Below are 57,671 nucleotides of genomic sequence, written 5' to 3'. Positions count from 1 at the left end.
CGGCCAGTTCGGCAAAGAAGGCCATTAGATGCTCGGGCATCGCCGCCTGAATGGCTTCCAGTTCCGCCTTGCGCGCGAGCAGGGCGGGGGAAATCTTCAGCCGGTCGAGTTGCCCCTTGGCCTGCGCGGCGCGAATCTTGGCGCCCATATAGAGCAGATCGGAACTCATGCGGCCGGGATAGGCGGTGTGCAGCCGTTCCTCCGACCCGCAGATATGATTGACGTAGATTTCGCACATGCGGACATGGCCCGCGCCGCCATGACGGAAATAGGGATAGATGGCGTGGAACTCCTCCCCACTCTCTTGTGTTTCCGGTTCATCCCCAAAATTCTGGAGGAAGGTGACGCGCAATGCCGCACCGAACTTGTCCCATTCCTTCTTCGACACCGGCAGGAAGGACATGGTGCCCGACGTCCCCGACGAGTGCATGATCATCAGCGGACTTTCCCGGTCCATCGTTTCCATCCAGTCGTCGATCGACTGGCAATGCGACACGTCGATCCCGGTCAGGTCCATGCTCGTGAGCTTCGACAGGAACAGATTGATGTCCTTGAATCGCCTATTTTCCAGCAGCGATGGTGGATAACTCTTGTACATCACATGCTCAAAGAGCAGCGGCACGATGGAGTTGAGATCATCAATGTCCTCGATCCCCTGATTGTCGGCGAGCTTGCCCAGCATCGCGACCTTGCCACGCAACCCGGCCAATCGCTGACGGATGCCTTCCAGTTGCAGCGCTTCCAGCGGTGCGCGCTCGATTGACATCATGGCGGTATAATCATGGTCGAAGAAGGCGGCGGGATCATCGCACAGAGCCTTGGCCCGGTTTGCAAGGTCCATATCCGGCATCTCTCTCTCCTTCGCGGGGCGGTTCGGCAAAAAGTGAGCGCGGCACTGGGGGCACCGCGCTCTCAGGGAGGAACTTTACATCTTGGTGCTGAGCGTCACGCCCCAGGTCCGCGGCGGGGCCGGCGCGCGGAAGATGCCCGGCGTCGATTCCAGCACCTGCACGAAATAATAGCTGTTGGTGATGTTGCGCGCCCACAGCTTTATCCCGAAGCGCTCATTGGCTGAGGTCCAGCCGATGCTGGCATTGGCGGTGGCATAGGCCGGCAGTTTGAACAGGTTGGAGGGACCGACATACTGGTCGTCCACGAACTGCACGAAGCCGTCGAGTGTGATGTCGCCAGATCCGGTCGGAATGCGGTAGTTCATGCCGCCGGATGCCGACAGTTTGGGCGAGTAGATGGTGCGGTTGCCGGTCGCATCCTGATCGCGCACGGCAGTGACGCCCCCGGTTGGACGCGGAATGTAGAAAACTGCCGTCTTATAGTCGTCATAACGGCCGTCCAGATAACCCATGGCCGCATAGACGTTGAACCGGTCGGAAACCTTGACGTCCAGATCGACGTCGAGGCCCTTCATCGTGGCGGCGGCGGCATTGGCGACGACATTGCCGCCATCGGTGATGCGCGTGACCTGAATATCCTTGAACTTGTAGAGATAGGCAGCAGCATTGATGCGGACCCTGCCGCCCAGGAACTGCGTTTTCAGGCCCACTTCATAGGCATCGAGCTTTTCCGGCGAATAGCCGGGGAGGTTGGCTGCTGTGACCAGCGGGAAGCCGCCGCTCTTGAGGCCGCGATTATAGGAGATATAGCCCATGATATCGCGCGTGAAATGATGGTCGAGCGCGAGGCGCCAGGTCCAACCGCTGGAATCCTGCGTGTCGGGGCGGAAGGGTAGGACCGTCGGATTGGGATCGGGACCGATCAGAGTCGTCTTGCCCGAGGGCATTTTCTGCGTCTCGTCCGTGTAGCGGATGCCGGCGGTGAAAGTCGTGTCGGGCGTTATCTTGTAGCTTGCCTGCGCGAAGCCGGCGAGGGAATTGGTCCTTTGCTCGCGATAATAGCGTACCACACCGGCGGCGCCGGCTGCCGCACCGGCGATGGTGATCGGATCATATTTCGCGCTGCTGTGGAAATAATAGGCGCCGACCAGCCAGGTAAACGGCCCATCCGCCGCCGAGACCAATTGCAGTTCCTGCGAAAAATTGCGGAAGGGAATATCGAGCGTGGCATTGATCACCGTCGCGGGCGTGGCATCCTGATCCAGCCGGTAAAGCGTATCGACCCGGCGGTAGGAGGTAATCGATACCAGATCGGCGAAATCGCCCAGTTTTTGGTCTATGCGGCCATAGGCGAGATAGGATTTATAATTGAGAGAGTCCGGTGTATTCGCCTTGGTCTCATATTTTCCATAATTTGACAGCACGCCATCCAGTCCGCGATAACCGGGCATGACCTGATTATTCTGGCCACTGGTGTGACCGTCATCATACCAGAAGAAACCGGTGAACTTCGTGTTCTCCGACGCTTCGAACACGACCTTGCCCTGGATGGACAGGTCGTCGCGGAACATCGTGTCTTCCTTGCGAACGCTGTTGTAACCATAGCCCTTGCCCTGGTTACGGAAATCTACCGCCAAGCTGACGCCCAGCCGGTCGTCGAGCTTCGTTGAGGCATAAGCCGAAGCCGAGGTCGTATCGTAATTGCCGTAAGTCACGCTCGCTTGCAATGTCGGATCAGCGAGTGGATCACGGGTCACGATCTGGATCACGCCGCCGGTTGTATTGCGCCCGAACAATGTGCCTTGTGGGCCTTTCAATACTTCAACCCGTTCGATACTGCTCAATGGAACCTGTGCGGACCAGGTTGAAAATATGTAGACACCATCAACATAGGTCGCAACCGACTGCTCGGAATTGATCGAACTTCCGGTCGTGCCAACGCCGCGCAGGAAATATTGCACCGCACCGTTCTGTGGAATGCTGAGCGAAGGAACCTTGCCCGCAAGCGCGACGGAATCGGTCGCGCCCGATGCGGTGAGCGCTGCGTTGCTGAGAACGCTGACGGCGATGGGTACATTCTGCACCGATTCCGCGCGGCGCTGCGCTGTTACGATGATGTCGGCAATGGGCTGATCACCGGCCTGCTGAGCGGCGGCTTGAGCATGGGCGCCGACAGTCCAGGATGTGGCGATCATGGCCGGAAGTACATAGCAGGCGCCCTTGCACGCCCGACGGATTCTGCGTGTCGATTGCATATCCTTCTCCTCTCCCCCGACCGGCTTTTTGCCGGTCTTGTACGCATTGCCCTTGAATCGGACGTTTAAATGTACGCGTATATAGATGGCCATGATATGAGTGTATTGAGGATTAGTCAATCGGTCAGTTAATTCGGTTTTTCTTCGCTACTGACGGATCTGCGGTCCGGCACTCGGCGTCGCTTTTCCGGCGATTGCCGCACGGGTGGTCTGGCGGATATAGTGCTGGAGCGCCTCGATCTGTTGCGGCGACAGTTCGGAAAATTGCGGCATGCCGCGTTCTACCAACAGGCCATCATGCAGGATTTGGGTGAAGGCTTCGCGTGAAGTCGGCACGGTCGATTCGCGCAGGTCCGGCGCCATGCCACCAGCTTCCAGATTGAGGCCGTGGCAGTTGAAACAGTTAGCGGTGATGAACACGCCAAGACCTGCCTTCGCCTTGGCCGGATCGACCGTGAATCCGGGATCTGTAACGAATTGGCGGGGCTGCGACGGCTCAGGATCGGGCAGCGACGGTGCCTTGCCGTCCAGCGAGAAAGTCAGCACCCGGCGCCTCTGTGTGCGATAGTCCCATGGCGAGGCTTGCACGATGCCGCGATAACCCGCCAGCACGGTTACATATTGATGCCCATTCACGCTGTAGCTGATTGGCTGGGACGAAATGCCAGCCTGCGCGTTGAAGCTCCACAGTGTCTTGTCGTTGCGCGCGTCGTGCGCCTCGAACTTGCCTTCCGCGGTTCCGATGAACACCAGATTGCCCGCCGTGCTGGTGATGCCGCCGCCCCAGAGTGCAGGCAGGGGCGCCCGCCAGGCGGCCTTTTGCGTCAATGGGTTCCAGGCGAGGAGATAGCTCTTCGTTGGCGGCATGGGGCGGGGCGGCGGTTCCTGGCTAAGCCCTGTATTATAGCCCGTGCCGCGCAGGGGCTTCCAGTTCTTGAGATCGACGCCCTTATCCGAATACCACAGGCTATTTTCCTGCGCCGGGATGTAGACAAGGCCGGTCTGCGGGCTGAAAGACATGGGCTGGGCATTATGCGCGCCGGCGGAACTGGGCGACATCATGAAGCCCTGACCATTGGGAAAACGCGCTGCGGGATTTTCGATGGGGCGGCCGGTCTTGATGTCGATGCCCTTGGCCCAGTTCACGGGAACGATGTTCTTGGCTGAGATCAGCTTTCCGGTTTCGCGATCAATGACATAGAAGAAGCCATTTTTGGGCGCGTGCATCAGGACCGGACGATCCTTGCCGCCGATCTTTAACGTCGCCAATTCAATATCCATCGCGGCATTATAGTCCCAGGTCTCACCGGGATTGACCTGATAATGCCAGATATATTTGCCGGTATTCGCGTCCAGCGCGACAATGGAGCAGAGATAGAGATTGTCGCCGCCGGCGGGACTGCGGATTTTCTGGTTCCAGGGCGTACCATTGCCGGTGCCGATATAGAGCCGGTTATATTGCGGGTCATAGGCCATGGCGTTCCAGACGGTGCCGCCGCCGCCATATTTCCACCATTCGCCTGTCCATGTCTTGGCCGCGCGTTCAAGGGCGGGGTCCTCGAAACCCTTTTGGGGGTCGCCGGGCACGGTGTAGAAGCGCCAGAGTTTGCGGCCCGTGCTTGCGTCATAGGCGGTGACATAGCCGCGCACGAGGTCGAAATCCGCGCCGCCATGGCCGATCACGACCTTGCCGTTGAAAATCCACGGCGCGCCGGTGATGTAGCGGCCGTCGTCCGGAGCTTCTGTCGTGATGGCGGACCAGAGCAGCTTGCCACTATGCGCATCGACCGCGATCAACCGGCCGTCGAGCGTTCCGGCGTAGATCGCGCCATTCCAATAGGCGATGCCGCGACTGCCCCAGGCGGTGCGCATCTTCTTGCCCGCGCGCTTGGGTACTTCGGGATCATATTTCCACAGCAGCTTGCCTGTCGCAGCGTCGACGGCGTGGATGACGCTGTACCCTTGCGCGAAGTAGAGGGTGCCGTTCACCGCCACGGGGGAGGTATAGAGGCTGCCCGTCTCGTTCAGGTCCAGCGACCAGGCAAGCTTCAGTCCTTTGATGTTGTCGCTGTTGATTTCGCGCAGGGGGCTGTAATGATTGGCGCTGAAGGTCCGGCCGTAAAGTGGCCAGTCAGCACCATTCTCTTCCCGCGCGGCGGGGCCATTATCGATCTGGCCGTCGGACCGTCCGCAAGAGGTCAGGGTTCCTAACGCGGCAAGGCTGGCGAGCAGGATCGGCCATCCTTGTTTCGGCAGAAACCGGCTCATGCACGCGCTCCCAGCGCGCGTTTGAGTGCCGTGATGCGCGCATTTCGGAAATCATCACCGATGGCCGACCTGCCGTCATCGAAGGCGTCGAAACCATGATAGGCGCCGGGATAGACGATGAGTTGCGTCGGCACGCCCGCATACATCAGACGCATGGCATAGTCGACATTCTCCCGCATCAGCGGGTCGAGTGCGCCCACGCCGATGAAGGCGGGCGGTAAGCCTTCGAGAGAGGTCGCGCGGGCGGGGGCGGCATAGGGCGACACATCTTCGCCGCCGACCTCGTCGCCCAGCAACGTCTCCCAGCCAAAAGCATTGCCATTGTAGGTCCAGACATAGTCACCGGCAAAGGGATCGCGCGGAGCATCGCCTCTTCCGGTGCGGTCGTCCAGCATGGGATAATCGAGCAGTTGGAAGGCCAGCGAAACCTTCCCTTCATCCCTTGCCCGGAGCGTCAGCGCCGCCGCCAGCGCACCGCCCGCGCTCACACCCTCAACCGCAATGCGGGCTGGATCGATGCCGAGCGCCGCTGCCGAGCGGTGCAGCCAAAGCAGCGCAGCAGAACAATCGTCGATGGGGGCAGGATGGGGCGCTTCGGGCGCCTTGCGATAATCGACCGCCGCAACCACCGCCCCGGTTTCCGTTACCAACCGCCGACACCAGTCCTCGTAAAGGTCCGCTTTGCCCGAGAAGAAGCCGCCACCGTGGATGTAAAGGATGGCAGGACGCTGCGCACCGTCAGCCGCTGGCGCGGTCTTGTAGAGCAGCACCCGCACATCGGGATCGCCCGCCAAGCCGGCCACCATCACATCCTCTCGCGTGACGCCGTCACCCAGCGGCGGCACATAAGCGGCGCCAAAGGATTCCACCATCGCCCGCACATCGGCCAATGTGTCGTAGGAGAATGTCATCGCCGGAAAGCCGTCGACGGCGGGCAGCAATTCGGGGTCGACCAGATGTCTCGATCGCATGGGAAATCCTTTGCGTGGGAATGCGGATTCAGGCCGCGCCGGCGAGTGCGGGCCCAAGAACGGCATTCACATGTGCCGTGTCATTATATTCCCTCGCGACGGTGATCTTGCCATCGCGCAGCAGGAACAGCCAGTGATAGCGATTGGCATAGCGCGAGCCATTGCGCAGACGCCCTTCGGACCGTGCCTCGACGGCCACCCTATCGCCTTCCGCCGTGACGCCCTCGATGGTGAGGGTGATGCCCTGCACGTCGAAATGCTTGTCGATGAGGGCGGAAAGGGCAGCAAGCTGGCCCTGTATCTCGCCGCCGCCGGGAGTCCACCAGACCATGTCGGGCGTGCCGAACTGCCTGGCCGCCGCTTCCGGCCCATCCTCGTTCATAACCGCGAAAAAGCCCTGTACGATGCTCTTATTATCCATGGTCGCCCTCTCCCGGCTTGCAAGCGAGATTCGTGATCGATCGCGACGCAATTTAACCTAAGTGACATAGGCTGCAAGCTGTAACGGATGCGTCCCGCAAATTACTTAATCGCTGCATTATCATTGTCGATAACATGGAGCAGGCTTGCGCGTAAAAAACTAAGTGGATAAGGTAGAGCAGCAATGAAGGAGCGGATCGCTTAGGCGAGTCCGCCGTGGAGAGGCTGATCTATGAACGTCGCGACGAAGCTATCCGTACCCGATCATGTTCCCGCCGAACTGGTCCACGAATTCGACATTTATGAAGATGCCGGCATCCGCCGCGACCTGCATCGGCAATATTCGCGTATATTGGAGGAAGCGCCGGGCATTTTCTACACGCCCAACAATGGCGGTCACTGGATGGTAACACGTTACGACACGATCAGCGCTGTTGTCATGGACACCACCCATTTCTCCACCGAACATTCGCAAATTCCCAAAGTGCCCAATCCGCCGCGTTTCATTCCGCTGAACTATGATCCGCCGGAAAATATGCCCTACCGCAAACTGCTGATGCCTTTCTTCTCGCCCAAGGCGGTGAAGGCGATGGACGAGCAGATCGAATATCATGCCAACCGGATTGTCGATCAGGTGAAGGACAGGGGGCACTGCGAGTTTCTGAGCGAGGTTGCCGCGCCTTTCCCGGTCACGGTCTTCATGATCCTGATGGGCCTGCCGCTGGAGCGGTTTGACGACTTCCGCCACATGGTCGATGATTTCTTCAATGCGCAGGGCACCGATCGGCTGGAGGGCATCACCGCCGCCATGAACGCGGAGATCATGGCGATCATCAATGCGCGCCGTGCCGAACCGAAGGAAGATCTGGTCAGCTATCTCGTCAATGCGGAAATGGATGGCCGGCCGCTCACTGAATATGAGCTGCTTAACATCTGCTTCCTGCTGGTGCTGGGCGGGCTGGATACCGTTACCAACATGCTGACCTTCACCACCCATCGGCTGGCGCAGGAGCCGGAAATCCAGAAGCGCTTGATCGCTGACCCGTCGCTGGTCGACGCCGCAACCGAAGAAGGGCTGCGGCTGTTCGGCGTCGTTAATGTGCCGCGCGTGGTGAAGAAGGATGTCGACCTGCTGGGTGCGCCCTTCCGCGTAGGGGATATGGTGCTTTGCACGCTGCCGCTGGCGGGCTGGGACAACCAGAAGAATGACAATCCGGCGGTGTTCGACCTTGACCGCAAGGAACGGCATTTGCTGACCTTCTCGACCGGTGCGCATCTCTGTCTCGGCCACTTTCTGGCGCGCACTGAGCTGCGCAAGATGTATCGGGTGTGGATGGAGAAGATCGGCGAGTTCCGCCTGGCTCCCGATGCGCAGTTCCACTATCGCGGCGGTACGGTGATGGCGCTCGACCGGCTCGATCTGGTGTGGGACGTCAAGGGGTGAGGGAACTGTCCGGCGCTCCGATAAGGGCGCCGGATTTTATTGCGGCAACGGTTGCAGCGTCGCGTCGGTAAAGCCGGCCGACAGGTCGATGACAGTATTGATGGCCTGAACGCCCTCGCTTACCCGTTCAGGTTGATAGGCATAACAGGCGCCCAGCAGCTCGGGCATGGATGTGATTGGCAAGTCGGGGGACTGGTCGACGATCCAATGGCGCGCGGTCGACACCAGATAGGCGCGCTGGAGCAGGAAGGCCGCGTCCAGCTCTTCGCCTTGGAGATGCCTCGTTGCCCAGCTGGTGAAGCCTTTCATGATCGGGATCGGCGCTTTGGGATCGAACTCGATCACAGCGCCTTTCGACAGGCGCCAGCTTAGCAGAGGCCGTCCGTTCAGCAGCACCTCTGCAACTATCGGCAGATCGCTTTCGTCGGGGATGATGATGTCATAGATGCGGCCCGGTTCGTCGCGCAACGCCTCCTCCATCGCCAGCGCGGCGGCGTCGAACAAATGGGTGCAGTTGCGGAAGGGCCGCCCCTCTCCGAACAGCCCGGCGCGCGGCATCGCCAGCGGCAGGCCGACCAGTTCCTTGAGCGCGGTCGAAGCGTCGGGGCAATTGCTGTTGGGCGCGCGGATGGTCTGCCCTTCGGTCGCGGTCACATGGCAACTGTCATGATAGATGCGCGCCCACATGGCATGATTGGTGTCGTCGATGAGCGAGAGTACCGCACGCTCTTGCCTAATGAGGCGGATGCGGCGGCGATAAATGCCGCTGCCATAAGCGGGGTTGCGCGGGAAAGCGCTGGGGACGGGTGGGCCGCTCTGCCGGTTCATGCGTTGCGTCCGGTGGGTCGGATTTGGGCCTGCAAGATGGCGGGCGAGTAGCTGGCGATATCGGCCGCCTCGATTGCGTGGCGGATCAGAGCGGTCTGTGTCTCGCTTTCACAGAGTAAAGTGGCCGCCAGACCCTGCTCGACACGGATTTCGATGCCGCGCAGCTTGCGGGCGGTGGGGCCGATGCGCGGCAATTCTGCCGTCAGCGCTGCCAGGGCCGCCGCGATCGACAGCAGCCGCGCATCCTTCGCGCCGACCAGCAGGTTGCTGTCACCGAGGCGGAGCTTCACCCGCCCGTCGATGATGCGGGGCGTGAATGGCGCTTCCGTCGCGGACGTTTCGTCGGGTAGAACATCTGCCAGACTTTCCAGCCGCTGCTTCAACGCTTGCGAGAATTGCGCCGCGCGCAGACCATCGACCACGCGATGATCGTAGCAGATGCTGAGCGTCGTACGCGGTTGCAGCACGATCTCGCCATCAATACCGACCGCCTTGTCCTCGATGGCGCCGACGAACAGCAGGATCGGTTCACCAAGGTTCAGCACCGGCGTCCCAAAGGACACACCATAGCGGCCAAGATTGGAGAGGGTGAGGCTTGCCCGGCCCATATCCGCAGCGCCGATCCGCCCCTGTCGTCCCAGGTCGATCAAGCGGCGCGTTTCCGCTGCGACTTCTTCCAGTGACCGCCCGGCCGCGTTGCGCACCAGCGGCACGGACAGCCCGGCCTCGGTCGCGACCGCCAGGGCGACTGCTATGTCAGGCAGGGGATGGAGTGCGTCATCCTCATAGCTGGCGTTGATGTCGGGAAATTCGGCCACTGTCAGCGCAGCGGCGCGGATCAATATGTCGTTCAGCGAACAGGCCAGTTGTCCGGCGCGGATCGCCGCTTGCGCCGAAACCAGCGCGGAGGCGTCCGCCTCGATCATCTGTACGAAATGTGGTGCTTGCGTCCAGCTTTGGGTCAACCGCCGTGCTGCCGCTTTGCGCAAGGGGGTGAACGGGACAGTGTCGGGGCGCGCGCCATGGCGCTCTACATCGGCGGCGACGATCACCCCGTCAGGCCGCTGCGTGGTGACAAGGCTCAGGTCGAGGCCGGTCGCCTTGGCGATCTCGCGCGCCTTGGGGGAGGCGAGAACCCGCCCTGCTGTCGGCGTAGAGCGTGGCGCGGATGCTGCTGGCGGGGGAGGGGAGGCGACAACGGCAGGCGTCGCCTTCGACGCGCCGTCACCAATCACCCCCAGCAACTGCCCCACCGGCACTTCCGCGCCAATCACCGCCCGATGGCCCAAAACACCCGCAACTGACGCCTCGATTTCATAGGTCGCCTTGTCGGACTCGATCGAGGCGACCGGCTGCCCCGCCTGCACGTTGGCGCCATCCGCCGCCAGCCACTCGACCAGCACGCCGAACTCCATCGCCTGCCCGAACATGGGCATCATGATGTCGGTTCCGCTCACGCCGCCAGTTCCCGACAGGTGGCGCAGATATCCTCGACCGAGGGCAGCACCCGATCCACCAGCGGTTTGACCGATGCGACGGGCACATCGGGAATGGCCAGCCGCCGAAAAGGCCGGTCCAGATAGCCGAACGCCTGCTCCATCAGCATCGCGCCGATCTCCGCGCCGACGCCCAGACGGCGATAGCCTTCCTCGACCACCAGACAGGCGCCGGTCTTCCTGACGCTCTCGATCAACGTCTCGCTGTCGAAGGGTGAGAGGGTGCGCGGATCGAATATCTCGATCTCGATGCCTTCCGTCTCCAAAATCTCGGCGGCCTTGAGCGCCCGGCTCAGCATATATTGCCAGGCGACGACGGTGACATGCCGTCCTTCACGCCGGATGATGCCCTTGCCAAAGGGGAGGGTGACGTCGCCTTCGGGGATCGCGTCGCGCTTCTGGTAAAGGCGGCGATGCTCGAAGAACATCACCGGATTGTCGAGCCGGATCGCCTCCTTGAGCAGCGCCTTGGCGTCCGCGGCTGTCGAGGGCACAGCGCAGAGCAGGCCCGGCGAATGCATGATATAGGCTTCGGGACAGGTCGAATGTTCCGGCCCCGCGCCGGTCGCACCCGAGGGCAGGCGCACCACCAGCGGCACCTTGAACGCGCCGCCATGCATGTAGCGCCACAGGCCCGCCTTGAAGAAAATCTCATCGCCCGCGACAAGGATGAAGTCGGCATATTGCAGTTCGACCACCGGCCGCAGCCCCATGATCGCCGCGCCCACACCCGCGCCCACCATCGCGCTTTCGGAAATGGGGGAGTCGAATACCCGCTCCGGCCCGAAGCGGTCCAGCAGGCCCTTGGTGATGTTGAAAATCCCGCCCCATGCCGCGACGTCGAGGCCATAGAGGATCACATCCTTGTCGCGGGCCATTTCCTCCGCCAGTGCTTCGTTGATCGCCTGCCCGTAGTTGATCGTCCGCATCATCGTCTCACGCATAAAGGTCGGCAAAGGCCTGGTCGGCATCGATCAGCGGGGCGGCCTTGACCGTCTCCACCGCCTGTTCGACCTGCGCCTCATAATCGGCGGTCATCGCATCGATCTCCGCCTCGCTCAGCAGGCCAAGGTCGATCACGCGCTGGCGCAGGGTCACAAGGGGGTCACGCTCCTTCACCGTCGCCGCGTCGGCGCGATAATCCTGCGGGTCGGCAGCATAATGACCGAGCAGCCGGATCGCCTTGATCTCGATAAGCGAGGGCCCCTCACCCGCCCGTGCGCGCCGGGCGGCGTCGCTGATCGCCGCCATCACCGCGTTGGGATCAGCGCCATCCACCACCTCGCCGGGGATGCCATAGCCCGCCGCGCGGTCCGCGATATTCTCGACCGCCGTGCTGACCGAGGTGGGCACGGAAACCGCCCAGCCATTATTCTCGCACACATAGATGCAGGGCAACTTCTGCACCGCCGCCCAGTTGAGCGCTTCGTGGAAAGTGCCCCGGTTCGATGCGCCGTCTCCGAAGAAATGGATCACCACCTGATCGGAGCGGCGGCGCTTCAACGCCATCCCCATGCCCACCGATAGGACGAGGCCGCCGCCCAGCGTGCCGCTTTCGCCATAGACGGCGTTGGGGACATCGACGACATGCATGATACCGCCCTTGCCATTATTGGTGCCGCCCGCGCGCCCGGCCATGTCGGCGATCATGGCCGAAAGGCTGGTGCCGCGCGCGACCATATAGCCGACGCCGCGATGCGAATAGAGCAGCGGATCATCGTCGTTGAGCGCGCTGAGTGCGGCGATCTGCGCCACTTCCTGCCCCGCGCCGGGGTGGAGCAGGGGCGGCAGGAATCCTTCTGCCGTCAGCTTGATGAGTCGCGCCTCGAACAGACGCGTCAGCAGTGCCTTCGCAAATATATGCTTGAGTTGGTCGTTCTGAATCAACGCACCTCTCCCTCTTTCCTGCTGTGCATTATCTAATCGGCTTAGGTCAAGCGCAAAGGCTCGCCTCCTTGCGGCAGAATATTAATCGGCCAATTGACTAATTGAATTAGATAATTAAACGGCGCGCTCATCCGGCCGGGGTCCCGGCGGATTCTATGATTCGGGAGAAATCATGATATGATGTTCAGGGAGATTGCTGGTCGTTCGCGGCGGGTGAAGCGGTTGGCGACGACGACCACGTTGACGCTGGCGGCTCAGAGCGCGGTCGGGGTAATGCTGGTTCACGCCTTTACCGCTGATGTTGCATTCGCGCAGGCGGCCGAACAGGCACCCGATCCCGACGCGATCGTCGTTACCGCCCGCCGCCGCGAGGAAAGCCTGCAGAACGCTCCGGTCGCGGTTGCGGCATTGACGGGCGCGAAGCTCAATCAATATGTGGTTGTCAACGTCAGCGATCTCGCAAAATTCGTGCCCGGCATGGTTGTCGGCAAGCAGGTGACGGGCTCGTCGGCGTCGATCTTCCTGCGCGGCGTTGGTTCCTCTTCGCTCAGTGCCGGTTTCGACCAGTCGGTGTCCTTCAATATCGACGGCATCGCGATGAGCCGTGGCCGGGAAATCGGCCTTGCCCAATATGACCTGCGCTCGGTCCAGGTGATGAAAGGTCCACAGGCGCTTTTCTTCGGCAAGAACGCAACCGGTGGCGTGATTGCGGTCGACAGCAATAATCCGGGCAACAAGTTCGAAGGCAGCCTGTCGGCCGGCTATGGCTTCCAGGGCAACGAAACCTATGTCGATGGCTATTTATCTGGTCCGTTGACCGACACGCTCGGCGCGCGTTTCGCTTTCCATGCCAATAATACAGAAGGCTATTTCAGGAACACGGCAGGCACAGCCGCCGACATGTTGCAGCAGGCGGCGGAGCCGAACAATGCCTTCGTGCGGGACCCTACCGATAGCCGCCGAGGCGCCAGCAAGTCTGCTGCGGGTCGTCTGACCCTGTTGTACAAGCCCAACGATGCGCTGACCATGAACCTCAAAATGTCGGGCAATTATTATACGGACAATGGCGCGTCCGACCTTTATGAACGCAAATGCGCTGCCGGCCGGACCATCCCTGCCGCGACCAGCGGGGCCGCCGCACCCTTCGCCGATTGTCAGATCGATGGCCGTAGCGATCATGCGCGTCTGCCGGTGGAGGTCGCACGAACGATGCGGTACACACGCGCCGACGGCAAGCCTTATACCAAGCTCGTTTCGGGCTCTTCGGTGTTGAATACCCAATATGAGACGGAACCCGTCGACATTACGTCCATCACCGCCTTTTACGGCTTCCGGCAGACGTCCGGCGATGACATGAACGGCCAGACCCGCGCAATCTGGAACTCGCAAAAATCCACGATGAAGCAATTCAGCGAAGAACTGCGCGCCGGCACGAAATTCGATGGTCCGGTGAATTTCACCGTGGGCGCATATTATGCTCATGTCGACTTCACCTATAATATCGACAGCTACACCAATGTTGCCCCGCTCGACCCAGTGACGCAGACCTATGCGACGCTTGGCCGCAATTCAGGATTCAAGGGGGAAACCTGGTCGGGTTTCTTCGAAGCGATCCTGACGCCCACGCCTGAACTCGAAATCTCGGGCGGCGCACGCTACAGCCATGAGAGCAAGAACAGCTACGAGCAGTTCCTGCCGGAAAACAGCCGCTATGCCAGCGTCTATTCGCAGAATCTGCTGGTAAACGACAAATATCGCGAAGCCAATCTGTCGCCGCAGGCAACGATCCGCTGGAAACCGAGCGACGCTGTCACGGCATATGCAGCCTATAAGGAAGGCTTCAAGGCAGGCGGCTATAATATCAGTCAGGTATTCCTTGCCAGCACGACGCTGGCTTCGGCACTTGCTAACGGCCGGTTCGGTGCGGAAACCGCGCGCGGTTTCGAAGGCGGCATTCGCACTACACTGTTGGGCCGCAGCCTGCACTTCAACGTCACGGCCTATCGATACAAATATGCCGACTTGCAGGTGCAGTTCTACAATCCGCAGACGTTGAGCCAGAGCGTCGCCAATGCCGGGGCGCTACGGGTGCAGGGCATCGAAAGCGATTTCACCTATCGCGTGCCGGGCGTGCGCGGCCTCGATTTCCATGGCTCGCTGGCCTATAATGACGCGGAATATCAGGGCTTTATCGGTCAGTGTTATGCCGGTCAGACGTTCAGCCTGGGCTGCAATCAACTGCGTAACGCGGCGGGCATTTATAATGGTCAGATTTTCAGCGGCCGCACCCCGCCCAAGGCACCCAAGCTCGGCGCGCAGTTCGGATCGACGCTCGAGGTGCCGGTTTCCGGAGATATCAGAGCGACCTTCACCGGCGATGTAACCTATTCGTCGAAATATAATTATACCGACACGCTGCGTCCCGATGCCGTACAGAATCGTTTTGCGCGGGTCGACGCGTCAGTCGCGGTCGGCAATGAGGCACAGGGCTGGCGCCTGTCGCTGATCGGCCGTAACCTGACCGACAAGCTGGTGGTGACGTCGGCCAACGACATGACCTTCACGGGCGGCACCGGAACTGGCTCCACCACAGCGCCGAGCGTGCTGGCAGATCTCAATGCCGTGGTCGAGCGAGGGCGCGAAATCTATCTGGAGGCGCGCTTCAAATTCTGACGGGTAGAATTTGAAACGACAATGGCCATCCGCTCATATGAGCGGATGGCCATTTTTTGTTCAGGCCGCGCCGCCATCGACACGGATGAGCGCGCCCGTGGTGAAGCTGGAGGCCGGGCTGGCGAGGTAGAGCGCGCTGGTCACGATCTCGCGCGGGTCGCCGTTGCGGCGCAGCGCATTGGCGGCCCCGGCGCGCATCTCCTCGGTCCAGGCAAGGGCAATGTCGGTCAGGAAAGGCCCGGCGCAGATCGCATTGACCCGCACTTTGGGCGCATATTCATGGGCGAGGCTGACCGTCATCGCGTTCAGCCCCGCCTTGGCCGCCGCATACGGCACGACGCGCGGCATCGGCGTCAGCGAGGCGATGGAGGAGATGTTGATGATCGCCCCGCCGTCGCCGTCCGCCATGCGCTTTCCGATCCGCGCGGCTAGGCGGAAGGGGCCTTTCAGGTTCAGATTGACCACGCTGTCGAACAGGGCTTCGCTTGTTTCGTCGCTAGGCTGCTCCGGCCCCATGCCGGCATTGTTGACCAATATGTCGACGCGGCCGAAATGGTCGTAAGCCTGCTCGATCAGCCGGTCGACATCGTCCCAGCGGCCGCAATGCGCGCCGATGGCCAGCGCCCGGCGGCCAAGCGACCGGACCTCGGCGGCGGCTTCCTCGCACGCCTCGACCTTGCGGCTGGCGATGATGAGGTCCGCGCCCCGCTCGGCAAAGGCGCGCACCATCTGACGGCCCAGCCCCCGGCTGCCGCCCGTCACCAGCACCACCTTGCCGGAAAAGTCGAACAGCGGATCGATCCCCGTTCCTTCCATGGCTGATCCTCCCTTCAGCGCACCGGCAGCGCGTTATATTCGGCGATCTTGAGCTTGCCCAATTGCGACATATGAACCTCATCCGGCCCATCGGCGATGCGCACGAAGCGGTTCGTGGCGAGCGCATAGGCGATCGGCGTATCGTCGCTCAGGCCCATCGCGCCATGCGCCTGAATCGCCCGGTCGCACACGGTCTGGGCCATTTGCGGGGCGACGACCTTGATCGCCGCGATCAGGTCGCGCGCCCCCTTGTTGCCGACCCGGTCCATCGCATCGGCCGCTTTCAGCGTCAGCAGCCGGGCCATTTCGACCTCGCAGAAGCTCTTGGCGATATCCTGCCTTATGCTGCTCTGTTCGGCTATCTTGCGGCTAAAGGCGATGCGGTTTTCCACCCGCCGCGCCATATATTCGAGCGCCCGCTGCGCCTGCCCGATCGAGCGCATGCAATGATGGATACGGCCCGGCCCAAGGCGCCCCTGCGCGATCTCGAAGCCGCGCCCTTCGCCCAATATGATGTTCGCTCGTGGCACGCGGACATTGTCGAACAGCAATTCCGTCTCACCGCCGGGCGAATGGGTGCGCCCCATCACCGTCATGGTCCGCACGATGCTGAGACCTGGCGTGTCGCGCGGCACGAGGATGGTCGAATGCTGCTGATGCCGGGGGGCGTCGGGCAGGGTGCGTCCCATCACCAGCAGCAGTTCGCAACGCGGGTGCATGACCCCTGAAATCCACCATTTGCGGCCGTTGATGACATAATCGTCGCCATCGGGCAGGATGGTGGTCGCAATATTGGTGGCATCGGACGACGCGACCGCAGGCTCGGTCATGGCATAGGCCGAGCGGATTTGCCCGTCCATCAGCGGTGTCAGCCACCGCTCCTGCTGTTCGGGCGTGCCGAAACGGGCAAGCACTTCCATATTGCCGGTGTCGGGCGCCGAGCAATTGAACACCTCCGGCGACCAGGGGACGCGGCCCATGATCTCGGCCAGCGGCGCATATTCCAGATTGCTGAGGCCGGGGCTGAGCGCGCCATAATCATGCGGCAGGAACAGGTTCCACAGGCCCTCGGCCCGCGCCTTCTGCTTCAATTCTTCCAGCCCAGGCCACTCCTGCCAGAGATGCGCCGGGTCGGCATGCCATTCATGCTCGGCCTTTTCGGCGGGATAGACATGCGCGTCCATGAACGCCTCCAGCCGGGCAGCCAGATCGCGCATTTTTTCAGTCGGCTCGAAATTCATGGGCTTCCTCTCTTCTGTTCGTTTTAAGCGATGATGCCGCGTGCCCGCTCCAGCAGGCCGACCGCGCCCTTGTGCAGCATGGCCGCTGTCTCCTGCTCGGCGAGGCCGGCGGAGGCGCGGGCGTTGCTGCCTTCCAAGATGATGGCGAGCTTGTAGCAGGCGAGGACCGTGTACCAGTCGATGGCCGACAGATCCCGCTCGCTGCCCGCGCGATAGCGCTCGACCAGTTCGGGCGCCTTGGGGAAGCCGACCCACGGCTGCACATCCAGGGTCGTGGTCGTCTCCATATCCGGCCCCGGCCAGGTCGCGAGCACCCAGCCCAGATCGAGCAGCGGATCGCCCACCGTCGTCAGTTCCCAGTCGATCACGGCGGCGACCTCCGGGCCGTCATGGGCGTACATCACATTCGCCATATGATAGTCGCCATGCAGGATGCCGGGCGCAAAACGGGCCGGGCGATGCGCCTCCAGCCATGACCCGATCCGGTCGACATAGGGCAGGCCGGAGGGGCCTTGCCAGTCGGGGAACTGCGCATAGCTGACCAATTGCCGCTGCCAGCGCGCCACCTGCCGGGCGAGGAAATCGTCGGGCTTGCCGAAGTCGATGAGACCCGCAGCGCGATAATCGACCTTGCCGAGCGCGACGATGGGATCGATCAGCGCGAGGCCCATTTGATGCTGCACGGCCGGATCATGGTGGGTTTCGGGCAGGCCCTGCGTCGCATTGAAGCCCTCGACTTCAGCCATCAGGTAGAAGGAGGCGCCCAGCACGGAAGGATCGTCGCACGCCGCGATCAGCCGGGGGTGAGGCACATCGCTGTCCGCCAGCGCGGCCAGCATCCGCGCTTCCCGCTGCATCGTCTTGTCGGCTTCGGGGCGCGGGTGCAGGGACGGACGGCGCATCACCATCATCCGGTCAGCATAACGGAAGCGCAGCAGAATGTTCTGCGTACCACCCGCTAGTGGCGTGACCTCCGCAATCGTGCCGGTTCCAAGACCCTGCGCTTCCATCCACGCCGCGAGTCGGTCACGGTCGAGCCAATCCCGCCATTGGGCCATCTCTAGCGTCGCCAATTCCTCGCCTCCCGATATAATCATTATTGGATTAATTGAAAATATCGCTACCTGCCAAGCCCTTTCCTGTTTTTGCGCCCGGTGGATGGATCAACAGCCTTGCGTCTGCCTTTGTTGCATGTAAACTAATCAAATTAGATGAAAGAGAGGCGGTTCGTGCACGACGATATCCTTTTGACTGTGACGGGCGGAGTTGCGACGCTGACGCTGAACCGGCCCGATCGCCTGAATGCGCTGACCCTGCCCATGATCGACGCGATCGAGGATATCTTCCGTCAGTGCGAAGCCGATCCGGCTATTGCCGCGATCGTTATCACAGGTGCGGGACGCGGCTTCTGTTCGGGCCTCGATCTTGCCGCGCTGACCAACACGATCAGGAAGGAACTGCCCGATCCGCCCAAGCATCGGCGACCCGGTCTCTTCACTTGGCTACCGGACATTTCGAAGCCGATCATCGCTGCGGTCAACGGTCCGGCGGTCGGCGGCGGCTTCATCCTCGCAATGATGGCGGACATTCGCTTTGCCAGCACAGCGGCAAAGTTCAACACCATGTTCTCGCGCCGGGGCTTGGTCGCGGAACATGGGATCAGCCATATCCTGCCGCGCCAGATCGGCCTTTCGCGGGCGCTCGACCTCATTCTTTCCGCGCGCACCATTGATGGCGAAGAGGCGCAGCGGATCGGCTTTGTCGACCGTCTGTGTGAGGCGGAGCATCTACTGAGCGAGGCGCAGGCCTATGCCGCGCTGCTCGCGACCCATGTGTCGCCCCTGTCGATGGCGGCGATGAAGGGCCAGATTTACACCGATCTGACGCAGGATCTGGACGCGGCCTGCCGCGCCGCCGATGGGCTGGTCCGCGATACGCTCGGACATCCCGATCAGCACGAAAGTCTTGCCGCCACCCAGGAGAAGCGTCTGCCCCGTTTCCGTCCCTGGCGGGGCGGCGCGCTCGATGCCTTGGGGGAGGCGGCGGAATGAATTGCCGGTTTCTGTTCGACACGTTGCCAAAAAATGGCTGAGGAAAAGGCCGGCGGCCGCGTCATCTTTGTTGAGCGATCCGGTGGCCAACATTGCCGGAGCTTCGTCAGCAGGCGACGGCGCCATTATGCCGCCCGCCGTGCGACCGGCGAAGGAACTGTTGGATAGAGAGTAATATCAAGGGAGAGTTGCATGCGTTGTGGTCCGTCCGTTACGCCGAAAGACATTGATCTTCAGGCGCTGCGCGACAAATATGCGCAGGAGCGCGACAAGCGCCTCCGCAAGGATGGTACAGCGCAATATATCCATACGGGTGGGGGTGAGGATCCCGACTTCTGGGAAAATGATCCGCACATGCCTCCGGTGGTGCGCGACCCTATCGTCGATGATGTCGAAGTCGTCGTCATCGGCGGCGGTTTTGCCGGGCTGCTGGCGGGCGCGCATCTGAAGAAGGCGGGCGTCGACGATGTGCGGATCATCGAGATGGGCGGCGATTTTGGAGGCGTCTGGTATTGGAACCGCTATCCCGGTATCCAGTGCGACAATGAATCCTATTGCTACATTCCACTGCTGGAAGAGCTGAACTATATGCCGTCCAAGCGGTTTCCGGACGGCGTCGAAATCTACCAGCATTGCCGCAATATCGGCACGCATTTCGGCCTTTATGAAGGCGCCCTGTTCGGTACGATGATCCGTGCGATCCGCTGGAATGAAGCGACCCAGCGCTGGACGATCACCACCAATCATGACGATGAATTGCGCGCACGCTATGTCGTGATGGCGACCGGGCCATGGAGCAAGCCCAAGCTGCCGGGCATAGCGGGCCTCCACAGCTTCAAGGGGCACGCATTCCACTCCGCTCGCTGGGATTATGACTATACCGGCGGTAATACGACCGACACGACGCTCGACAAGCTGGCCGACAAACGGGTGGCCGTGATCGGCACCGGCGCGACCGCGATTCAGATCGTCCCTTATCTCGGGCGTTACGCCAGGCATCTCACGGTCTTTCAGCGTACCCCCTCCGCTGTGGACGCGCGCCGCAATCCGCCGACCGATCCTGAATGGGCGGCATCGCTCAAACCGGGCTGGCAAAAGGAGCGCCAGGCCAATTTCCATGCCTTCGCGTCCGACCCGTTCCCCTCCATCCCGGCGACGGAGGATATCAGCTGCGATTTCTTTACCGAAGTCGGCCGCAATGTGTCCGCGCGGATCAACGGCCATGCCAATCTGTCGACCGATGACCTGGCCGCCATCCGTGAGGAGGAGGATTATGGCGTCATGGAACGTATTCGCCGCCGGGTCGACGACATCGTGGAAGATCCGGCCACGGCCGAGGCGTTGAAACCCTATTATCGCTACATGTGCAAGCGGCCCTGCTCCAGCAATGATTATCTGGAGACATTCAATCGGTCCAATGTGACACTGGTCGACGTTTCCGGATCGAAAGGCGTTGAACGCGTGACGGAGAAGGGACTGATCGCCAATGATCAGGAACATGAGGTCGACTGCATCATCTTCGCCAGCGGTTTCGAGATCTCGGCTCAGGACCAGAAGGTCGCCTCCGGCATAGAGGCGATTGACGGCCGGGACGGGTTGTCACTTTACGATCACTGGCGCGACGGATTCCGCACATTGCATGGCATGACCAGCCATGGTTTTCCCGGCATGTTCTTCACCGGCTATACGCAGGGCGGCGGGAATGCGAGCGTGACTGCGAATTATGTTCAGCAGGGTGAGCATATCGCCTATATCATCGCCGAGGCCCGTGTCCGAGGCGCAACCACAGTCGAACCGACCGTAGAGGCCCAGGACGACTGGGTCAGGACGGTCCACGAACTCGCCCCGCCGAACACCTTCCTCGAACAATGCACCCCTGGTTATTATAATAATGAAGGTGGCGGCAATGGCGGCATCCGCGCAGCAATCGGGGAACGATACGCCGCTGGTTTCTATGCCTTCGACAAGTTGTTGGATGATTGGCGCAATGAAGGCCAAATGGTTGGCATGCGATTGATAAAATAATTTCGCAATTTTGGGTAACGACCAGAATTACGGATAACAAAGTGCGGCCGTGAAGAGGATTTCGGAACGAGCCATGGCGTGACCTCGAAGTTCAGATTCAAATAATCCTCGACGGGCCGGGGAGGGGTGCTGGATGTGCTGTCGCTGAAAGGCGGCAGCACATTTTTCATGTCTATCCATACCAGCGCCTGTCGCTGAGGGTGGCGCTTGCCGCGATTGGGCGGCCCCGTGATTGCGCGCTGTTTGCGCCCTTTGGCGCGCACTGTCCCTCCCTTCCGTCAGATGAGAGGCTCGCTCTCATTTTCCGCCGGTACTGCACTTCAGCAGCGGAATTACATCGCCACCGTTCGCTGCCGGCCCTGCATGCCGGCGGAAATTGGGAAAGGACGAACGATGAGCGAAGCCAAGGGCACTGCCCTCATCACCGGAGCGTCGAGCGGTATCGGCGCCATCTATGCCGATCGCCTGGCCCGTCAGGGCTATGACCTGATCCTGGTCGCGCGCCGCGCCGATAGGCTGGAAGAGGTGGCTGACAGTATCCGCAAAGCAACGGCGCGCGAGGTCGAGACGCTGGCCGCCGATCTGGGCGACCCCGCCGATCTGCGGCGCGTCGAGACGCGCGTGAGCAATGATCGCCGGATCGCGCTGCTGATCAACAATGCCGGTATCGGATCGGCCGCACGGGCGCTGGAGGCCGATGTCGACACGATGAGCGCGATGGTCTCCATCAACGTCGAAGCCCTGATGCGTCTCAGCTATGCGGCGGTTCCCGCCTTTGTCGCGCGCGGCCGGGGCGCGATTGTCAATATCGCATCGGTTGTCGCGGTGGCGCCCGAACTGCTGAACGGCGTCTATGGCGGCACCAAGGCCTTCGTATTGGCTTTCAGCCAGAGCCTGCGCCGTGAACTGGACGGTACGGGCGTCCATGTGCAGGTCGTCCTGCCCGGAGCGACCGCCACCGATTTCTGGGAAGTATCGGGCCAGCCCCTTGAGCATCTGCCGAGCGAGATCGTGATGCGTGCCGACGATCTGGTCGACGCCGCCCTGAACGGGCTTGAACGCGGCGAGTTCGCGACCATTCCGGGCCTTCACGACGAACGCCTCTGGAATGATTTCGAGGCGGCGCGGCAGGCCATGGCCGGCCAGTTGTCCACCAGCACGCCAGCCGCACGCTACCGAGGTTGACCCGTCCTCCAGCAGCAGGGTGATTGATCATGTCCAGTCCCTATCGACGCTCGCTCGCCCTTTTGACGGCGGCATTGCTGGCAGGCTGCGCCGCGATCCCCAAGGTCGCGCCGCAGGTCGAGCAGGTCAGCGCATCATCGCTCGGCCTTGGCGCGGCGGACGTGGCGCAGATCGCACCCGACTGGTGGACCGCACTTGGCGATCCACAGCTTGACCGGATCATGGCTGACGCACTGGCCGGCAATCCCACGCTGGAAGCCGCCATGGCCCGGTTGCGCATCGCTCAGGCTGGCATCGCCGCGCAAAGGGCGGGGCTGCTGCCGCAGATCGGCGCGGATATTTCCGAGCAGCGCCAGCGTCTAAGCGAAAAGGCACTGATTCCACCGCCCTATGCGGGATCGGGCCAATGGATAGGGACGGCACAGGCCAGTTTGAGCTGGTCGCTCGACCTTGCGGGCAAGCAGAAGGCGATCGTCGATCAGGCGCGTGCTTCGGCTGACGCTGCGTTGTTCGATCTTGCGGCCGCCCGTGTCACGCTCAGCGGTGCGGTCGCCGAAACCTATGCCAATTTGACACGCGCCGATACCGAGGCGAGGATCGCAACCGAATTCATACAATCCCGCGAAGCCTCATTGAAACTTGCCGAAACCCGCAAGGCCAGCGCCCTTGCAAGCGATTTCGACATTCGCGCGGCGCAAACCTTGCTGGCGCAGGCCCGGCAGCGGCAGGTCCGCGCCGAAGGCAATCGCGCGCTGATGATCCATGCCCTTGCCGCGCTCGCAGGCAGGGGCGCCGACTATCATGCCACGATCGGTGCGCCGATGCTCAGGCTTGACGGGGTATTGCCTGTTCCGACCGTGTTGCCCGCCGATCTGATCGCGCGCCGCGCCGATATCATGGCGGCCAGAGCGAGGGTGGACGCCAGCGAAGCGGGACGCCGCGCCGCTCGCGCTGCCTTCTATCCCAATGTGGACATTCGGGCTTTTCTGGGCGCTTCGGCACTTGGCCTCGGCTCGCTCTTCACCGGCGGCGCCCTTGCTGCCGGTGTTGGTCCGGCCATCCATCTGCCGATCTTCGAGGGCGGACGGCTCAAGGCCGACTATAAAGCGGCAGTCGGCCAGATCGACGTCGCTGTGGCGGACTATAACGGCCTGGTGATCGATGCCGTGAAGCAGGCGGCCGATGCGCTGTCCGCCGTCGACACCAGTGCGGCCGATGCGCATGAGCAACGCGCCATCCTTGCCGATCTTCAGGAAACTGTGCGGCTTGACGGCGTGCGGGTGCGGAGCGGACTTGGCTCGCGCCTGGATGTCCTTGCCACCGGAGACCGCCTGCTCGCCGCGAGGCAAGACCAGGCAAACATCGACGCCGACGGCATGATCCACCGCATCCAGCTTCTTACCGCGCTCGGCGGCGGCTTCGCTCCGCTACCGATCCAGTCGTCCGCCCCAGCCGCCCTGACGCAAAGGTCCATGCGATGAACAAGATCGTCCGCAATTTCGAACCCGACACGGCGACCCCGGTCGATCCGCTTCCCGAAGTCGCCGACGACCCGACGGGATTCTCTCCCCAGCCCAATGACAAGGGCAGGGCGCGCAAGCGGGGCTTCCTGTTGCTAGGTGCCGCCGTGGGCCTCGGACTTGCCGCTTATGGGGGGTACAGCCTGCTCGCCGGCGACAGTGAGGGCACGGACGATGCCTATGTCGCGGGCGATGTGGTCGCGATCACCAGCCGCGAGGCGGGCAATGTCATCGCGCTCCATGCCGATGACACCCAGAGCGTCCGGCGCGGCGAACCCCTGATCGACCTCGATCCGGCAACCGCCGACGCGCAACTGGCGGCGGCCGAGGCCAAGCTGGCGCAGTCGGTTCGCTCGGTCCGCTCCGCTTTCGCGCGCGTGGATGAAACCAGCGCCGAAATCGTCCAGGCCAATGCCGAACTTTCGCGCGCCCGCAACGACCTTGCCCGGCGCCAGCAGGCTGCGGCCGACGGTGCCGTATCGGGCGAGGAAGTTTCGCACGCCGCCGACAGCGTCCGCACCGCCGCCGCCACGCTCGCACTGGCGCAGAGCCGCCATGCTCAGGCCAGTTCGACGGTGCAGGGCACCAGCATCCGCACCAATCCCGATGTACTCGAAGCCATCGCCGCCTATCGCCGCGCGGCGATCGTCAAAAGCCATATGCACATCATCGCTCCTGTCGACGGCGTGATCGCCAAGCGGGCGGTCCAGCTTGGCCAGCAGGTTTCGCCCGGAGCGCCGCTGATGGCCGTCGTGCCGCTCAAGCGCCTGTGGATCGACGCGAACTTCCGCGAAACGCAGCTTGCCGACCTGCGTGTCGGCCAGCCTGTCGTCATCACCAGCGACGCCTATGGGTCAAGCATCACCTTTCACGGCAAGGTGGAGGGGTTGGGCGCGGGCAGCGGCAATGCCTTCGCGCTACTGCCGCCGCAGAACGCCAGCGGCAACTGGATTAAGATCGTCCAGCGGCTGCCCGTGCGCATCGCGCTCGATCCGCACGAACTGGATCATAACCCGCTTCGCATCGGCCTGTCGGTTACCGTCAAGGTCGATACGCGTGATCATAGCGGCATCCCGGTGGCACGCGCCGCGACCCGCAATTTCCAGAGCCAGCAGAGCGATGATGGCGGCGCGGGTGTCGAGCAGCGGCTCGCGGCGATCATCGCTGAGAATGCGGGCGGGAGGGGGCTATGACCGGCGGCGCAGACCACGTCCCGCTGCGTGGAGGGGGGCTGTGGATTGTCGCGGTGGCATTGGCGCTTGGCACCTTCATGCAGGTGCTCGACACGACCATCGCCAATGTTTCGCTGACGACGATCGCCGGTAATCTGGGCGTGAGTTCCGACAACAGCACCTGGGTGATTACCGCCTTCGCTGCCGCGAACGGCGTTTCGGTGCCGCTGACCGGCTGGCTGATGCGGCGCTATGGCCTTGTGCGCACCTTTGTCGTCTCGGTGTTGCTGTTCACCCTTGCCTCCTTCCTTTGCGGCATTGCCTGGAGCCTTCCCTCGCTCATCCTGTTCCGCTTGCTTCAGGGCGGAGTCTCGGGACCGATGATCCCCGGCAGCCAGGCGCTGCTGCTTGCGATCTTTCCGGAAGCCAAGCGTTCACTGGCGCTTGGCGTATGGTCGATGACGACGCTGGTCGGCCCGGTGGCGGGTCCGCTGCTGGGCGGATATATTTCCGACAATTATCATTGGGGCTGGATTTTCCTGATCAACGTGCCCGTCGGCCTGTTTTCGGCTTTTGTTACGTGGAACGTCCTGAATCGCCGCGATACGCCCGCGCATAAGGTCGTGCTCGACCGGGTCGGCGTCCTGATGCTGGCCTTCTGGGTCGGCGCGTTGCAGATCGTCCTCGACCTCGGCAAGAATGCCGACTGGTTCCATTCATCCATGATCGTGGTCATGGCGATATTGGCCGTCCTCAGCTTCCTTGCCTGGTTGATCTGGGAACGCACCGACGATCACCCGGCGGTCGACCTCACCCTGTTTGCGAACCGCAACTTCGCGCTCGGGACCGTGGCGCTGGCGCTGGGCTTTGCGCTGTTCTTCGCCAACAACCTGCTGCTGCCGCTCTGGCTCCAGCGCGAGCTTGGCTATACCGCGACATGGGCCGGACTGGTCGCGGCGCCGAGCGGGGCGGTCGCCGTGCTGCTGACACCGTTCATTACCCGGATTTCGGGGCGGATCGATCCACGCTGGCTCGCGACCGTCGCTTTTGTGGCGTTCGGCATCTCCTTTGCCATGCGCTCGGGCTTTTCGGCCGATACCGACTTCTGGCACTTCACAGCGCCGATGATGGTGCAGGGTGTCGCGACCAGCACTTTCCTGATGGCCATGCTGACGATTTCGCTCAGCGAGATTCCACCTGAAAAAATGCCGATGGCGACCGGCATCTCGAACTTCGTGCGCATCACGATGAGCAGCTTTGCCGCCTCACTCATCACCACGGTCTGGGACCGCCGCGAAGCCTTTCACCAGAGCCGGCTGTCGGAGGCGATCACCCTCTTCACCGGTCAGTTCAGTCAGGCCACCGAGCGGCTGGGCGGCACCGGTATCAACGACCACGCCGCCGCCGGAGCGATCGCGCAGCAGATGGCGAAGCAGGCCTATCTGCTCTCTTCGATCGATATTTTCTGGGTGAGCAGTGCGATCAGCTTTGCAATGATCGCGCTGGTATGGCTCGCCCGCCGGCCCACCGCCCAAACCGGCCCCATCGCGGCGGACTAGGGCAAGGCTTTGGACGCCGAGCCCTTGCCGACCAAAGCCGCACGCAGTTGCTGGATCTGTTCGTTGAGTGCGATCAGTCCCGCCACGTCCAATCCGGAATTTTCGAGCAAAGCGTCGGTCAGGCATGACGACTGGGCACGCAGGTCTTTGCCCTTGGCGGTAAGGAATACCTGAACCTGGCGCTCATTGTCGGGATTGCGCTGACGCGACACAAAGCCCGCGCTTTCCAGGCGCTTCATCAGCGGGGTGATTGTGCTCGGCTCCAGCGCAAGTCGGTCGGCAATGGCCGAGATCATCTGCCCGTCCCGTTCCCACAAGGTGCTCAGCACCAGATATTGCGGATAGGTCACGCCCAGCGAATCAAGCATCGGCTTGTACAGGCGATTGATCGCGATCGTGGTCGAATAGAGCGAAAAGCAGAGTTGCTGGTCGAGCGGAGGCGGTGCCTTGCCGGGGTTCGCCATGATATTTCCCTTCTTCAGATTCATTAGATTATGGCGGTAACATATATCGCGATAATTTTCTGCTGGACAAGAGGGAGGCTTAGGCTTATCTAATAATTATCGCGATAAAGATTATCGCATAATATTCGAAAGGAAACCTCAGATGCGCAAGACCACCAAGCTTTTCGCCGCCGCTGCCTCGCTGGCTTTGGGTGGAGCTCCCGCCATTGCCCAGAACAAGGCGGGCGAGCCCGTCAAGTCGATCGTGCTGGTGCACGGCGGCTTTGTCGATGGTTCGGGCTGGATGGACGTCTACAAGATCCTGAAAAAGGACGGCTATGCCGTGACCATCGTCCAGAACCCGACCAACTCGCTCGACGAAGATGTTGCCGTCACCAAGCGCGCCATCGCAGCCGCCGACGGCAAGGTGATCCTGGTCGGCCATAGCTATGGCGGCGTGGTCGTGTCCGAAGCGGGCACCGATCCCAAGGTTGCGGGCGTCGTCTACATTGCCGCCTTCGCGCCGGACAAAGGTGAGTCGGTCGCCTCGCTGATCGCCAATCCCGCACCGGGCGCGCCTGTGCCGCCGATCCTGCCGCCCAAGGACGGCTATCTGTTCCTGGACAGCGCGAAATTCGCGGCCTCCTTCGCAGCCGATGTGCGTCCCGACCTTGCCCAGTTCATGGCTGACTCGCAGGTGCCCTGGGGCGTCAATGCGCTGTCGGGCAGCGTGACCAGCCCGGCCTGGAAGGTGAAGCCGAGCTGGTATCTGGTCGCTGGCGAGGACCGGATGATCCCGCCTGCCGCTCAGCGCCAGATGGCCGCCCGTGCCCGAGCCACTGTCGAGGAAGTGGCGGGCAGCCATGCCATCTATGTGTCCAAGCCTGTCGCCGTGGCTTCGATCATCGAGAAGGCCGCCCACGGTGCGAGCAAATAATCCAAGGGCAGGATAATGCAGCGGGCGCCGGACCAACAATCCGGCGCCCGTTTTTTGCTATTCAAGATGGTCGGCGCACGTCGCGGCTTTCCGCAGTCGCCTTTACTCCCGAACATCAGGCGGCAGCTTGTCTTTGAGTGATGCATACATGGCATCGCGGAACAGCTTCACTGCCGGATATGGCGATGATCGCAGTCAAACGAGGCCCCGGCGATGACCGGGGCCTCGCAGCACTATGTCAGTTCACGGCCTGCGCAGAAGCGCAACCGTGCCATGTCCGCCATCGGCACAGACGCTGACGATGGCGAGGGAACCGGACGGCATAGCCCACAATTCCTTGACCGCCTGGCTGAGATCGCGGGCTCCCGTGGCTGCGAACGGATGGCCGATTGCCACCGAGCCGCCATTCGGATTGACCCGATCCCAGGGAAACTCGCCAAACGCGAAATCGACGCCCACGCGCTCTTTCGTCCAGCCGGGTTTTTCCAGTGCGGCGACATTGGCAAGGACCTGCGCAGCAAATGCCTCATGGATTTCCCAGAGCGCGACATCCCGATAGCGCAACCCATGGCGCGCCAGCAGCCGCGCAATCGCAAAACTGGGTGCCATCAGCAGGCCGTCGACGTGATGGTCGACCGCGGCGATCTCATGATCGACGAGTTCGGCATAGGGCGTCTCGCCGGGAAGCTTCGCAAGTCCCGCTTCGGTTGCGACCCAGAGGGCGGCGGCGCCGTCGGTAATCGGCGAGCTGTTACCCGCTGTAAGCGAGCCCTTGCCCGATGTGTCAAAGGCGGGCTTCAGCGATGCGAGTTTTTCGGCCGAGGTGTCGGCGCGCGGATTGGCGTCGCGGGCAATTTCGGGAAGCGGCATCACGAGATCGTCAAAGAAGCCGCTCTCCCACCCGGCGACCGCGCGCTGGTGGCTCTTCAGGGACCAATCGTCCTGCGCCTCGCGAGTGATACCCCACTGCTGCGCAGTCTCTTCCATATGATCCCCCATCGTTCGGCCAGTGATGCGGTTCGCCCAGCCTTTGACGGGTAGGGTGAGGTCATCGGCGGTGAGAGCCTGCAGCGCCGCGATCGCTGCGGGCGGATCGGTACGGAACAGCTTTACGATCCGTTTCGACGCATCGGGTTTGAGCCCGATCGGCGGATTGCTCATCACTTCCGCGCCGCCCACGAGCGCAAGATCGGCTGATCCGCCGAGCATTCCCGCCGCCGCAAAAGCCGCGACCATGCTCGTCGAGCAGGCCAGCACGGCAGAGAAGGCCGGCACCGTCGGATCGAGTTTGGCGTCAAGCCACAGCTCACGACCGATATTGCTCCAGCCAAGGCTGGGTATCACCGTACCCCAAATGAACAGGTCAGGCCTCGCTCTGGCCGCCATGGCCTGCGCCAGCGGTACCGACAGGCTGATGGCATCATGGTCCGAAAGGGCGCCGCCGCCGCGGCCGAACGGCGTCCGCAGGCCTGACGCGATAAAAATCTTCTGTGCGAAGCGTTGCATGATTGGTCTCCTGAATATCGATGGAATTTGGGGGCAGTCGCTCTTCGTTCGTTCACATGGCTTTTTTGAGAGAAGCCGCGCTGCCGAACATGCGAGTCCTCCTCACCGATCAAGGCGGAAGCGCATTATAGGGGCGTATCGGTGGCAGTTGGATCACGATGTTATCTTCTCGTTTCGAGCGTGGGACCGAGCCACGCGAAGTCGGACTTATGTGCAATTACACTCTTGAAGGCGCCGCGCCCTGTGTGAGATGCGAGACCCTTACTTGTTGCGGGTGACCTCCAATATATCCTCCCGCAGCCTTGCCGCCCGATCATGACCGAACGTCGTTTCGAATTCGGCTTGCGCGGCTTTCCAGGCGGGCCTGGCCTCGGCGACCTTTCTCAAGCCCGCCGGAGACGCCGAAAGCTTTAGGGCGCGGCCCCGGTCGGCTGCTTCGCTTCGTACCAATCCGGCATCCTGAAGGGGGCGGAGCGCCCGTACGAGCGTCGTGCGTTCCATCACCATCTTCCGCGCCAACCCGGCGATCGAGATGCCGGGATGGCGCTCGAGCAGCGCCAGGATCGAGAATTGCGATGAATTGATGCCGGCAGGAGCCATATGGCGATCATAGAGTCGCGCGAGATACCGGGCACTGCGACGCGCCGCCAAGCTGTAGCACAAATCCGGACCGTCCAATGTAGCCATGCCAATGAGATGTGTGTGCAATTACACAATTGCAAGTGTCTCCGTCGAGGCGGGTGAAGTGCCGACGCGCGAATCCGGAAACTGGGGTGCGCAAATCGGCGCAAATTCAGGAATGTGAGGGCCAGGCCAGCCGACCCCCTCAAACCCTGCACATGATTGAGAGGCAGACTCTCATTTCGGAGGGCTGCTGCCGAACATTTCTCCTTCCCACTATTGGGGCCACCGCGATGGAGATGGGCATCGCCATAGTCACCAGCGCCTCGCGCGACGGTCGGCACATTTTTGAAGCGCCCTATCCACCTGCCCAAAGGTAAAAAAGGAAATATCATGACTGCCAAGACCCTCTATACCGCTCATGTCCACACTGTCGGCGGCCGCGAAGGTGCGGCAAAGAGTTCGGACGGCCAGCTCGACATCAAGCTGTCAACACCCGGCTCCAATCGTCCCGGCACCAATCCCGAGCAGCTGTTCGCGGCCGGCTGGTCGGCCTGCTTCGAAGGTGCCCTCGCCGGGGTGGCCAAAACCATGGGTGTCAAACTGCCACCCGAAACCGCGATCGATGCCGAGGTCGACCTGCATCTCGGGGAGGCCGAGGGCTATTTCCTGACCGCCCGGTTGAATGTCAGCCTTCCCGGCATTGACGAAGATCTTGCCCGCACGCTCGTCGATCAGGCGCACGCGACCTGCCCCTATTCGAAGATGGCGCAGGGCGGGATCAAGGCCAGCGTCGCGCTCGCCGTCAACGCCTGACGCTTTTCTCCGCGCGGCTTGCCCCCCTTAGAGCCGCGCCGAGCCGAAGACGCGGGCGGAACCCCGCCCCATGACCCGTCCGCCCGCGTCTTCCCCCTATCCTGACAGGAGATCCATCATGTCCGGGACGAAATCCCTCCTTGTCCGCCGCGACTTTCTTGCATCGATCGTTGCCGGCACCGTCGCGGCCATGGTGGCAACATCGACCAACAGCCAGGCGGCATCGGTCGACCCACTTCCGGCCACCGGCGGCGTGCCGATCCGTCCGTTTCACTATCGTGCGGCCGACTATGAGCTTGTCGACCTCAAGCGCCGAATTCGCGCGACCAAATGGCCGGAGCGCGAAAACGACCCGACCCAGGGCGTCGTGCTCTCAACCATTCGCAAACTTGCCGACTACTGGGCAAACCAGCATGACTGGCGCCGCGTCGAGGCCCAAATCAACAGCTACCCAAACTTCATCACCACCATCGACGGCGTCGACATTCACTTCATCCATGTGAAGTCGAAACATCCCAATGCGCTGGCGGTCATCGTGACCCATGGCTGGCCCGGATCGATCATCGAGCAACTGAAGATCATTGGTCCGCTGACCGATCCGACGGCCTATGGAGGCACCGCCGCCGACGCGTTCGACGTCGTGCTTCCCTCGCTTCCGGGTTATGGATTTTCCGGCAAGCCCAACGCCAACGGCTGGGACCCGCAGCGGATCGGCCGCGCCTGGGCCGTGCTGATGCAGCGACTTGGCTATACACGCTATGTTGCTCAGGGCGGTGACTGGGGCAATGCGGTGACGGAGCAGATGGCGCTTCAGCAACCGCCCGGCCTGCTTGCCATCCATACGAACATGCCAGCGACCGTGCCGGCGGAGATCGCCCGGCTTCTCCCGAGCGGTCCCGAACCCGGCGGCCTGAGCCCGGAGGAGAAGCATGCCTGGGGCCAGCTCGTCGATTTCTATGCGCACGGCCTCGGCTATGCGCAGGAAATGGCAGGTCGGCCACAGACGCTCTATGCGCTGGCGGACTCCCCTGTGGGTCTCGCCGCCTGGATCATCGACCATGACATTCGTAGCTACGACCTTATCGCACGCGTGTTCGACGGCGCGGAGGAAGGGCTGAGCCGGGATGACATTCTCGACAACATCACGCTCTACTGGCTGACCAACACAGCAGTGTCCTCCGCGCGCCTGTACCGAGAAAGCAAGCTTGCTTTCTTCGCGCCGAAGGGCGTGCCGCTACCGACCGGCGTCAGCGCCTTTCGCGACGAGATATACCAGGCGCCGGAAAGCTGGACGCGCAAGGCCTATCCCCATCTCGTCTTCTATAAACGGCATGACATGGGCACACATTTCGCGGCCTGGGAGCAGCCTCAGGCGCTGACCGAAGATCTGCGCGACACCTTCCGCTCCGTGCGAACCCTTTGATTGCTGGAGAAACGAACATGCGTATCCAATCCCTTGGCCTTCTGGCGCTGACGACGGCGCTGGGCCTTTCCACCACACCCATTCCGGTTAGCGCGGCCGATGCGCCTTCCAGGCCGGCGATCGTGCTGGTCCATGGTGCCTTCGCCGACGCGGCGGGATGGGCGCCCGTGATCGCGATCCTGCAGAAGGATGGCTATCGCGTGACGGCCGTCGAAAACCCGCTCGACTCCTTCGCTGACGACGTCTCCACCACCAAACGCGCCATCGACGCCCAGCTCGGGCCCGTGGTGCTGGTCGGCCATAGCTATGGCGGCGCGGTCATCACCGAAGCGGCGGCGGACAGGGCTAGTGTCAAGGCGCTCGTCTATCTCGCCGCGATCGTGCCCGAGGCGGGCGAGCCGGTCGCCGCCTTCCTCGACAAATATCCGACCGATCTCGGCACAGCGCAGAAAATCGACGCGGCGGGCTTCGTCACCATCGATCCTGCGAAATTCGGCCCGGTCTTTGCTGCCGATCTTCCTGCCGAACAGGCCGCGATTGCCGCCGCGACGCAGAAGCCGATCAAGGCCGGAAATTTCGGGGCGAGCCCGGCACATGCAGCATGGAAGTCGGTCCCGTCCTGGTATGTCGTGTCCCGGCAGGATCATGCGCTCAGTCCCGATCTCGAACGCTTCTATGCCAGGCGGATCGGTGCCCGCATCACGGAACTGGATGCCAGCCACGTCGCCTTTCTTTCCCGCTCGAAGGAAGTCGCAGCCGTGATAGAAGAGGCCGCAAACGCCAGATAGATCGGAGGAACGACGGAGATGGACAGGATCGATCGACGGAATTTCCTTGGAACAGTGGCGGTTACGCTGGCCGCGGCCCCGTGGGTGACGCAGCGGGCCAATGCCGCTGCGGGGCCGTCGATGGAGCGGATAACCGCTGGTGTGCTCGATGTCAGCTATGTTGCCGCCGGTCCGCTCGACGGCCCGCCGGTCCTTCTTCTCCACGGGTGGCCCTACGACATCCATGCCTTTGACGAGGTTATGCCGATGCTCGCGGCGCAGGGTTTCCGGGCGATTGCGCCTTATCTGCGTGGCCATGGCCCGACCCGCTTCCTCTCGACGGAGACGATGCGCAACGGCCAGCCCGCGGCGCTCGCCATGGATGCGCTCAAGCTGATGGACGCGCTGAAAATCGAGCGGGCGGTACTTGCAGGCTTCGACTGGGGTGGACGCACCGCCGACATCGTCGCCGCTCTATGGCCCGAACGCGTCAAGGGGCTGGTCGCGGTCAGCGGTTATCTGATCGGCAACCAGGCAGCCGGCAAGCAACCGCTTGCGCCAGAGGCTGAACTGCAATGGTGGTATCAATTCTACTTCGCGACCGAACGCGGGCGCCTTGGCTATGAACGCAATAGCCGCGACTTCAACAGGCTGATCTGGAAGCTCGCCTCGCCGCAGTGGAAGTTCGACGACGCGACCTTCAATCGCTCGGCACAGGCGTTCGACAATCCCGATCATGTTGCGATCGTCATCCACAATTATCGCTGGCGGCTGGGCCTTGTCGACGGCGAACGGCAATATGATGCGATTGAGCAGCGGCTCGCTGCCGCCCCGGCGATCGGCGTTCCGACGATCACGATGGAGGGCGACGCCAATGGCGCGCCGCATCCGCTGCCTTCAGCCTATCGCGCCAAATTCACGGGCAAGTATGAGCACCGCGCCATCACAGGCGGCATCGGTCACAATCTCCCGCAGGAAGCGCCGCGCGACTTTGCCCAGGCGATCATCGACATCGCCAAACGCTGATCAATCGTTCGCGGCCTCTGATGGCTGTCTGGTTTCGACGGCCGGTTCGAGATCGCCAATCTCCTTCAGGGCCTTGCGCAGCTGGGGTGTCATCCAGTCCAGAAACACGCGAATCTTGAGCGGCAGCAAGCCCTGGCGCGCATAGATGAGATGTACGGGAAATGTCTTGCTGTCGCACGCGTTGAGGATCGGGACCAGCGCTCCCGATTGCAGTTCCTGCGAGACCTGATAGCTGGGCGCGCGGAGGATGCCGAGACCCTCGACGGCGGCGGCTGCCGCATTGGCGGTCGTGTTGGCGCAAACCCGGATGCGCGGGTTCCCATGGACCATGCGGCCGTCATAGCGATAGATCCAGGCCGTATCGTGCAAGGGTGCGAAATTGACGCCATCATGACCGGCGAGCTCTTCTGGACTGGCAGGGCAGCCCATGCGCGCCAGATAGGCGGGGCTGGCGCAGGTCAGCATGCGGAACTGGCCGACCTTGATCGCGAGCAGCGAACTGTCGGCAAGTTCCCCCAGGCGGACGCCGACATCCACCCGTTCCTCGACCAGTTGCACCATGCGGTCGAGCGAGAGTATATTGAGCGTGATCTCGGGATATTCGCTCAGGAACTGATAGGCGAAGGGCAGGACATGCAACCGGCCGAACGCCATGGGCACCGTCAGCGTGAGCAGTCCGCGCGGAACTTCATATTCGCCCGAGGCGCGCAGCTCCGCTTCGCGGACCTGCGCGACGATCTGGCGGGCGGCCTCGACATAGTCGCGACCGGCATCGGTCAGCTGAAGGTTGCGGCTGGTCCGGATGACCAGGTGGGTGCCAAGATGGCGCTCAAGTTCGGCCACCTTGCGGCTGACGCTTGGCAACGGCATCTTCAGCGCACGGCTTCCCGCCGACAGGCTGCCGGCATCGACGACTGCCAGCAACACCTGCATCGCATCAAGCCGGTCCATGGGCACTCCCTTTATTGGGTTCGACAGGCGACACTCTCCTGAATGCAAGATGTGTCGCCAGCTACCCAAGGTGGCAGATTATTCGTGCAAATGCACGTCGCCATGTGGGAACATGCATGCCTTGCAACTCGACAGGCTTTCCAATGAGTTGGGCCGCTTGCGAAGGCGTGACACATGCCCGAGCTGACGTCGGCGGGTTATATGTAGTGCCTTCCTGTCGTCATCATCCCCCGCTGAGTGCCTGAAGGATGATGACTTCGTCACGGACGGACAGAGGTCTGCATAGTTCGTAAACCTGCTCGCCATTCACGAAGCAGCGCATGTGGCGTCGAAAGCGGTCCTGCTCATCGATCATGCGAAAGCGGATGCCGGGATAGGATGTATCGAGCGCAGCGAACAATTCGGTGAGGTTAGCGCCCGACGCCTCCACCTGCGACGCGCCGGTATAGGATTGCAGCGCGCTGGGAATTGACACGTTCACGTCACTTCTCCTCAGGCTAGGACGGCCGTTTCCACGGCAAATATCGGCGGCAGATGCTGCGCGATCATCGACCATTGCTCGCCTTCGTCCGCGCTCATCCACAGGCCGCCACTGGCCGTGCCGACATAAACGCCAACCGGATCGCAGATATCATTGGCCATTGCCTGACGATAGACCGTCCACCACGCACTGTTCTGTGGCAGGCCGACATCCTGCCGCGACCAGGACTCACCACCATCGCGCGTGATATAGACGGCGGGCTTGCCGCCCGGGCTGGTGCGTGGCCAGACGTCAGTGCCGTCCATCGGGAACACCCAGCAGGTCTGGTCGTCGCGCGGGTGGACTATGATGGGAAAGCCTATGTCGCCGACCTCCGTGGGCATGGCGCGCCCGATCCGCCGCCACTGGTTCGACGGCCGGTCGATCCGGTAGATGCCGCAATGGTTCTGCTGATAGAGCCGATCGGGGTTCGAAGGGCACAGCGTCAGGCAATGCGGGTCGTGAAAGGCCCATTGACTGGCGTCGAAACCCTCAACCACCTCCAGCCCGTCGATCAGCGGCACCCAAGTCTGACCGGCATCCTGCGACTCATGTACACCCCCGCCCGACATTCCAAGGTAGAGATGCGCTGCGTCGCGCGGGTCGACCAGCATCGAATGCAGCTTCGGGCCATCGGGCGTGCCGTCCTGCGCGCCGCCCAGGCGGTCGCGATAGGCGGGGTTATCGTTGAAGCCCGCAACGCCTTCCCAGGTCGCACCGCCATCCTCGCTGCGGAAGAGCGCCTGCGGTGAGGTGCCCGCATACCATAGCCCCGGCTCGCTGGCATGGCCCGGCGTCAACCAGAAACTATGATCGACGGCGCGGCCGACTTCTCCTTCCCCCGCCTTGGGGAAGGCAGGTGGACGGCTCGCCTCGCTCCAGCTTCTGCCCATATCGGTCGAGCGGAAGATCGTCGGGCCCAGATGCCCGGTCTTGGCGGCGGCCAGCAATGTGCGACCATCGCGGGGATCGAGGACGAGATGATGAATGATATGGCCAAGGAAGTGCGGACCATCGGCCCGCCATTCCCGGCGTTCGACATCGCTGCGATAGATCCAGGCACCCTTTCGCGTCGCCACCAGCAGGGCAAGCTCGCGCATGTCTCGTTCTCCCGCCGGGATGGTCCGCCTGCTCAATTGACGGTGCGCCCGGACGCAACAGTCTCGGATGGAAAGCATCCGCGGTCAAGGTGAACGATCGACAGGGAATAGGAGCGCCCGTTTTTGCCTTTTGGGAACTCTCCATTCGACAAGTTGTTCATTGCCGCGATAATAAGGCACGCAATTGCTGCATCACCGCTCTCAATCTCCGAACGAGTGAGGAGACACCGCATGCTGAAGATGATCGCGATGGCCGTAACTCAAGCCGGGGGCAAACTCGAGCGTATCGAGCGCGAGATTCCGCTGCCGGACAAAGGCGAACTACTGATTGAGGTTCATGCCTGCGGCGTCTGCCACAGCGATTCGCTGACTGTCGAAGGCATATTGCCGGGCATGCAATATCCGCGCGTGCCTGGCCATGAGGTGATCGGCACCGTGGCGGCGGTCGGCGATGGCGTCACCGGATGGCAGGTTGGCGAGCGGGCCGGCGTCGGGTGGTTTGGCGGATCATGCGGCCATTGTTCGCGCTGTCGCCGTGGGGATGCTTTTGCCTGTGAGAATGTTCGTGCCGTGACCGGTGTCAGCCGTGACGGCGGCTATGCGACGCATCTCGTCGCAGATGTTTCGGCGGTCGCGCATGTTCCGTTCGATCTCGACAAGGTGGAATCCGCGCCGCTGCTATGCGCGGGCATCACCACCTTCAACGCCCTGAGAAATTGCGGGGCTGCACCGGGCGATCTGGTCGCGATACAGGGTGTCGGCGGCCTCGGTCATCTGGGGATCCAATTTGCGCGGCGTCTTGGTTTCCGGACCGTTGCGGTTAACCGTGGTCGTGACAAGGAAGATCTTGCCCGCTCGCTCGGCGCACACGACTATATCGATAGCGAGGACGGTGATGTCGCGGAAGCGCTGCAGAAAATGGGCGGTGCCCGGGCGATTATCGCCACGGTCACCAGCGCCCCCGCCATGCAGGCGATCATCGGCGGTCTGGGACCCAATGGCGTGATGATGGTGATTGGCGCAGTCGGTGCCTTCCCCGTCGACACGCTCGACCTGCTTGCCAAGCGCGCGGCGGTCAAAGGCTGGTATTCCGGCGTGGCGGCGGACTCGGAGGATACTCTCGCTTTCAGCCAACTCCATGACGTGACGTCGATGAACGAAATCTATCCGTTCGAGGAAGCACAGGCCGCCTACGATCGGATGATGAGCGGCAAGGCCAGGTTACGCGTGGTCCTCAAAATGGGTTGAATATGGTTGGGGGCGGTGAATGAAGGCGTTTTTTCGCCGTCAGCCACGCGCCTTTGCCGTGTCCAAATGACTGTACGCGCTGGCGTCAGCGTTATGCGTGATCACCGGACGGAGTTGGCTCGTGCTTCTTGCCGAATATAGTGCTGAAGTCCGGCAATCTGTTCCGGACTGAGATCTTCGAAACTGGGCATGCCCGCGGGTCGCAATGCACCATCGTGCAGAACGGATACCAGCGCGGCCTGTGCCAATGGTATCTGAGACCTTCTGAGATCGGGAGCTGCACCGCTCGCATGAAGGTGGGGGCCGTGGCAGATCATGCAGCGCGTGCTGTAAACTGCTTGGCCGACAGCGACCTTGGCCGGGTCGACCCGAAAGGCTGGATCGTCGACCAGCGGCATTTCGGTCCTGTCGGCGGGGGGCAGGCTGGCCTTGCCGTCAAGCGCGAAGGTCAGCACGCGCCGATGCTGGAGCCGATATTCCCAGGTCGGTCCACCGCCATAGCCCGTCCCTCGCCAACCGGCGATCACCGTTATCAGCTGTCGCCCGCCGGCACGATAGGTGATCGGCTGGGACTGAATGCCGACCTGAGCATCGAAATTCCATAATTTCCGGCCGTCGGTCGCGTTATAGGCGACGATCTGGCCTTCAACATTACCCTGAAAAACCAGATTACCGGCCGTGGCAAGCGTGCCACCCTGAACCGGGCCATGCATAGGGATACGCCAAGCCTCCCGCTGGGTGCGCGGATTCCAGGCTAGAAGCGCGCTCCAGCTTTGCGGCAATTTGACATCGGCGGGCGCGGGTCCGGTTCCGGTGTCATAGATCCGGTTGCCCTTGGACCGCCACTGGGCGAGATCGCCCGGCGGGTCCATATAGACCCGTGCCGCGTGGGTGACGGGAATATAGACCAGACCCGTCCGGGGGCTGAAGGACATTGCGGCAACGCTATGCGCGCCGATGGAACTGGGCCAGAGGATTTGCGGCTTGCCCCCCGGATAGCGCGCGATCGCTGTCTCGACGGGGCGCCCGGTCTTGGGATCGATATGGGTCGCCCAGTTGACCGGCACGATCTTTTCGGCGGAGATGAATTTCCCGTTCCGACGGTCGAGCACATAGAAGAAGCCGTTTTTCGGCGCGTGCAGAATGACCGGCGTCGGTTTGCCGCCAATATTCAGGGTCGCCAGCTCAATATCCATGGTGCTGGTGAAGTCCCAGCTCTCACCCGGCGTGGTCTGATAATGCCAGACATAGGCTCCCGTGTCGGCATTCAGAGCGACGATGGAGGACAAAAACAGGTTGTCACCACCCCCCGGACTGCGGATATGCCGGTTCCACGGACCGCCATTGCCCGTCCCGATATAGAGACGCTTGAACTCCGGATCATAAGCCATGGCGTGCCAGACGGTGCCGCCACCGCCATATTTCCACCATTCGCCCGTCCACGTCTTCGCCGCCATGCGCATTGCAGCGTTTTCAAAGCCTTTGGCGGGATTGCCGGGCACGGTGTAGAAGCGCCATTTCTGCCGCCCGCTATGGATATCATAAGCCGTCACATAGCCCCGTGTCGCGCCATAGTCAGCGCCGCCATGGCCGATCACAACGGTGTTGTTGAAAACGTAGGGCGGCCCGGAAATATAGCGCGCATCGTCGGGCTCGGTCGTCTGGACGCTCCAGTTCAGGCGCCCCGTGCGGGCATCGATTGCCAGCAGGCGACCGTCCAGCGTGCCGGTGAAAACCTGCCCTTCATGATAGGCGATCCCGCGAACGCCCCATCCGGTCCGCAGCTTCGACCCGGCATGGGCATAGACTTCCGGGTCATATTTCCACAGTAACCGGCCGGTCGCCGCATCCATGGCATGGACGACAGAATAGCCCACCGCGAAATAGAGCCTGCCGCCGACAGCCAGCGGCGCACTGTAGACGCTCGGCACCGGGTCCAGATCATGGAACCACAGCAATTTCAGTTTGCCGACATTCCCGTCATTAATGTCGGCAAGGGCGCTGAAATGATTTTCATCAGGCGATCCGCCATAATGGAGCCAATCGTCACCGGAGGCTTCCTGCGGCGCCAGGTGCTGCGTATCGGAACAGGCCGCCGCCAATGCCATGAGGCCCAATGCGATGCGGCAGGCCAGACCGCGCCACGTCACGCGCCTTGAGCAAGCAGATTGATCCAGCATCTTATATGTCATGTCACGCGCTGCCCTGAGCTTCCATTTCCACCTTGTCGGAGCCTATTCGGCGGTCACGACCACCTTGCCCAAAGCCTTGCGATCCATGATCCATCTGATCGCGGTGGCACTGTCCGCAAGCGCGAATTTTCGGCTGATATGCGGGCGGATCGCGCCCTGCGCATAAAGCTCGAAAAGCTCCTGCATGTTGCGGCGATGCGTCTCCGGCTCATTCACAAGGAACGATCCCCAGAACACACCCACAATCGATGCGGACTTGAGCAGCGGCAGATTGATGGGAAGGGAGGGAATGCTGCCCGCAGCAAAGCCGATCACCAGAAAGCGGCCATAGCGGGCGATTGATCTAAAGGCGCGCTCCGCCATGTCGCCGCCGACCGGATCGTAGACCACGTCCACGCCGCGCCCCTCTGTCCAGGCGGACACGCGTTCGCGCAGATCCTCATTACGATAATCGATGGCGGCCTCGGCGCCATGCGCCAAAGCCAAAGCACGCTTTTCCTCGCTCCCGGCCGCCGCGATCACCCGCGCGCCCATGGCCCGGGCAAGCTCGACCGCCGCCAGACCGACACCGCCGCCCGCACCCAGCACCAGAACGGTCTCGCCGGGTCGCAGTGCCGCCCGCTGGCGGAAGGCGTGAAAGGCGGTACCATAAGCCATCAGCAGGCTCGCTGCCGTATCGAACGGCATGGCGGGCGGCAACTTCACCACACGATCCGCAAGCACTACCGTCTGTTCGGCAAAGGCGCCATGCACAGTCATCGCCGCCACCCGGTCGCCGACCCGGAAATCGGACACATCTTCGCCCACGGCATCGACCTCTCCGGCCACCTCGCTTCCCGGCGTGAAGGGCAGGTCGGGCTTCACCTGATAGAGATTCTGGATGATGAGTCCGTCCGGCAGGTTGACGCCCGCTGCCGCCATTTTGATCCGCACCTGTCCGGGGCCGGGAACCGGCGCTTCGACCTCACGAAAGACAAGTGTTTCCGGCGGGCCGTGGCGTTCGCACAATAATGCCTTCATCTGCCGATCCTTCCCGACGACTATGCCGTTACGCGTGAGGCGATGCGGCCCTTCACATCATCGGCCTGAATGGCGATCCCCCGTTCCAGAAGATCGCTGATCTCCGCCTGAGAATAGCCCAGTTCGGTGAGGATCGAAACGCTATGCTCGCCCAATCGCGGCGCAGAGCCTTGAGCAAAACCGGGGGTCTTCGACAGATGGTTGAAAAGGCCCAACTGGCGAACATGGCCGTACATGGACTCATGATTTTCGATGGCGCGGTTGCTGCGAAGCATCCATTGCTCGAACAGAGCGTCGTCCACCCATTGGGTTTCCCGCGCTATCTCGCAAGCCGCCCCGGCCGCGTCGAGAATGGCGAAGGCTTCGGCGGACGTCCGGGTCGCGAAAAAGGACTTCAGCAGGCAGCGAAGAATGAGGTCATGCGCGTTGCGGTCCTGCACGGTACGGAAGCGGCTGTCGTTGACCAGATCATCGCGACCGATGGCATGGGCGAGCGCGGCAAAACGGTCATCCTGTCGGCAGCAGAGGCAAAGCCAGCCATCGCTGGTCCGGTAGAGCCGGTCCAGAGCGTTGAAGCCCTGCTGTTCCTGGTCGAGCCGCATTCCGTAAACCGTCTTCCGCTCGGCATCGAGGAAATGCTCGGACGTCGTCCATAGGCTGGAATGGAGCTGGGGACATTCGACATATTCGCCATATCCCCGTTCCGTCCGGTTTTCGACGGCCATCAATATGGCCGCTGCACCCAGAAAGCCGTTATTATAATCCTCATTACCGAAGACCGAACGGTTGGGTGTGTTTCCCTCACCACCGCCTTCATACAGCAGGCCCGTCCAGCCGCTGACCAGCGGCGCGAAGCTTTTGAGCAGCGATTTCGGCCCATGGGAGCCATAGCCGGGCAGATAGACATAGATGAGGTCGGGATTGATCGCCGACAATCGGTCATAGCCGATGCCCAGCTTGTCCGCCTTGCCGGGGCGTAGATTGTGCGTGACCACATCCGCCGTCGCGACCAGCCGGTGGGCTGCCGCCAGACCTTCGGCTGTCTTCAGGTCGAGCACGATGTTCCGCTTGCCCCGCTGCGCGGCGTCAAACACGTCGGGCAAAGGACGCATCTGGTCGCCTGACGGGGTTTCCACCTTGATGACATCGGCGCCCAGATCGTTGAGCAGTCGGCCACCGAACCCGACCGCGAAGAAGGACGAAAAATCGACGATACGCAGGCCTTCCAGCGCGCGTTTGATCGGGCGGCCCGGCAACAGCTTGGCCTTGGACGGGCGCGCGACCAGTTCGGGCAGCAAGGCGTTATCAGCGCCGATCGCAGGGGCGGGCAGGGGCGTGGACACAATCGTCCGTCCGAAGCGGACAGCCGGCGCGGCCTGATGGATCGTGCCGAAATCGGCATCCGGCAATTCGATCCGCATGTTCGCATATTCGACCTGTTCATCCAGCAGGATCTCTGCCGGTTCCAGCACGGGCAGGGCCGCGACATCGGCCTCCCGGAACAGGCGGATCCATTCGTCCCTTGGCTTCGCACGAATGGCGTCGAAAATTTCAACCCGGCAGCATTGATATTCGTCATCGTCCAGCGACACCGCCATTTCCGGCCCGTCGACCTTCTTGATCCGGTCGCCGAAGCCCAGAATGTCCATGGCCGGTTTGAAGCCGCCGGAACCGGTATGGATCTGGAGGAATTTGCCGTCGCCGCATTCGAGCATGGCCGTGACCAGCCGGACCCGCCCGAAGCGGTCGGCAGCACCGGAATCTCCCTTGCGGATGTAGGAAAGGCCATCTTCCTGCCACCAGTGATTCATCGGCGACTGGGCAATCATCGCATCCAGCAATGATGCCTCTATGCCTTGTCCCTCGCCGATGCAGCGGCGCGCTCGCAACGCCGCCAGTACGCTAATGACCGCCAGGAACGCCTGGCCATAATGGAGCGCGGGATGGCCCAGATACATGGGGCCTTCCCGGTGCGAACTGCCCTTGTCGATCATGGTGCCAAGCAGCGCTGCCGCCAGGGATTCTCCATAAGGCCGATCAGCGAAGGGCGTGTCGGCGCTGTAGGCTGATAATTTGCAGGAAATGAGCGCCGGGAAATCCCCCTCCAGCCTGACGGGATCAAGGCCGAGGTCCAACGCCTCCGCATCGGTCAGCGCGTGGAGGAAGACATCCGCTCCTTTCAGCAACCCGCGCAACTGTTCCCGGTCTGCGGCATCGAACAGGTCCAGTTCGATGCTTTTCTTGCCCCGGTCCCATCCCTTGCGGCTGAGGTCATGCGCGAAAAAGGCCCCGCCGCGCGGTTCGACCTTGATCACCTGCGCTCCATGATCGGCCAGCAGCATCCCGGCCATGGATCCGGGCATGACCGGCGCGGCTTCAACGACGACAATATGCTCAAGGGGGCCTGCCATATCGCTCTCCATCATGTCTTCTTTTGCTGATCCTATACGCTGACGCAGTTTCCCTCGCAATGAAAATTAGACCACGGTCTTATTTTTAGGGAAACACACTGGCCAAACCGGGCAGATTGCGCCATGAACACGGGCCATGACGGGCAAAGAGCAGGCCAATCGCCAACAGGGAGGAGAGCGTTACGCGAGCGCGACGATGCTCGAGCGACGGAAGCGAATTCTTGCGGTCACGCGCGACCTGGTGGCCGAGCAGGGAATTGATGGCTTCAGCATCAATGCGCTCTGCCGGCGCGCGGATGTCGCCAAGCAGACATTATACAATGCCTTCGGCACGAAGGACGAACTGATCGCGGCGGCGATCCTGGACTATTTCGAAGATTATGAGCGCCATATCCCCTATCGCAGCGCCGTCGGCACACTTGACCGGCTGATCGAGCGGATGGTGGCCGTAGGCACACGCAATCTGGCCATTCCCAATTATATCAAGGCGATAACGGGATTCTATTTCAGTGCGAGCCCGCATCCTGAATTGCGCGAGACGCTCCACAATATTTTCAGCGCGATTCAGGCCCCCTATGTCAAAGCACTGGCCGCCTCGGCGAGCCTTCATCCCTGGGTCGATCCTGAGCGGCTGATCGAATCGCTGGACGAACAGCGGATGCTGGTTGCTGCCAAATGGGCGAGAGGCGAACTATCCGATGAGGAGTTCATCAACGGCCTCGTCATGGGCGTCCTGACAATCCTGCTGGGCGTTTCGCGCGGTGAAGACCGTGACAGGATATTGGTGGTTGCCGCCAGGATATGTGAGAAGACTGCAAGGGCTTATGTGGAATCCCTGCCGGGTGTCAGTTCAGACTGACGCGGGCGTTTACGGGATGACTATCTCCGCGCCTGCCTTTACGCGATCGAGCGCGATCAGGCTGCGAAAGCTCGACACCGCTTCGTTATCGGCAAACAGGCGTCGCGTGATGGCCTCATATTCGATCATGTCCTGCGTCACGATCACCAGCACGAAGCTGATCCCGCCTGTGACATAATAGCATTGCTGGACTTCAGGGGCTGCCAGGAACAGCGCCTTGGCGCCGTCGACCGTCATGGGCCGTTCGTTGATCAAATGCACCTCGACGATGGAGGTGATCGTCATGCCAAGAGCCTTGGTGTCGATGATCGCGACGTTATGCCGAATGATGCCCGCCGCCTCCATCGCGGCGATGCGTCGCTGGACGGCAGCGGCCGACAGATTCACCGCTTCAGCGATCGTGCGCTGCGGGATCTTGTTGTCGCGTTGAATGATCCTGAGAATTGCCCGATCGAAGCTGTCGAGCGAGCGGAGGGAGGAAGTTCGAGCCATAAACGAGTTTTTGTTGCATTTTGGTGCCTGATCAAGAGCCCAAATCTCACCACTGCCGTGATAATGCTCCCCGCCTACGAGGAGCATCATGGATATCACACTCAGCAATTCGGTTCGCGGTGCCGATCGAACCGTTCAGGGGATTGCCTGCGGCGTCGGTGCGGGCGCGCTGTGGGGACTGGTCTTTCTCGCCCCAGCGCTGGTGTATAGTTTCACCCCGCTGGAACTCGCGATTGGGCGCTATCTTGCGTATGGAGCCTTGGCCGCCATTCTCGTCATGCCGCGATGGGGAGGGGCGATCCCATTGTTGACGGGGCGCGACTGGCTGTCTCTTGTCTGTCTCTCACTGGCCGGCAACACACTCTATTATATATTGCTCGCGACTGCCGTTCAAAGAGGCGGGATTGCGATGACATCGCTGATCATCGGTTTTCTTCCTGTCACGGTAACGGTCATTGGCAGCCGGGACAGGGGAGCGATACCATTGCGTAAACTCGCGCCGTCGCTGATGTTGTGCGTAGGTGGTGTATTCTGCATCAGTTGGCAGGCCTTGACCGGCGGAACGTCCACATCGCAGGGGACCAGCCTGATCGCGCTTCTGTGCGCCGTCGGAGCGCTGGTATCCTGGACCTCGTTCGCCATTGGCAACAGCCGCTGCCTTGTCAGGCTGAATCATGTGTCTGCCCATGACTGGAATTTGCTGAACGGTCTGGTCACCGGCGTCCAGGCCCTGGCGCTGATCCCTCTCGCCATATATTGGGGAGCATTGCGCCACGGCGCTGCAGATTGGGGGCAGTTTGCCGGTGTTTCAATCGCTGTGGCGTTGCTCGCCTCAATCCTTGGGAATGCGCTTTGGAACCGGATGAGCCGGCTCTTGCCACTGACCCTGTCGGGTCAGATGATCCTGTTCGAAACGCTGTTCGCGCTGCTCTATGGCTTCGTCTGGACCCAGCGAATGCCGACCGCATCGGAAGCCGTGGCCTTCCTATTGCTCATCGCGGGTGTGACATCCTGCCTGAGAGCCCATCGGCGGCCAGCTGCCAAAGGGAACGATGTTTGAGCTGCCCAGTGCCATGCTTCCTGCCATTGGGTAGAAAAGCTGGTTTCAAGACGTTTGCCGGGTTCCGGCGCAACAATGGTACGGTCATGGGCCGCACCATCCTGCGCCGAAACGCGCATCCCTGATGTTCCAGACAGACTTTAATAACGTGCCCGGATGCTGGCGAACAGGGTCCGGCCCGGTTCGGGAAAGCCGTCCGTCAACGTGTAATAATCATCGAACAGGTTGCGGCCGCCGACGCCGATCTCGATATGGTCGGTCAGCGCATAATCGACCCGCAGCCCCGCATTCACATAGGCGCCGGTACGATAATAGATTTGCGGCTGGGTCGCGGTTGTCGCGGTGAACAGGGTCCAGCGGTTGGATGCAAGATCGACGCTGGGAACGATATGCAGCTTCTCGACCGGCGCCCAGTCGAGATAGGCAAAGCCCTTATGCGTCGGCACGCCGGTCGGGTGGAAGAGCGGATTGGCGGCATAGTCCAGCACCCGCTTGATTCCGGTATAGTTCATGCCCAGGTCCAACCCCGGCAGGATCGTAGCCGATACCGACAGTTCCACGCCATAATAATGACCGCTGCCGACATTGCGGCTCTGCGTCAGATTGGTGAGCGCGCAGCCCGGCGTGGGAACAGCGGGCGGTGTGGTCGACGCAGTGCAGGGATAGGCAGGCGTTGGCACGCTGAAGATCGCATCGCGCACCCAGCTATAGAAGAGTGCGCCTTCCATCCGCACCGGGCCGCGTGCCCAGCTTCCGCCGATTTCCGCATTGGTGGCACGTTCCGCCTTCAACTCTGGATTGGGGATGGCGCTGTTGAACCTTTGGCTGAAGCGTTCGAAGATGGTGGGAAAACGGGCGCGGGAGGAAAGGCTGGCGTGCAGGTTCAGCGCATCGCTTGCCTGCCAGTCGAACCTGCCTTGCAAGTTCCACGTATCCGCATCGCGGCGGGGATAATTGTACAGCACCTTCGCGCCATTGGTGCCCAGCGGTGAGCCATATTCCTCCGCGAGCTTGAGATCGCGCCAGTCATAGCTGCCGCCCAGCGTGAAACGGAGTGCGGGCGTGATCCTCAACTCATTTTCCAGCGCGATGGAATAGGTGTCTTCGGCCTGGGTCTGTTTCGGCTCGGTCGTTCCGACGCCTGTCGAGGAAAAGCTGGTCTGGAATTCCACATGTTTGTCGTGCCGATAATGATAGGCGATGCGCATCGTGTCCGCGTCCGTCGCGCGGAAATCGAGCTGGAGCGAGCCGCCCCATGCCTTGTCCTGATAGGGGCTGTTAAAGGCGTAACCTTTGGTCTGTGTCGTGAGCGTCCGGTCGTCGAAGGACCGCAGCATGGAATCGAAGACGTTATAATAAGTCCGCGTCTTGAGCGTTGCGCGGTCGCCCAGCGCCGTGGTCGACAGGAAATAAACGCTGTCGATGTCCCATTTTGGCCAGTCCCAGAAGCGCGGCGTCGTCACCGTGTCGCTGATATGCAGCGGTGCGCTCTTCTCGCCGGACTGGTGGGTGTAGCTGATCGCATATTCGTCCGTCGCATTGGGGGTGAAGCCCAGCTTCACATTGCTGCGCCAGTCCTGCGTGCGGGAAAAGTCGCGGGCGCCGCCATCCTCCAGTGCCGGATTGCGCGGCGTGAAGTCGTGGGGCAGGTTCCAATGGTCGGTGAAACTGCGGGCGTAGCTCGCCTGCGCATACCATCTGTCCTGTTTCGTGCCGACCATCGCCGATGTGGAATAGCCCGCATAGTCCGTGTCATTGTCGAAATTCACCGTGCCGCGCACATCAACGTCCAATTCCTTGGTCGGCTTGCGTGTGACCAGGTTGATCGCGCCGCCCATGCCGCCGGGGCCGTCCAGCACGGAGGCATAACCCTTCGCCACCTGCACCTCTGATATGTCAGTGGTCAGGAAGCGGCCATAGTCCAGCCGGTTGTCGGCGGGCAGGTAAACCCGGATGCCGTCGATGGAGAGCGGTACCTGGAAACGGTCGAAACCCCGAACGAACACCAGTCGCTCGTTACGGGTGCCGCCGCTATTGCCCGCCGCGACGCCGGGCATCAGGTTGACCGCATCGTCGAGCGCCGTGCGGCTGAAGGTGTAGATGGCGTCGGAGGAAAGGGTGCTGCCGTCAATCTCTATGCCTTGTGCCTTGGGCGCGGTGACGATGATCTGACCAAGGGAGAAGCGGTCGGACGGGTCAGCTTCGGCTGGGGTGCCGGTTTGCGCCTGCGCCATGGGCGCGAAGATGGCGCCTGCCATGAGCAGGGCAGCCAGGGTGATACGCATGAAATTCCCCTTTTCTGGTCGTTCGACTCGCTATATCGCCGCGTATATAGCTTTGAGTCGGAGAAGAAAGCCCTTGATGCCGTTCCGCGCTGTTTCGCTGCAGCTTTTCCCCTTGGCTTTGTCTTCCGCGCCCGCACTGGCGCAGATGGGCCATGATGCCGAGCTCTGTAAGGTTCCGGTGGAGCTGCCTGCACCGCTCGCCTCATGGAATCAGCCCATCCCCCTACAGGCTGCCGCCGACCGGAAGGGGGCTGCTCGTGCAGCGCTGACGCCGGGGCAGGCGGTGGCAATGACGCTGTTGCCAACGCCCAGTGTCGTCTATCCGCTGCGTCCGGCCAAGCCCGGTGGGACGGTCAGCTATGGTGGGCTGGCAAGCTTCACCGTGAAAGAGGCCGGGACGTGGCGCGTGGCGCTCGGCTCGGGTGCCTGGGTCGATGTGGTGAAGGATGGCAAGGCGATGGAATCCGTCGCCCATGGCCACGGCCCGGACTGTTCGGGCATTCGCAAGATGGTCGATTATGCGTTGCAGCCGGGGCGTTACACGCTTCAGATGGCGGCCAATGGTGAGGATAGGCTGGCGCTGATCGTGACGCGCCTGCCGTGAAGAGGTGGCTGCTCGCGGCGGGGGTGCTGCTGCTTGTCGGGGCAGGGCGGCCGTGGCGCTGGGATTTACCCGCCGGGGTGGCATCGCCTGCTATCCCTGCGGGAAACCCGATGAGCGTGGCGAAGGTCGAACTGGGGCGCCGCCTCTTCTACGACGCGGATCTGTCGGCCAATGGCACCATGGCCTGCGCGGCCTGTCATGAGCAGAAGCGCGGTTTTGCCGACGGCAACGCGATGCGGCCCGGTGTGCACGGCGATCCGGGGCGGCGCAACGTGCCGGGGCTTGCCAATGTCGCCTGGCGCGCACGGCTGACCATAGCCGATCCCGCGATCATCGACCTGGAGGCGCAGGCGCTGGTTCCCTTGTTGGGCGAGCATCCGGTCGAAATGGGGATGAGGGGACTGGAGACGGAACTGTCGCGCCGGCTGGGGACCAATGCCTGTTATCGCCGGATGTTCGCACGGGCCTTTCCGGCGGAGCGGGGGCGGATCGACCTAGCTGTCTGGTTGCGACACATCATTGGGACATGGTAAGTAGCGCTATTGCGGATCACGCTTGGCGCTTTGCTGCTCTTGTTGATGAGGTTTCGTGATGGTGCAGATACATCCTCAGGCCCGAACCACGCCCGCTGTGCGGGCAGACATTGCCCGCTCCACCGAACCTGCCAGTGTCGTGGCGAAGCGCTATGGCATCAGCGACGAGACCGTCCGCAAGTGGCGGAGACGCGGAGAGCAGGCGGTCCAGGATCGATCAAGCCGACCCAAGCGCCTTGCCTGGCGGACGAACGAGGAGGAGCGCGCCATCATCTGCGCCGTGCGCAGAGCAACAGGGTTCCCGCTGGACGATCTCGCTTTCGTACTCCGGCACTTTCTGCCACATCTCAACCGCGATAGCATTTATCGTGTCCTTAAGGCCGAAGGCCTCAATCGACGACCACCCAAGCCGACGGTGCGGCCCCGCAAGGGTCAGGGCCACTTCCACGACTATGATCTCGGTTTTGTCCACATCGACGTTAAACATTTGCCCAAGTTGCGTACCGCGGACGGCGAGATCCGTAAGCGCTTCCTCTATGTCGCAATCGATCGCTGCTCACGCTTTGTCCACCTCAACGTCTACGACGCCGAGAACGCCGCCAATGCGGTTGCCTTCCTCAAGGCCGCCATGAAGGCCTTCCCCTTCCGCATCACCCATGTGCTGACGGATCGGGGTTCTTGCTTCACCGCCGATGATTTTGAACGCGCCTGCGCGAAAATCAAGGTCAGCCATCGCACGACTCGGCCCTATACGCCCCAGACGAACGGCATGGTCGAGCGCTTCAATGGCCGCATCGCCAGCGAGGTGCTCGGCATAAATGTTGCTGGCCACGCAGATCTCGAAATCCTGCTGACCGGCTTTAATCGTGCCTACAATTTGCGACGACAACGTGTCCTCCAGGGTGGTTCGCCTAGCCAAAAGGTAGATGAACGGATCCAACTCAACCCTGCTCTTGCCAATCCCCTTTACAGGACAGCGGCGCAGGACGACCTTATGGCTAGAGTCGACGACGTATTATATTATGCCAATGATGTGTCGCAACCAGACAGCTAGGCACGGTGGCTGCGGCGCTGGCGGCTTTTGAGCGGACGTTGATTGCGCTCGACAGTCCCTATGACCGATTTCGCGCCGGAGATGGCGCTGCGCTATCGGATGATGCGCGGCAGGGCGCAAGCCTGTTCGTCTCGCACGGCTGCGCAGCCTGCCACGCGGGGCGCGACCTGACCGATGAGCGCTACCACCAGCTTGGACCGGCGGAGGCGCGCGATCCGGGCCTTAGTGAAAAGACCGGCAATGCGAAGGATGCTGGCCGATTCCGCACGCCGCCGCTGCGTAATGTCGCAGTAACGGGGCCATGGTGGCACGACGGGTCGGCCCGCACATTGGAAGAGGCGGTGCGGCGCCATCGGCTGGCGCTGCCGGAGATGGCGATGCCGTCCCTGCTTGCCTTTCTCGACAGCCTGACCGACCGCGCGTTCCTGACCGATCCTCGTTTCGCAATGCCGGATCGCGCCTGTGGGAAGAGGCTTTAGGCTCCCCGGTCCCTCAAACCCCAAAGCCACCCGACACGGAGATGGTCTGTCCGGTCACATAATTGGCCCGCCGGGACGCAAAGAACACCGCCGCCTGACCGATATCTTCCGCTTCACCCCAACGCTTCAGGCAGAGCAGCTTATGGGTTTCCTCTTTCCATTTTTCATCGAACACGCCCTGCGCAGACAGTTCGTGGAACATGCCAGCGTCGATCACGCCGATCAGCACCGAATTGGCGCGGATCTCATGGCGGCCTTCTTCCTTGGCGATGCCCTTGATCAGCGCTTCGTTGATGGCCTTTGGCGCGACCGACAGCCCATCCAGCTTCGGCCACCAGTCATGCCCCGCCGACCCCAGATGGGTAAAGCTGCCGCCGCCCTTTTCCCGCATATGGGGGATGAAGGCGCGTGTCGCATTGTAGAAACCGAAGGCCTCCACTTCCACCGCCTGACGGAACTGCTCTTCTGTCCAGTCGGCCAACGGGACCTGCGGCACCAGGGGGCCTGCGCCCCAGACAAGGCTGTGAATACGGCCATGCTCGGCCACCGCCGTTTCGACCAACGCCTCCAGCGCTACCCGGTCGCGCACGTCCGCTTTGTGGATGCTGGCCTTGACACCCAGCGCCCGGATCGCTTCCGCCGTTGCCTGCGCCACATCCTCCTTGCGGTTGTAGCAGATGGCGACGTCCGTGCCCGCCATTGCAAATTCCAGCGCGACGCCCTTGCCGATGCCGCCGCTACCGCCAAAGATGATCGCCGCGCCGTCCGGGAAATCCGCCATTAAGCCTTCTCCTGTCGTTGTATGCGTATAATTGAGTGACACATACAACGATATTGAGAATGAATGAATGGATATAATGACGAATCGCGTAATATTTCAGTGAAGGCTGCGGTCAGCCTCCGCTATTCGTTACGGGAATCGATGCGCCGTTGATCGCCCGCGCCTGATCGCTGAGCAGGAAGGCGACGACATCGGCAATGGCGGCGGGGCTGGTCCAGTCCGACGGATCCGCATCGGGCATGTCGGCGCGGTTGCGGGGCGTGTCGATGATCGAGGGCATGATCGCATTGATCCGGATTTTTCGCGGTTTCAATTCCGCCGACAGTGCTTCGACAAGGCGCGATACGCCCGATTTTGCGGCCGTATAGGGTCCCATGCCCGCCCCGGCGCTGGCTGTCGCCGCTGCGCTGACGCACAGGATGCTTGCGCCGTCGCCCAGATTTGGCAGGGTCGACATGATTGTCGAAAAGGCCGTTTCGACATTGATCGAAAACAGCGACCGCCAGGTGGCAAGGCTGCTGTCCTGTACCGGCACCCATTCAAAGCCGCCGACCAGATGGACAAGGCCGTCCACGCCGCCCAGCTTCGACCGGGCTTCCTCCACCGCCCGGGCGGCGAGGGTCGGGTCTGCCAGATCGTCGGCAATGCATTGATGGACCGCTGCGGGAAGTCGCTCATCAGTCACGCGGTCAATTCCTGCCACTGCATGGCCAGCTTCGACCAGTCCACGGGCCACGGCGTTGCCCAGCACACCCGCGCTTCCCGTCACGATGATGCGTTTGGTCTGTCCGGTCATCCTATTTTCTCCCTTTGGATCGTCCTGTTGGCGCCTAGGGAGCATTTTTCAGGGAATCGAGCAAGGCCGTCGCAAAGGGATCGTCAGAAAAGCCCATAGCTGGTCATGGATTGATCCTTTTTGAGCGGCAGGGTCATGGACCGGCTCATGGGGCTGGGCTATGTCCGGCGAAAGGAGGAGGGGAAGATATGCGCATGCAAGCAGGCGTAATCGCCATTTTTGCGCCGAACAAGCTTCGGCTGCGCATGGATTGCGCAGCCGAAGAGTCGAGGGATGGACATCGACCCCGGACCGTTCCGTGATCGAACATCACGTCATCGGATTTAGCGGGAAACGCGGATCTCATCACCTTTCCAACTGACAGAAGGATCATCAAATGATCTCCTCTTCTTCCTCCAGCGACCCTTTTGGTGCAGAACATGAAGCATTGCTTGCCACGCTGCGGCGGCGTCTGCGGGCTGCGGGATGGACGCAGGCGGACGTGGCCGTAAAACTGGGCGTCGGCACCGCGACCGTCAAAAGATGGCTGCATGGCAAGGGGATCAGCCTGCGCACCCTGTCCCAGCTTTGTGCGCTCGCCAACACAACGCTGACCGAATTGGCCGAATGTTGCGCGATCGAAAGTCGCCCCGACGATCATCTGACGCTCGCGCAGGAAAAGGCGCTGACCGCCAGTCCTGAACTGTCGACGGTTTTCTTCGTGATCGTCAACGGCTGGCCGGTATCGGAGGCGGAAGAGGGATTCGGCATCCCGCCCGAGCAGATCGTCCAATATGTGGAGCGGTTGGAACGGCTCGCCCTGATTGACCGGCTGCCCGGCGGCCGTCTGCGCGCGCGGCTGGACCCGGCCCATGTCTGGCGGCGGGAACCCATGCGGCGGCATTTCGAAAAGCATATGAAGCATCTTTTCTTCAAGCTCGATTATGGCGATCCCGCGACGATTTTCGGCGTGGAGACGGTGAAGCTCTCACCTGTTGGCGTCGCGCGGGTGGCCGAACGGATCGAGCGTTTTCGCGGCGAGTTGCGCGACATTGCTCAGGAGGATCGCCGTACCACTGTCCTTCCATCCGAATGGCATGCCATATTGGCGGTGGCATGCCCGACCTTGCCGCTCAGGTCCTGATCGGCCAAAATCAGTTCTTGACGTATGGATTGTTTCGATACACTTTGCATTTCGATAGAGAATAAGCTGTAATAATGATGAAATGCAGTGTGTTTTTCGCGATGAGAGGATGTGAAATGGAAAAGGCTTCGCGCACGGATTGATTGTCGCGTGATGGCTTCCGGCCTGCATCGAAAAATGGGATAATGGCGGTACACCGCCAAGCGTTCGGTCATGATGGCCCACAGGGGATCATGGCCGAGTGAAGGACCAGGTTCCATCAAAAGGAACCGGCCTGTTCGAGGGATGGCATCGCCTCATGAGGAGGAGGGGATTGCCATGCGTTTTTGTGTTGCCGTTGTTCTGGCCGGTGTGTCGGTATTGGCCGCGACGACAGCCTTGGCTCAAGCGCCGCAGGTGGCGGATGAAGTCCAGTCGACGTCCGCGCAGAGCGGGCAGCTGGCGGATATCATCGTCACCGCGCAACGGCGCGAAGAAAGCCTGCAAAATGTGCCTGTCGCCGTGACTGCGATCGGCGCCGAGCAACTGGATCAACTGCGCGTCACCAACGTTCGCGCACTGACCGGCATCGCCCCCAATCTTCAGATCAACACACAGGGGCTGCAATCCAATCCGACGATCATCATTCGCGGCGTGGCATCGGGCACGTCGAATAATGCGGTCGATCCCAAGGTCGGCATCTATCTGGATGGCGTCTATATAGGGCGCACGGTGGGATCGGTCTTCGACCTGTCGGACATCCAGCGCGTCGAGGTGCTGCGCGGCCCACAGGGGACCTTGTTCGGGCGCAATGCCACCAGCGGCGCCATCAGCCTGACCACCGCTGCGCCTACCGGCAAGTTCGGCGTTCGGGGGTCAGTATCCTACGGCAATTACGATGCAAAGCGCGGCAAGGTTTCGGTCGACTTGCCATCCTTCGGGCCGCTGGCGATCAAATTCTCCTATCTGCATGATGATATCCGCGGGGATTACCGCAACGCGATCGGCGGCAGCACCATCGATTTCAGCCAGATCGATCCCTCTTTCGGCAAGCAGCATATCGTCAGGCGGCTTGGCGGACGCAATGTCGATGGCGTGGGCGTCGCCGCGCGGCTCGATCTGGGTGGTCTGACCGCCGACTATCGTTTCGATTATACCGACGCACGGTCCAGCGGCCGCGCGATCCAGAGCCGCGGTGTCATCCCCGACAGTTCGGGCGCGCTGCTGTCGCCGATCATCGCCTTTCAGTCACTGTTCGGCGGCATCACCAATATTTCGCCTGATCGCCTTGCAACCGTCGCCAATGCCTCGAGTATCGAACGGGTCGTGACCCAAGGGCACAGTCTGACCCTCAGCTATCCGCTGAATGATGCGATCACGCTGAAGAGCATCACGGCTTTGCGCAAGTTCCGGCAGGACCCCAATATCTACGATCTGGCCGCGTCCGGTGGCCTCAAATTCACCACGGCCCAATTGCAGGCGCTGCTGGTTGGCAATGTCGCAGGCGTGCTGAACCCTGCCAATGCGCCGGGGCCGAACGATTCCTTTTTCTCGCTGATGACTGCGCGGTCGACCCGGCAGAAGCAATTCAGCCAGGAATTTCAGGTACAGCTCACGTCCGACAAGGTGGACCTGACAGCCGGACTGTTCTATTTTCACGAAAATTCGCCCGCAGACGACTATCTGGGCATTTTCCAGCCTGTTGCCAATGGGGTGGTGATCGACATGGCAAAGGTTGGCCTGATCGCCGGATTGCCGGTGGGGCAATTGCCCTTCGATCTTAATCGCGATGGCGTCATCAATGCTGCGGATAGCAACCCCTCTCTGGCCAGCCTGTTCGGCAGCGGCATGACGCGGACGCGGGCGATCAACGACAGCTATGCCGCCTACGGACAGATTACCTGGCATCTGACCGACACGCTCGATGCCACAGGCGGGCTGCGTTACACCAAAGACGAGCGCGAGAACCATATCTATGAGGTATCGGGCGGGCAGGGCGGCCAGCTAGGCGTCGGAGACTATAAGGTTAACTATAAGAAGGCGACCTGGGCGGCGATCCTGACCTGGCGCCCGACGCAGCGCGTGACCGCCTATGGCAAGGTATCGACCGGCTATGTGGCGGGCGGCATATTGAGCGGCATTCCCTATCGGCCCGAAACCCTGACCGCCTATGAACTGGGCCTCAAGACCCAGACTTTGGGCAACCGCCTGCGCACGAACATTGCGTTATTCTACAGCGATTACAAGGATCTTCAGACCCAGAACTTCATTAATGGTCGGCAGTTCTTCAACAATGCGGGCAAGGCGGATATCAAGGGTGTCGAGATCGAGGCCGATTTCGTGCCGGTGCGCGGCCTGACGCTGAGTGGCAATCTCAGCTACACCGATTTCGGCTATAAGAGCTTTATCCTGAACGGTGTGGACGTGGCGGACGTTGCCCGCACCACCTTCGCGTCGAAATGGCAGGGGCGCGCATCGGTCCAATATGATGCGCCGGACATGACGATGGGCGGCCATCTGTCGGGAAGGATCGACGGTCGCTACCGCAGTCGTCTGCCGCTGGTGTCGACGCCCTTCTACGATATGCAGGGCAATCTCGCCCCGCTCAATCAATATGCCTATCAGAAGGGTTTCTGGGTGGTGGATGGTCGCATCGGCTGGGTCGACATGCCGTTGGGCGGAACGAAGGCGTCGCTGTCGCTGTTCGGCCAGAATCTGCTCAACAAACATTATACGGCTTTTGGATCGCCCGTTCTGCAACTGGTGGCAACCTATGATCGTGGACGGACCTATGGTGTCGAACTGGGCTTTGCCTTCTGACATGGATTTTGGAGAGTAGAGAGGAGCAAGAAGATGGAAAACGACATAGCCTCACGCGTGAGCAGCGCGGATTTTGCTTATTATAATGGGGGAGAATCGCCGCATAAAACCGAAAGCTCTGTGCTGATCAGTTCATCCCCTTATCTCAACCATCCGCAATTGCGGGGCCTGATCGCGCAGGAAATGCTGCGCAGGAACGGGGCCGAACTCCCCAACACCGCCTATATTCCCGATGTGGTGAAGATATTGATGGAGCTGGAAAACTGGCCCCGCATATTCCAGCTCTTCGAGGAAGAGAAAGCGCGCTTGCCGGAGTTCAAGGCCTGGCTGGAAGGACGGAAGATATCGCTTTTCAAGAAGGACGAATTGGAAGGCGCCAAGCCGGGGACCCTTCGTGCCGTGATCTATGACTTTGTGGTCAACAGCGGCTATAATATGGATCATTTTTTCCAGGGTATGGAAATCAAGACTGATTTTGATTTTTATATGAAGGAACGGACCCATACCCATGACATCGAACATATGATCACGGGCTTTGAAACCAATCATGCCGGGGAAATTGCGTTGCTCGCCGCGAACATGCGGGCAATCTATCAATATTTCGTCCCTGAACTGGCGTCCTTCTTCAACCGGGTGAGTTCCTATCTGCGCGCCAAGACCATGATGAAGAGTGGCCTTTTCTATCCCGAGGCGGTGAAGATCGAACTGGATGCGGAAGATATCGGGGCTGCCCAGGGCCGGAACTGGAAATACCCGTTATTCATCGTGCCCTATCGCGACTATCTCGACTGGCAGGTGACGGATATTCGGGAGGAACTGGGCATCACCAATCCGCCTAAGCCGGGCGAATGGGCCTGGACCAATTCGGTTAGCGAAGATCCGCGCCCCAGCCACGCCATGGCGGCTGAGTGAAAATGAAGGCATCCCGGCGCTGGTTGGCAGTGCCGGGATGGTTCCTCAATATTGCGTGGACAGATGGATGAGGGCGACGGGATTGCTGCGAGTCGCAGCGATCCTGGCCTCGCCCATGGTGCACATGTCAGCGCCGTGAAGACGACGTCCATCCCGCCTTCGACGGCTGTGGCCACGGCAGCATCCAGATCATCAATGGTGAAGGCCCAGCAACGGGCTCCTATCCTCGGCGCAACAGGGGCATGGCGCCA

The 57,671-nt window shown here is 61.7% G+C and carries 48 protein-coding genes and 1 pseudogene (2 of these 49 only partly in view); 23 read left to right on the top strand and 26 right to left on the bottom strand.

The genetic code is table 11. From position 1 onward, the window contains the following. The 5 genes from HUK73_RS26455 to HUK73_RS26435 form a co-directional block, all read right to left on the bottom strand. Nucleotides 1–850 carry the 5' portion of a hypothetical protein gene (locus HUK73_RS26455; protein ID WP_176594686.1) on the bottom strand. The gene continues 578 nt to the left of window position 1, outside the view, so the window shows 850 of its 1,428 coding nt (coding positions 1–850); the start codon lies at nucleotides 848–850; the stop codon falls past the left edge of the window. Between the two features lie 75 nt (nucleotides 851–925). Then, complete coding sequence (locus tag HUK73_RS26450) at nucleotides 926–3,106, bottom strand: TonB-dependent receptor (RefSeq protein WP_176594685.1); 2,181 nt, start codon at nucleotides 3,104–3,106, stop codon at nucleotides 926–928. A 147-nt stretch (nucleotides 3,107–3,253) separates the two neighbouring features. After that, nucleotides 3,254–5,374 (bottom strand): PQQ-dependent dehydrogenase, methanol/ethanol family, encoded by a 2,121-nt coding sequence (locus tag HUK73_RS26445; protein ID WP_176594684.1) that lies wholly within the window; start codon nucleotides 5,372–5,374, stop codon nucleotides 3,254–3,256. Then, the gene (locus HUK73_RS26440; RefSeq protein ID WP_176594683.1) at nucleotides 5,371–6,345 is read right to left on the bottom strand and encodes an alpha/beta hydrolase; all 975 of its coding nucleotides are present in this window, start codon (nucleotides 6,343–6,345) and stop codon (nucleotides 5,371–5,373) included. Before HUK73_RS26440 ends, HUK73_RS26445 begins: the two co-directional genes overlap by 4 nt. 28 nt (nucleotides 6,346–6,373) lie before the next feature. Then, complete coding sequence (locus HUK73_RS26435) at nucleotides 6,374–6,766, bottom strand: nuclear transport factor 2 family protein (RefSeq protein WP_176594682.1); 393 nt, start codon at nucleotides 6,764–6,766, stop codon at nucleotides 6,374–6,376. A gap of 231 nt (nucleotides 6,767–6,997) precedes the next feature. On the opposite strand from HUK73_RS26435, the gene HUK73_RS26430 reads away from it, so the two are divergent. Beyond that, the gene (locus HUK73_RS26430) at nucleotides 6,998–8,209 is read left to right on the top strand and encodes a cytochrome P450 (protein ID WP_176594681.1); all 1,212 of its coding nucleotides are present in this window, start codon (nucleotides 6,998–7,000) and stop codon (nucleotides 8,207–8,209) included. A gap of 36 nt (nucleotides 8,210–8,245) precedes the next feature. On the opposite strand, the gene HUK73_RS26425 is transcribed toward HUK73_RS26430, so the two are convergent. Genes HUK73_RS26425 through HUK73_RS26410 form a run of 4 tightly spaced genes read right to left on the bottom strand, consistent with a single transcriptional unit; the run spans nucleotide 8,246 to nucleotide 12,420 of the window. Further along, nucleotides 8,246–9,037 (bottom strand): DUF2889 domain-containing protein, encoded by a 792-nt coding sequence (locus HUK73_RS26425; protein WP_176594680.1) that lies wholly within the window; start codon nucleotides 9,035–9,037, stop codon nucleotides 8,246–8,248. After that, entirely contained in the window at nucleotides 9,034–10,494 is a 1,461-nt protein-coding gene (locus HUK73_RS26420) for a dihydrolipoamide acetyltransferase family protein (protein WP_176594679.1), read from the bottom strand. The genes HUK73_RS26425 and HUK73_RS26420 overlap by 4 nt, the downstream gene beginning before the upstream one ends. Continuing rightward, a complete protein-coding gene (locus tag HUK73_RS26415; protein ID WP_176594854.1) occupies nucleotides 10,491–11,465 on the bottom strand; it encodes an alpha-ketoacid dehydrogenase subunit beta in 975 nt (324 codons plus the stop codon). Before HUK73_RS26415 ends, HUK73_RS26420 begins: the two co-directional genes overlap by 4 nt. 4 nt (nucleotides 11,466–11,469) lie before the next feature. Further along, nucleotides 11,470–12,420 carry a thiamine pyrophosphate-dependent dehydrogenase E1 component subunit alpha gene (locus HUK73_RS26410; RefSeq protein WP_176594678.1) on the bottom strand — a complete coding sequence of 317 codons (951 nt, stop codon included), beginning with the start codon at nucleotides 12,418–12,420 and terminating at the stop codon, nucleotides 11,470–11,472. Nucleotides 12,421–12,597: 177 nt separating this feature from the next. Between HUK73_RS26410 and HUK73_RS26405 the strand changes: the two genes are divergently transcribed. Further along, on the top strand, nucleotides 12,598–15,093 hold the full coding sequence (locus HUK73_RS26405; RefSeq protein WP_176594677.1) for a TonB-dependent receptor: 2,496 nt from the start codon (nucleotides 12,598–12,600) through the stop codon (nucleotides 15,091–15,093). Between the two features lie 60 nt (nucleotides 15,094–15,153). On the opposite strand, the gene HUK73_RS26400 is transcribed toward HUK73_RS26405, so the two are convergent. The 3 genes from HUK73_RS26400 to HUK73_RS26390 are packed head-to-tail and all read right to left on the bottom strand — an operon-like array spanning nucleotide 15,154 to nucleotide 18,223. Continuing rightward, nucleotides 15,154–15,909: an SDR family NAD(P)-dependent oxidoreductase gene (locus HUK73_RS26400; RefSeq protein ID WP_176594676.1), complete on the bottom strand. Its 756-nt coding sequence runs from the start codon at nucleotides 15,907–15,909 to the stop codon at nucleotides 15,154–15,156. Between the two features lie 14 nt (nucleotides 15,910–15,923). After that, a complete protein-coding gene (locus HUK73_RS26395; protein WP_176594675.1) occupies nucleotides 15,924–17,150 on the bottom strand; it encodes an acyl-CoA dehydrogenase family protein in 1,227 nt (408 codons plus the stop codon). A 23-nt stretch (nucleotides 17,151–17,173) separates the two neighbouring features. After that, complete coding sequence (locus HUK73_RS26390) at nucleotides 17,174–18,223, bottom strand: phosphotransferase family protein (RefSeq protein ID WP_255326572.1); 1,050 nt, start codon at nucleotides 18,221–18,223, stop codon at nucleotides 17,174–17,176. 156 nt (nucleotides 18,224–18,379) lie between these two features. Between HUK73_RS26390 and HUK73_RS26385 the strand changes: the two genes are divergently transcribed. From HUK73_RS26385 to HUK73_RS26360, 6 genes are all read left to right on the top strand, one after another. Next, on the top strand, nucleotides 18,380–19,201 hold the full coding sequence (locus tag HUK73_RS26385) for an enoyl-CoA hydratase-related protein (RefSeq protein ID WP_218036733.1): 822 nt from the start codon (nucleotides 18,380–18,382) through the stop codon (nucleotides 19,199–19,201). Between the two features lie 192 nt (nucleotides 19,202–19,393). Then, nucleotides 19,394–21,226, top strand: coding sequence for an NAD(P)/FAD-dependent oxidoreductase (locus tag HUK73_RS26380; protein ID WP_176594673.1), 1,833 nt, complete (start codon nucleotides 19,394–19,396; stop codon nucleotides 21,224–21,226). Between the two features lie 393 nt (nucleotides 21,227–21,619). Next, nucleotides 21,620–22,411: an SDR family oxidoreductase gene (locus tag HUK73_RS26375; protein ID WP_176594672.1), complete on the top strand. Its 792-nt coding sequence runs from the start codon at nucleotides 21,620–21,622 to the stop codon at nucleotides 22,409–22,411. A 29-nt stretch (nucleotides 22,412–22,440) separates the two neighbouring features. Then, nucleotides 22,441–23,892 carry an efflux transporter outer membrane subunit gene (locus HUK73_RS26370; RefSeq protein ID WP_176594671.1) on the top strand — a complete coding sequence of 484 codons (1,452 nt, stop codon included), beginning with the start codon at nucleotides 22,441–22,443 and terminating at the stop codon, nucleotides 23,890–23,892. Then, complete coding sequence (locus HUK73_RS26365; protein WP_176594670.1) at nucleotides 23,889–25,124, top strand: efflux RND transporter periplasmic adaptor subunit; 1,236 nt, start codon at nucleotides 23,889–23,891, stop codon at nucleotides 25,122–25,124. The genes HUK73_RS26370 and HUK73_RS26365 overlap by 4 nt, the downstream gene beginning before the upstream one ends. After that, entirely contained in the window at nucleotides 25,121–26,662 is a 1,542-nt protein-coding gene (locus HUK73_RS26360; protein ID WP_176594669.1) for a DHA2 family efflux MFS transporter permease subunit, read from the top strand. The genes HUK73_RS26365 and HUK73_RS26360 overlap by 4 nt, the downstream gene beginning before the upstream one ends. Here HUK73_RS26360 and HUK73_RS26355 read toward each other — a convergent pair. Next, nucleotides 26,659–27,126 carry a MarR family winged helix-turn-helix transcriptional regulator gene (locus HUK73_RS26355; RefSeq protein WP_176594668.1) on the bottom strand — a complete coding sequence of 156 codons (468 nt, stop codon included), beginning with the start codon at nucleotides 27,124–27,126 and terminating at the stop codon, nucleotides 26,659–26,661. The two genes, HUK73_RS26360 and HUK73_RS26355, sit on opposite strands and share 4 nt — an antisense overlap. Nucleotides 27,127–27,268: 142 nt before the next feature. Here HUK73_RS26355 and HUK73_RS26350 point away from each other — a divergent pair, with 142 nt between their 5' ends. Continuing rightward, a complete protein-coding gene (locus HUK73_RS26350) occupies nucleotides 27,269–28,042 on the top strand; it encodes an alpha/beta hydrolase (RefSeq protein ID WP_176594667.1) in 774 nt (257 codons plus the stop codon). A gap of 243 nt (nucleotides 28,043–28,285) precedes the next feature. On the opposite strand, the gene HUK73_RS26345 is transcribed toward HUK73_RS26350, so the two are convergent. Together HUK73_RS26345 and HUK73_RS26340 are read right to left on the bottom strand one after the other, a co-directional pair. Continuing rightward, a complete protein-coding gene (locus HUK73_RS26345; protein ID WP_176594666.1) occupies nucleotides 28,286–29,548 on the bottom strand; it encodes an acetyl-CoA C-acyltransferase in 1,263 nt (420 codons plus the stop codon). A 261-nt stretch (nucleotides 29,549–29,809) separates the two neighbouring features. Beyond that, nucleotides 29,810–30,148, bottom strand: coding sequence for a MarR family winged helix-turn-helix transcriptional regulator (locus HUK73_RS26340; RefSeq protein WP_218036732.1), 339 nt, complete (start codon nucleotides 30,146–30,148; stop codon nucleotides 29,810–29,812). Between the two features lie 414 nt (nucleotides 30,149–30,562). Between HUK73_RS26340 and HUK73_RS26335 the strand changes: the two genes are divergently transcribed. The 4 genes from HUK73_RS26335 to HUK73_RS26320 all read left to right on the top strand — a co-directional run bounded on the left by HUK73_RS26335 (nucleotide 30,563) and on the right by HUK73_RS26320 (nucleotide 34,201). Beyond that, nucleotides 30,563–30,985 carry an organic hydroperoxide resistance protein gene (locus tag HUK73_RS26335; RefSeq protein WP_176594664.1) on the top strand — a complete coding sequence of 141 codons (423 nt, stop codon included), beginning with the start codon at nucleotides 30,563–30,565 and terminating at the stop codon, nucleotides 30,983–30,985. 118 nt (nucleotides 30,986–31,103) lie between these two features. Then, nucleotides 31,104–32,408 (top strand): epoxide hydrolase family protein, encoded by a 1,305-nt coding sequence (locus HUK73_RS26330; RefSeq protein ID WP_176594663.1) that lies wholly within the window; start codon nucleotides 31,104–31,106, stop codon nucleotides 32,406–32,408. 17 nt (nucleotides 32,409–32,425) lie between these two features. After that, on the top strand, nucleotides 32,426–33,196 hold the full coding sequence (locus HUK73_RS26325) for an alpha/beta fold hydrolase (protein WP_176594662.1): 771 nt from the start codon (nucleotides 32,426–32,428) through the stop codon (nucleotides 33,194–33,196). An 18-nt stretch (nucleotides 33,197–33,214) separates the two neighbouring features. Continuing rightward, nucleotides 33,215–34,201, top strand: a complete 987-nt coding sequence (locus HUK73_RS26320; RefSeq protein ID WP_176594661.1) for an alpha/beta hydrolase — start codon at nucleotides 33,215–33,217, stop codon at nucleotides 34,199–34,201. On the opposite strand, the gene HUK73_RS26315 is transcribed toward HUK73_RS26320, so the two are convergent. From HUK73_RS26315 to HUK73_RS26305, 3 genes are all read right to left on the bottom strand, one after another. Next, nucleotides 34,202–35,152: a LysR family transcriptional regulator gene (locus HUK73_RS26315; protein WP_176594660.1), complete on the bottom strand. Its 951-nt coding sequence runs from the start codon at nucleotides 35,150–35,152 to the stop codon at nucleotides 34,202–34,204. A gap of 223 nt (nucleotides 35,153–35,375) precedes the next feature. Beyond that, nucleotides 35,376–35,633: a MoaD/ThiS family protein gene (locus tag HUK73_RS26310; protein ID WP_176594659.1), complete on the bottom strand. Its 258-nt coding sequence runs from the start codon at nucleotides 35,631–35,633 to the stop codon at nucleotides 35,376–35,378. 11 nt (nucleotides 35,634–35,644) lie between these two features. Further along, complete coding sequence (locus HUK73_RS26305) at nucleotides 35,645–36,772, bottom strand: glycosyl hydrolase (RefSeq protein ID WP_176594658.1); 1,128 nt, start codon at nucleotides 36,770–36,772, stop codon at nucleotides 35,645–35,647. Nucleotides 36,773–37,003: 231 nt separating this feature from the next. On the opposite strand from HUK73_RS26305, the gene HUK73_RS26300 reads away from it, so the two are divergent. Continuing rightward, complete coding sequence (locus tag HUK73_RS26300; protein ID WP_176594657.1) at nucleotides 37,004–38,020, top strand: alcohol dehydrogenase; 1,017 nt, start codon at nucleotides 37,004–37,006, stop codon at nucleotides 38,018–38,020. Nucleotides 38,021–38,121: 101 nt separating this feature from the next. Here HUK73_RS26300 and HUK73_RS26295 read toward each other — a convergent pair whose 3' ends face one another. Genes HUK73_RS26295 through HUK73_RS26285 form a run of 3 tightly spaced genes read right to left on the bottom strand, consistent with a single transcriptional unit; the run spans nucleotide 38,122 to nucleotide 43,643 of the window. Continuing rightward, nucleotides 38,122–40,200, bottom strand: a complete 2,079-nt coding sequence (locus HUK73_RS26295) for a PQQ-dependent dehydrogenase, methanol/ethanol family (RefSeq protein WP_369805630.1) — start codon at nucleotides 40,198–40,200, stop codon at nucleotides 38,122–38,124. A gap of 54 nt (nucleotides 40,201–40,254) precedes the next feature. Continuing rightward, nucleotides 40,255–41,232, bottom strand: a complete 978-nt coding sequence (locus HUK73_RS26290; protein WP_176594656.1) for an NADPH:quinone oxidoreductase family protein — start codon at nucleotides 41,230–41,232, stop codon at nucleotides 40,255–40,257. A gap of 20 nt (nucleotides 41,233–41,252) precedes the next feature. Continuing rightward, the gene (locus HUK73_RS26285) at nucleotides 41,253–43,643 is read right to left on the bottom strand and encodes a CoA transferase (RefSeq protein WP_176594655.1); all 2,391 of its coding nucleotides are present in this window, start codon (nucleotides 43,641–43,643) and stop codon (nucleotides 41,253–41,255) included. Nucleotides 43,644–43,779: 136 nt separating this feature from the next. Here HUK73_RS26285 and HUK73_RS26280 point away from each other — a divergent pair, with 136 nt between their 5' ends. Then, nucleotides 43,780–44,502, top strand: a complete 723-nt coding sequence (locus tag HUK73_RS26280; RefSeq protein ID WP_176594654.1) for a TetR/AcrR family transcriptional regulator — start codon at nucleotides 43,780–43,782, stop codon at nucleotides 44,500–44,502. A gap of 9 nt (nucleotides 44,503–44,511) precedes the next feature. Here HUK73_RS26280 and HUK73_RS26275 read toward each other — a convergent pair whose 3' ends face one another. Continuing rightward, nucleotides 44,512–44,994 (bottom strand): Lrp/AsnC family transcriptional regulator, encoded by a 483-nt coding sequence (locus tag HUK73_RS26275; RefSeq protein ID WP_176594653.1) that lies wholly within the window; start codon nucleotides 44,992–44,994, stop codon nucleotides 44,512–44,514. An 88-nt stretch (nucleotides 44,995–45,082) separates the two neighbouring features. On the opposite strand from HUK73_RS26275, the gene HUK73_RS26270 reads away from it, so the two are divergent. Continuing rightward, a complete protein-coding gene (locus tag HUK73_RS26270) occupies nucleotides 45,083–46,054 on the top strand; it encodes a DMT family transporter (RefSeq protein ID WP_176594652.1) in 972 nt (323 codons plus the stop codon). A 140-nt stretch (nucleotides 46,055–46,194) separates the two neighbouring features. Here HUK73_RS26270 and HUK73_RS26265 read toward each other — a convergent pair whose 3' ends face one another. Continuing rightward, nucleotides 46,195–48,339 (bottom strand): TonB-dependent siderophore receptor, encoded by a 2,145-nt coding sequence (locus HUK73_RS26265; RefSeq protein ID WP_176594651.1) that lies wholly within the window; start codon nucleotides 48,337–48,339, stop codon nucleotides 46,195–46,197. Between the two features lie 112 nt (nucleotides 48,340–48,451). Here HUK73_RS26265 and HUK73_RS26260 point away from each other — a divergent pair, with 112 nt between their 5' ends. The 4 genes and pseudogenes from HUK73_RS26260 to HUK73_RS26245 all read left to right on the top strand — a co-directional run bounded on the left by HUK73_RS26260 (nucleotide 48,452) and on the right by HUK73_RS26245 (nucleotide 51,009). Beyond that, nucleotides 48,452–48,943: a hypothetical protein gene (locus tag HUK73_RS26260; protein WP_255326564.1), complete on the top strand. Its 492-nt coding sequence runs from the start codon at nucleotides 48,452–48,454 to the stop codon at nucleotides 48,941–48,943. Further along, a pseudogene (locus HUK73_RS26255) lies at nucleotides 48,940–49,440 on the top strand (cytochrome-c peroxidase); the annotation flags it as partial. The gene HUK73_RS26260 and the pseudogene HUK73_RS26255, both read left to right, overlap by 4 nt. 94 nt (nucleotides 49,441–49,534) lie before the next feature. Next, nucleotides 49,535–50,530 carry an IS481 family transposase gene (locus tag HUK73_RS26250; protein ID WP_176594649.1) on the top strand — a complete coding sequence of 332 codons (996 nt, stop codon included), beginning with the start codon at nucleotides 49,535–49,537 and terminating at the stop codon, nucleotides 50,528–50,530. A gap of 5 nt (nucleotides 50,531–50,535) precedes the next feature. Continuing rightward, nucleotides 50,536–51,009, top strand: a complete 474-nt coding sequence (locus HUK73_RS26245) for a cytochrome-c peroxidase (RefSeq protein WP_176594648.1) — start codon at nucleotides 50,536–50,538, stop codon at nucleotides 51,007–51,009. 13 nt (nucleotides 51,010–51,022) lie between these two features. On the opposite strand, the gene HUK73_RS26240 is transcribed toward HUK73_RS26245, so the two are convergent. Both HUK73_RS26240 and HUK73_RS26235 read right to left on the bottom strand, forming a co-directional pair. Then, the gene (locus tag HUK73_RS26240; protein ID WP_176594647.1) at nucleotides 51,023–51,790 is read right to left on the bottom strand and encodes an SDR family NAD(P)-dependent oxidoreductase; all 768 of its coding nucleotides are present in this window, start codon (nucleotides 51,788–51,790) and stop codon (nucleotides 51,023–51,025) included. Between the two features lie 112 nt (nucleotides 51,791–51,902). Then, nucleotides 51,903–52,586 (bottom strand): SDR family oxidoreductase, encoded by a 684-nt coding sequence (locus HUK73_RS26235; RefSeq protein WP_176594646.1) that lies wholly within the window; start codon nucleotides 52,584–52,586, stop codon nucleotides 51,903–51,905. Nucleotides 52,587–52,962: 376 nt separating this feature from the next. On the opposite strand from HUK73_RS26235, the gene HUK73_RS26230 reads away from it, so the two are divergent. From HUK73_RS26230 to HUK73_RS26220, 3 genes are all read left to right on the top strand, one after another. Beyond that, nucleotides 52,963–53,709 carry a helix-turn-helix transcriptional regulator gene (locus HUK73_RS26230; RefSeq protein WP_176594645.1) on the top strand — a complete coding sequence of 249 codons (747 nt, stop codon included), beginning with the start codon at nucleotides 52,963–52,965 and terminating at the stop codon, nucleotides 53,707–53,709. Between the two features lie 318 nt (nucleotides 53,710–54,027). Next, on the top strand, nucleotides 54,028–56,508 hold the full coding sequence (locus HUK73_RS26225; protein WP_176594644.1) for a TonB-dependent receptor: 2,481 nt from the start codon (nucleotides 54,028–54,030) through the stop codon (nucleotides 56,506–56,508). Between the two features lie 33 nt (nucleotides 56,509–56,541). Further along, nucleotides 56,542–57,420, top strand: a complete 879-nt coding sequence (locus tag HUK73_RS26220) for a Coq4 family protein (protein ID WP_176594643.1) — start codon at nucleotides 56,542–56,544, stop codon at nucleotides 57,418–57,420. A gap of 192 nt (nucleotides 57,421–57,612) precedes the next feature. On the opposite strand, the gene HUK73_RS26215 is transcribed toward HUK73_RS26220, so the two are convergent. Further along, a protein-coding gene (locus HUK73_RS26215; protein WP_369805621.1) for a hypothetical protein crosses the window boundary here: on the bottom strand, nucleotides 57,613–57,671 show its 3' portion. Its footprint extends 181 nt past the window's final position; only the last 59 of its 240 coding nucleotides appear in the window; its start codon lies off the right edge, out of view — the gene reads right to left on this strand; its stop codon occupies nucleotides 57,613–57,615.

The sequence above is a fragment of the Sphingobium sp. EM0848 genome, from assembly GCF_013375555.1.
GTDB lineage: Bacteria > Pseudomonadota > Alphaproteobacteria > Sphingomonadales > Sphingomonadaceae > Sphingobium.
The sequence above is the reverse complement of the archived record's forward strand: the minus strand, read 5'-3'. Positions and strand labels throughout refer to the sequence as shown.

Bases quoted from the DNA above. Each gene is read 5' to 3' on its own strand.
- HUK73_RS26450 (WP_176594685.1), bottom strand. From the start codon at position 3,106: ATGCAATCGACACGCAGAATCCGTCGGGCGTGCAAGGGCGCCTGCTAT.
- HUK73_RS26445 (WP_176594684.1), bottom strand. From the start codon at position 5,374: ATGAGCCGGTTTCTGCCGAAACAAGGATGGCCGATCCTGCTCGCCAGC.
- HUK73_RS26440 (WP_176594683.1), bottom strand. From the start codon at position 6,345: ATGCGATCGAGACATCTGGTCGACCCCGAATTGCTGCCCGCCGTCGAC.
- HUK73_RS26435 (WP_176594682.1), bottom strand. From the start codon at position 6,766: ATGGATAATAAGAGCATCGTACAGGGCTTTTTCGCGGTTATGAACGAG.
- HUK73_RS26430 (WP_176594681.1), top strand. From the start codon at position 6,998: ATGAACGTCGCGACGAAGCTATCCGTACCCGATCATGTTCCCGCCGAA.
- HUK73_RS26425 (WP_176594680.1), bottom strand. From the start codon at position 9,037: ATGAACCGGCAGAGCGGCCCACCCGTCCCCAGCGCTTTCCCGCGCAAC.
- HUK73_RS26415 (WP_176594854.1), bottom strand. From the start codon at position 11,465: ATGATGCGGACGATCAACTACGGGCAGGCGATCAACGAAGCACTGGCG.
- HUK73_RS26405 (WP_176594677.1), top strand. From the start codon at position 12,598: ATGATGTTCAGGGAGATTGCTGGTCGTTCGCGGCGGGTGAAGCGGTTG.
- HUK73_RS26400 (WP_176594676.1), bottom strand. From the start codon at position 15,909: ATGGAAGGAACGGGGATCGATCCGCTGTTCGACTTTTCCGGCAAGGTG.
- HUK73_RS26395 (WP_176594675.1), bottom strand. From the start codon at position 17,150: ATGAATTTCGAGCCGACTGAAAAAATGCGCGATCTGGCTGCCCGGCTG.
- HUK73_RS26380 (WP_176594673.1), top strand. From the start codon at position 19,394: ATGCGTTGTGGTCCGTCCGTTACGCCGAAAGACATTGATCTTCAGGCG.
- HUK73_RS26375 (WP_176594672.1), top strand. From the start codon at position 21,620: ATGAGCGAAGCCAAGGGCACTGCCCTCATCACCGGAGCGTCGAGCGGT.
- HUK73_RS26370 (WP_176594671.1), top strand. From the start codon at position 22,441: ATGTCCAGTCCCTATCGACGCTCGCTCGCCCTTTTGACGGCGGCATTG.
- HUK73_RS26365 (WP_176594670.1), top strand. From the start codon at position 23,889: ATGAACAAGATCGTCCGCAATTTCGAACCCGACACGGCGACCCCGGTC.
- HUK73_RS26360 (WP_176594669.1), top strand. From the start codon at position 25,121: ATGACCGGCGGCGCAGACCACGTCCCGCTGCGTGGAGGGGGGCTGTGG.
- HUK73_RS26355 (WP_176594668.1), bottom strand. From the start codon at position 27,126: ATGGCGAACCCCGGCAAGGCACCGCCTCCGCTCGACCAGCAACTCTGC.
- HUK73_RS26350 (WP_176594667.1), top strand. From the start codon at position 27,269: ATGCGCAAGACCACCAAGCTTTTCGCCGCCGCTGCCTCGCTGGCTTTG.
- HUK73_RS26345 (WP_176594666.1), bottom strand. From the start codon at position 29,548: ATGCAACGCTTCGCACAGAAGATTTTTATCGCGTCAGGCCTGCGGACG.
- HUK73_RS26340 (WP_218036732.1), bottom strand. From the start codon at position 30,148: ATGGCTCCTGCCGGCATCAATTCATCGCAATTCTCGATCCTGGCGCTG.
- HUK73_RS26335 (WP_176594664.1), top strand. From the start codon at position 30,563: ATGACTGCCAAGACCCTCTATACCGCTCATGTCCACACTGTCGGCGGC.
- HUK73_RS26330 (WP_176594663.1), top strand. From the start codon at position 31,104: ATGTCCGGGACGAAATCCCTCCTTGTCCGCCGCGACTTTCTTGCATCG.
- HUK73_RS26325 (WP_176594662.1), top strand. From the start codon at position 32,426: ATGCGTATCCAATCCCTTGGCCTTCTGGCGCTGACGACGGCGCTGGGC.
- HUK73_RS26320 (WP_176594661.1), top strand. From the start codon at position 33,215: ATGGACAGGATCGATCGACGGAATTTCCTTGGAACAGTGGCGGTTACG.
- HUK73_RS26315 (WP_176594660.1), bottom strand. From the start codon at position 35,152: ATGGACCGGCTTGATGCGATGCAGGTGTTGCTGGCAGTCGTCGATGCC.
- HUK73_RS26305 (WP_176594658.1), bottom strand. From the start codon at position 36,772: ATGCGCGAGCTTGCCCTGCTGGTGGCGACGCGAAAGGGTGCCTGGATC.
- HUK73_RS26300 (WP_176594657.1), top strand. From the start codon at position 37,004: ATGCTGAAGATGATCGCGATGGCCGTAACTCAAGCCGGGGGCAAACTC.
- HUK73_RS26295 (WP_369805630.1), bottom strand. From the start codon at position 40,200: ATGCTGGATCAATCTGCTTGCTCAAGGCGCGTGACGTGGCGCGGTCTG.
- HUK73_RS26290 (WP_176594656.1), bottom strand. From the start codon at position 41,232: ATGAAGGCATTATTGTGCGAACGCCACGGCCCGCCGGAAACACTTGTC.
- HUK73_RS26285 (WP_176594655.1), bottom strand. From the start codon at position 43,643: ATGGCAGGCCCCCTTGAGCATATTGTCGTCGTTGAAGCCGCGCCGGTC.
- HUK73_RS26280 (WP_176594654.1), top strand. From the start codon at position 43,780: ATGACGGGCAAAGAGCAGGCCAATCGCCAACAGGGAGGAGAGCGTTAC.
- HUK73_RS26275 (WP_176594653.1), bottom strand. From the start codon at position 44,994: ATGGCTCGAACTTCCTCCCTCCGCTCGCTCGACAGCTTCGATCGGGCA.
- HUK73_RS26270 (WP_176594652.1), top strand. From the start codon at position 45,083: ATGGATATCACACTCAGCAATTCGGTTCGCGGTGCCGATCGAACCGTT.
- HUK73_RS26265 (WP_176594651.1), bottom strand. From the start codon at position 48,339: ATGCGTATCACCCTGGCTGCCCTGCTCATGGCAGGCGCCATCTTCGCG.
- HUK73_RS26250 (WP_176594649.1), top strand. From the start codon at position 49,535: ATGGTGCAGATACATCCTCAGGCCCGAACCACGCCCGCTGTGCGGGCA.
- HUK73_RS26240 (WP_176594647.1), bottom strand. From the start codon at position 51,790: ATGGCGGATTTCCCGGACGGCGCGGCGATCATCTTTGGCGGTAGCGGC.
- HUK73_RS26235 (WP_176594646.1), bottom strand. From the start codon at position 52,586: ATGACCGGACAGACCAAACGCATCATCGTGACGGGAAGCGCGGGTGTG.
- HUK73_RS26230 (WP_176594645.1), top strand. From the start codon at position 52,963: ATGATCTCCTCTTCTTCCTCCAGCGACCCTTTTGGTGCAGAACATGAA.
- HUK73_RS26225 (WP_176594644.1), top strand. From the start codon at position 54,028: ATGCGTTTTTGTGTTGCCGTTGTTCTGGCCGGTGTGTCGGTATTGGCC.
- HUK73_RS26220 (WP_176594643.1), top strand. From the start codon at position 56,542: ATGGAAAACGACATAGCCTCACGCGTGAGCAGCGCGGATTTTGCTTAT.